The organism is Mycobacterium sp. IDUB_19 (genome assembly GCF_055419445.1).
Genome location: NZ_JBVAXR010000008.1, coordinates 1 through 57,671, shown reverse-complemented (window position 1 = coordinate 57,671; position 57,671 = coordinate 1). Strand labels below are relative to the sequence as shown.

Below are 57,671 nucleotides of genomic sequence, written 5' to 3'. Positions count from 1 at the left end.
CGCGACAGGAAGGCGAGGACACCTACGACCTGGTGCAGTGGATCGCCGATCAGCGATGGTGTGACGGAAACGTTGTCATGCTCGGTGTCTCATACCTGGCCATCACCCAGTACGCCGTCGCTGCTCTGCAGCCGCCGGCGCTGCGGGCGATCTGTCCCTGGGAGGGCTGGACCGACGCGTATCGCGACCTCACCTTTCCCGGCGGTGTTCGCGAACTCGGCTTCACCCGGTTGTGGTCGCGCAATGTGCGTCGCGATACCCGGCAGAGCTACACCCTCGGGCCGATGCAGGACAAACATCAACTGCGCGACGACTTCTGGCGCTCACTTGCGCCCGACCTGTCGGCCATCAACGTTCCCATGCTGGTCTGCGGCAGCTTCTCGGACAACAACCTGCACAGCCGCGGTTCGATCCGCGCGTTCACGCGCGCCGGCTCCGCCCACGCCCGCCTGTACACCCATCGAAGCGGCAAATGGGCGACGTTCTACTCCGAGGCCGCGCTGACCGAACAGCTCAACTTCTTTCGCGGCGTACTGGACGGCGCCGCCGAATCCCGCAGCGTGCGCCTCGAAGTGCGCGAGGACCGCGACACCGTCACCGCGGTGCGCGAGGAAGCCGAATGGCCGCTCGCCCGGACCCGTTGGCGGCCAATCTATCTCGCGAGCGCCGGAATTCTGGCGCCCGATCCGCCCACGCGGGCCGGCAGTATTGAGTTCGAAACCGCCTCCAACGCAGCGGCATTCAGCTGGACGGTCCCGGCAGACATCGAACTGACCGGTCCGATGGCTGCCCGGCTGTGGCTCGAACTGGACGGCTGCGACGATGCGAACCTGTTCCTCGGCGTGGAGAAGTGGCACGCCGGACGGTTCGTCGAATTCGAGGGGTCCTACGGTTACGGCCGCGACCGGGTCAGCACCGGCTGGCAGCGGGTCTCGCTGCGCGCATTGGATCCCGAGCTCTCGCAGCCGTGGGAACCGGTCCCGACATGCACCGGGCCGCAGCAACCGCTGTCTGCCGGCGTAGTCGTACCGGTCGATGTGGCGCTGGGCCCTTCGGCGACGTTGTTCCGGGCCGGCGAGCAATTGCGACTTGTGGTCGCCGGACGCTGGTTGTCGCGGCGCAATCCGTTCACCGGTCAGCTCCCCGCCGCGTACCGCAATTCGCCACGCGGTCGAGTCACCCTGCACTGGGGTCCAGGCTACGACGCGCATCTGCTGATTCCGGAGATCGCCGGCTAGCAGGGCCGGCCTACACCCAGACGCCCTTGCCCACCGCGACCACGCCGCCGGCGCTGATCGCGAAGCGTTCACGGTCCTTTTCCAGATCCACCCCGACCATTTCGCCGGGCCCGATCACGACGTTCTTGTCCAGGATCGCGTGGCGTACCACCGCGCCACGGCCGACCCGGGCGCCCGGCATGATCACACTGCCCTCGACGATCGCTCCGTCATCGACCACCACGTTCGACGACAGCACCGAGTTGCGCACCGAGGCCGCCGAGATGATGCTGCCCGCGCCGACCACCGACTCCTGGGCGGAGCCGCCGTTGACGAACTTCGCCGGCGCCAGATTCTCGGTCGCGCCGCGAATAGGCCAGCGCCGGTTGTACAGATTGAAGACCGGGTGCACCGACACCAGGTCCATGTGCGCGTCGTAAAACGCGTCCAGCGTCCCGACGTCGCGCCAGTAGGCCCGATCGCGGTCGGTGGCGCCGGGCACCTCGTTGTCGTTGAAGTCGTACACCGCGGCCATCCCATCGCCCACCAGCCGCGGAACGATGTCACCACCCATGTCGTGATCGGAGTGGTCGTCGTCGGCGTCGGCACGAATCGCGTCGACGAGCACCTTGGTGGTGAAGATGTAGTTGCCCATCGAGACGAATGTCGTGTCCGGGTCGTCGGGCGTGCCCGGCGGCTCCAGCGGCTTCTCGACGAAGCTCCGGATTTGGCCGGACTCGTCGGAGTCGATACAACCGAACGCGCTGGCCTCGTTGCGCGGCACCCGGATGCCGGCCACGGTCGCACCGGCCCCGCTGTCGATGTGGAACTGGACCATCTGCTCGGGGTCCATCCGATACACGTGGTCGGCGCCGAAAACCACTATGTAGTCGGGGTCTTCGTCGTAAATCAGGTTGAGGGACTGATAGATCGCGTCGGCGGAGCCGGTGTACCAGCGCGGGCCGAGGCGCTGCTGCGCCGGTACCGGGGTGATGTACTCGCCGGCTAGACCGGACAACCGCCAGTTCTGCGAAATGTGACGGTCAAGTGAATGCGACTTGTATTGCGTGAGAACGCAGATCCTCAGATAGCGCGCATTGACGAGGTTGGAAAGCACGAAGTCGATCAGCCGATAGGCACCGCCGAAGGGAACTGCGGGCTTGGCCCGGTCCGCGGTCAGCGGATACAGCCGCTTGCCCTCACCGCCGGCCAGGACGATGCCCAGCACCTGTGGTGCTTCCCTCATGGCTCCAAACCTATCGGCCGTCGCGAACCGCTGCCAGGGGGAATCCCCCCGGCCGTTCTGACGGGCTGTCCGTCAAGGTATTTGGCACGGTCGCTGCGCCGCTCACCGTAATGCATCGCGCCGCCCGGAGCGCGGCGGTGTCGGCGCCGAATTCACCAGCCGCTTTTCCATCCGACTCGCGGGCGGCGTCGCAACCGAACTACGGTGCGAAGTATGCGGGTGGCGATGATGACTCGGGAGTACCCACCGGACGTCTACGGCGGAGCCGGCGTCCACGTGACCGAGCTCGTCGCGCAACTGCGCCGTCTGTGCACGGTCGACGTGCACTGCATGGGTGCACCCCGACCGGGCGCCATCGCGCATCAGCCCGACCCGCGGCTGCAGCATGCCAACGCTGCGCTGTCCACCCTGTCCGCGGATCTGATGATGGCCGATGCCGCATTCCAGGCCACGGTCGTGCACTCGCACACCTGGTACACCGGCATGGCCGGGCACCTGACCGCGTTGCTCTACGACATTCCCCACATTCTGACCGCGCACTCGCTGGAACCGCTGCGGCCGTGGAAGGCCGAACAACTCGGCGGCGGCTACCGGGTGTCGACGTGGGTGGAGCGCACCGCGGTGCTGGCGGCCGACGCCGTCATCGCGGTGAGCGCCGGTATGCGCGAGGACGTGCTGCGGGTCTACCCCACGCTGGATCCGAGCCAGGTGCATGTCATCCGCAACGGGGTCGACAGCGACGTGTGGTATCCGGCCGGGCCGACGAACACCGGGTCGGTGCTGGCCGAGCTGGGAGTTGATCCGAATCGGCCGATGGTGGCATTCGTCGGGCGGATCACCCGGCAGAAGGGCGTCGGCCATCTGGTGGCTGCCGCGCACCACTTCGGCCCGGACGTGCAATTGGTGCTGTGCGCAGGCGCTCCCGATACCCCGGAAATCGCCGACGAAATACGCGCCGCGGTGGAAGAACTCGCCCGCACCCGCACGGGGGTGTTCTGGATCCGGGAGATGCTACCCGTCGGTGAATTGCGCGAAATACTTTCGGCGGCGACAGTTTTCGTGTGCTCGTCCGTGTACGAGCCGCTAGGCATTGTGAACCTGGAGGCGATGGCCTGCGCAACCGCGGTGGTGGCCTCCGATGTTGGCGGCATACCGGAGGTGGTCATCGACGGAGTCACCGGCTCGCTGGTGCATTACGACGCTGACGACCCAATCGGATATCAGATGGGATTGGCAAAAGCGGTCAATGAACTCGTCGCGGACCCGGCGAAAGCCGAGCGCTACGGTAGCGCCGGACGCCAGCGCTGCATCGAGGATTTCTCCTGGGCGCACGTCGCGGAGCAGACGCTGGAGATCTACCGGAAGGTGTGTTCGTAGTCGCCGACACCTTCGGTGCGGCGGACTTAGCTGGTGACGCCCTTGAGTTCGTCGCCCAGAGCAGCGGCTTCGTCGGGTGTTAACTCGACGACGAGGCGACCACCACCTTCAAGTGGTACCCGCATTACGATGCCGCGCCCCTCCTTAGTTGCTTCCAGAGGACCGTCTCCGGTCCGGGGCTTCATCGCCGCCATCGAGTGCTCCCTCCAGATTCGAGTTGACTCGTCCTCGCGAGCCTGGACGGCGGCGAGCTAGCCCCGCCAGCAGATTTCCAGCCATACCCGACATTGAACTGCCAAATCACTCCTCCATTGTTCCCTATTAAGGTCACCAAATGCACAAGACCCGTCCCTAGCGCCTTCTCCGGGGCTACGGGGCGTGGTTTGCCGGGCCTGATCGCCCGGGCCCTTACCGGGACGAGGGGACCCAGCACTCCCGGATGTGGTCGTCGACCATCCCGGTCGCCTGCATCAGCGCGTACGCGGTGGTGGGACCGACGAAGCGAAACCCGCGTTGCTTGAGTTCCTTCGCCATGGCCTTTGATTCGGCAGTGGCGGACGGGATTTCGGACGTATCGGCGGGACGGGGCCGCGCCGGTGGCGCGAACGACCACAGCAGGTCGGACAGTTCTTCCGACGTGCCCAACTCGGCCGCCGCGCGCGCGTTGGCAATCGTCGCGTCGATCTTGGCCCGGTTGCGGACGATCCCGGCGTCGGCCATCAGCCGTTGCACATCGGCGTCGTTATAGCGAGCGACCTTTTCGATGTCGAACCCGGAGAAGGCGCTCCGGAAATTCTCCCGTTTGCGCAGAATCGTCAACCACGACAGGCCGCTCTGAAAGGCCTCCAGGCTCATCCGCTCGAACAGCGCCACCCGGCCGCGCAATGGGCGGCCCCACTCCTCGTCGTGATAGTCGCGGTACAGGTCGAAGTCGGGCCCGGGCCTTCCCACCGCCCAGCTGCAGCGAATCCGCCCGTCATCGGTCACGCCGGATCGTCGCCCTCGGCCGCGTCCTCGCTTTTCACCGTGCCGCCGGCGTCGCTGCCTGCTTCTTTTCCGGCCGGTGCGGCGCTGACCGCCGCAAGCTGACCACGAAGCGCCTCGAGCTCGCGAGCCAGCCGGTCCAGCACCCAGTCCACCTCGCTGGTCTTGTAGCCGCGCAGCACCTGGGTGAACTTGACCGCGTCGACATCGGTGCCCGTGACGCCGTAGGCGGGCAGCACCGTCGCCGTGGTCCCCCGCGGCAGCGGCGGCAACTGCTCACCGCGTCCGAAGAGCAGGCTTCCCGCACCGAACAGCACGATCGCCACCAGCACCAACACCACGAGGTAGAGCAAGACCAACGCCACGGAGTCGATAGTGCCCTATACCGCCGACAGGACAGCGATCAGCGTGGCCGCAACACCTTCATCGGCGGCCGATCGGCCAGCGACACCGGCCAGGTGTGCTGGGTGTAGCCCTCACCGTCGGCGAAGAACTGCGTCAGCCCGACTCCGGAGTCGGGGATGCCGCAGCGTGAGAGCAGGGTCGCGATCACCTGGCGGCTCATTGCGCCCAGCTCGGCCAGCGGCCGGTTGCGGTGCGCCCGTACACCCAGATTGACCTGGGCGATCGCGTCCAGGCCCAGCCGGTCGAAGGTGTCGACCAGCAGACCGATCTCCACGCCGTAGCCCGGCGCGAACGGCAGCGAGGTCAGCAGTTCCCGGCTGGCCGCGTATTCGCCGCCGAGCGGCTGCAGCACGCAGCCCAGCTCCGGTCGCAGCGCCGCCAGCAGCGGCCGGGCCACCAGCTCGGTGACTCGCCCGCCGCCGGTGCTGGCGTCGCCGCCGGTGCCCGTGTCTCCGACGTTGAGCGGCCGCCGGTAGAAGCTTTTGACCAGGTGAATGCCGTCGCCGATGAGCAGCGGACCGAGCAGCCACGGAACGAACATCGGGTGCGGGTTGATCAGGTCGGAGTCGACGAACACCACGATGTCGCCGCTGGTGGCGGCCAGCGAGCGCCACAACGCCTCGCCCTTGCCGGGCCGGGGCGCGACCTCGGGCAGCGCCTGTTCACGGCTGACGACGCGGGCGCCGGCGGCGATCGCGCGGATCTCGGTCTCATCCGTCGAGCCGGAGTCCAGCACGATCAGTTCGTCGACCAGCCCCTCGATCAGCGGCGAGATGCTGGCAACCACGGATGCGATGGTTTGTTCCTCGTTGAGGGCCGGCAGCACCACCGAGATGGTCCGCCCGCCCTTGGCCTCTTGCAGCTCCTTGATCGTCCAGGTGGGACGGCTCCAGCTGCGACGGGACAGCCACTGCCGCGCCGCGGCGGCCCCGCTGCCGGTCAGCTCGCCGGCGACCAGGTCGGATGCCGTCATGCCAGTCCCCTCACCGTGCGCGCCGGCGGGCGAGTGCCCTGGATCGAGGCGACCATTTCCAGCACCCGTCGGGTCTGCGCGACCTGATGCACACGAAAAACGCGTGCTCCGGCGGCCGCCGCCAGCGCGGTGGCTGCCAGTGTCCCCTCAAGCCGTTCGGTTAAGCCCACGCCCAGAGTCTCCCCAACGAAGTCCTTGTTGCTCAACGCCATGAGCACCGGCCACCCGGTCTTTACAAGTTCGTCCACGTGGCGCAACAGCGCCAACCCGTGGAAGGTGTTCTTGCCGAAATCGTGGGCCGGGTCGATCAGCACTCGGTCGCGGGCTACACCGGCCGCGACTGCCCGCTCGGCGGCGACGGTGACCTGGCGGATCACGTCGTCGACCACACCGCGGGTAGACGTACCGTAACTCACCCGGAACGGGCGCGTGCGGGGCTGCGCGCCGCCGGTGTGCGAACACACCAGACCCACGCCGAGTTCCGCGGCAACCTCCGGCAGGGCCGGATCGACGCCGGCCCAGGTGTCGTTGATCAAGTCCGCGCCGGCCGCGCAGGCCAGTCTGGCCACCTCGGAGCGCCAGGTATCGACGCTGATCAGCTGGTCGGGATAGGCGCCACGCAGCCATTCGATGAACGGCACCAGGCGGGCGATCTCCATGTTCGCGTCGACATTCTCGCCCGGGCCCGCCTTGACGCCGCCCACGTCGATGATGTCGGCGCCGTCGTCGACGGCCCTGTGCACCGCCGTCCGGGCGGCGTCGTCGGTGAACGTCGCGCCCTTGTCGTAGAACGAGTCGGGTGTGCGGTTGACGATCGCCATGACCAGCGCGCGATCCGCGGCGACGGGTCGGCCGCACAGAGTTGCCTGCACCCGTCCATAGTGCCGGGTAACCGCCAAGGCTTCAGCCTTGCGGTCGCTTACCGGCTCGCGCTGATTGGCCGGCGCGCTCCCCCAAGGCTTCAGCCTTGCGGTCGCTTACCGGCCGCCACCTCGTCGGGGTACTCGTCGTAGTACGGCACATACCCCTCGTCGCGGCCGGCCAGCACGTACAGCGGGTCCTTGACGTCCGGGCCGTAGGCCTCATCGCGGAGCTCCACCTTGCGGCTCTTGAACGTCGTGGTGTGCTCCAGCGACTTCATCACCCGCACGAACAGCGGCAGTGCGTACGCGGGCAGCTGGGAGTACACCGCGCGACCCAGCGCCTTGCCGTCGAACTCCGCGCCTTCGCGCAACTGGACCGCGGCCATCCCGGCGCGTCCGCCGGTGCGGGGCACCTCGACACCGAACACGGTGCACTCCTCGACGGCCTTGTCCGACGCCAGCGCGGCCTCGACCTGCGTGGTGGCGACGTTCTCGCCCTTCCAGCGGAAGGTGTCGCCGAGCCGGTCGACGAACGCGGCGTGCCGCATGCCCTGCGGGCTCATCACGTCGCCGGAGTTGAAATAGCAGTCGCCGTCACGGAAAGCGTTGCGCACCAACTTCTTTTCGCTCGACGATTTGTCGGTGTAGCCGTCAAACGGCTGCAGCCGGTTGACCGGGCTGAGTAATAGACCGGGCTGGCCGGCCGGCACCCGGCGCACCCGACCGTTGTCGTCGCGCAGCGGAGCCCCGGTGTCGGGGTCGTATTCCACGTACACCAGCGGCATCGGCGCGATTCCCGTCGACCCGGGCACGTTGAAGATGTTGATGAAGGCCGTGTTGCCCTCGCTGGAGGCGTAGAACTCACACACCCGCGTGACGCCGAACCGCTTGGTGAATTCCTTCCAGATCTCCGGCCGCAGTCCGTTGCCGGCGATCAGGCGCACCTGGTGTTTGCGGTCGGTGTCCTTGGGCGGCTGGTTGAGCAGATAGCGGCAGACCTCGCCGATGTAGATGAAGGCCGTGGCCCGGCTCTCGATGACCTCGTCCCAGAACCGGGAGGCCGAAAACGACTTGCCCAGCGCCAGCGTCGCCCCCGAGTTGATCGCCGACGACAGCGCGACCGTCAGCGCGTTGTTGTGGTACAGCGGCAGGCAGCTGTACAGGGTGTCGGAGCTCTTCAGCCGCAGCCCCAGCCCGCCGAACGCCGCGAGCGCCTTGAGCCAGCGCAGATGCGTCATCACGCTGGCCTTCGGGAAACCGGTGGTGCCCGACGTGAAGATGTAGAAGGCGGTGTCTCGGGCCCGCACCGTCGCCACCGAATCCGGGTTGGTGGCCACCGCGCTCACCGCGAAGCGCTCCAGGTCTTCGATGGTCACGGTGTTGGCGGTGCCCGCGGAACCGGACTCGGCGACAGCGCTGACCAGGTCGGTCTCCGCGATCAGCACCTTCGCGTCGAGCAGGCCCAGGCTGTGCGCCAGCACCTCGCCGCGCTGGTGGTAGTTGAGCATGCCGGCGACGGCACCGCACTTGACCGTGGCCAGCATCGCCAGCACCGCCTGGGGCGAGTTGCGCAGCATGATCGCGACGACGTCGCCGTGGCCGACGCCACGCGCGGCCAGCACGGCGGCGTACCGGTTGGCGGCCGCGTTGGCCTCGCGGTAGGTCAGCTGCTGGTCGCCGAACCTGAGGAAGACCTTGTCGCCGTAGCGGGCGGCACGCTCCTGGAAGACGCTGCCGATCGACTTATTGGAGTTGGGCTGGGCCAATAGGCCGGTCAACGCGCCGCGGACGATCACCGGCAGGTCGGCCAGTACGCCCGGCAGCCCCGCCGCGACATCCGTCAAACCGATCCGTCGGCGTGTACCCCGAGAGTGGTCGGACACGTGCTCCCTCGATTCCCCTTGACGTAGCCGACCTCAGACAGGGGCGCACGCCTCGATTGCGGCACCCACCTTATCGACCAGCAGCAGCCGGTCCATCGCTACCTGCGAGATATAGCCGCTGTCGAGCAATCCGTTCAACCACAGCCACAAGCCCTCGTAGTGTCCCCACGGATCCAGCATCACCACGGGTTTGTCGTGCATACCCAGATAGCCCGTCGTCCACGCCTCGAACAACTCGTCGAGGGTGCCGACACCGCCGGGCAGCACGATGAACGCATCGGCGCGGTCTTCCATGATCCGCTTCCGGTCGCGCATCGTGTCGGTGACGATCAGCTCGTCGGCTTTCTTGTCGACGAGCTCGCGCTGGACCAACTGTTCGGGGATCACGCCCACGGTCCGGCCGCCGCGTGCGCGCGCCGCGCTGGCCACCGCTCCCATCGCCGAAACGTCGCCGCCGCCCCACACCAAAGTCCAGCCGCGCTCGGCTATCGCTTCGCCGAGTTCGCCAGCCAGGTCAAGCAATTCGGGATGCGTCGGTCCCGACGCGCAGTACACACAGACCGCCCATTCGCTTGGTGAATTGCCTTCCGGCCGCATAACCGCCAAGGTAGACCAAAGGCCCCCGGACCGTGCACGTATGGGGCTTTCGCGCTGGCTAGTCACCGGCAGGACACCGCCCCGCAATAAAATTCGGCGATGCCGATTCGATGGAACGTCCCGCAGCACGCGTCCACGTTGGAACAGCTGGATACAGCCCTGGGTGACGGGACGCTGCGCGGTGCCGTGGTGCTCGGACCCGACGGTGTCGGTAAGTCCACGCTGGCGCGGTTGGCCGCCGAGCATTTCGGCAGCCGGCACCCGGACACTTTCATCCGATGGGTCACCGGTACCCCGACCGAGCGCGTGGTCCCGTTCGGGGCCTTCAGCCACCTCGTGGATATCGCCGACATCGGGAAGCCGGCCGCGCTGTTGCGGGCGGCCCGGGCGTCGCTGAGCCGTGACCGGCAGGGCGATCTGCTGCTGATCGTCGACGACGCCCACGACCTGGACATCCTGTCGGCGACGCTCGTCTACCAGCTGGCACTGGCCGGCACCGCCCGGATGATCGTCACCGCCCGTGCGGACGCGGCGCCCGAGGCCATCGCGGCGCTGTGGACCGACGGCCTGCTCGACCGGATCGACGTCGACGCGCCCGGCGAGGCCACCAGCCGTGCCGAGGTGGACACCTTCATCGCCGAGTTGCCCGCGGCGGCGCGAGCGGTGCTCGACTACCTCGCCGTCGAGGAGCCGCTGTCGCTGGCCGATCTGACGGTGCTGGCCGGCGACGGCGCGGTCGCCGAGGCCCAGGACTGGGGCGCGGCGGAAACCCGGGTGCGCGACGAACAAGCAGAAGATCCGGTCGTGTACACCGCACATCCGCTGTTCTCCGAGCGCGCCCGGGCAGCGTTGGGCGCCGACGGTGACCGACAACGGCGCACCGCGTTGGTCACGCTGCAGTCCCAGCATCCGTCGGATCACCTCAGCGACCGGCTGCGGCTCGCGTCCCTGGCGCTGGACAGCGATGCGCCGCAACCGGTGGCCGAGGTCATCGACGCGGCGCAGCAGGCGCTGCGACTCGGCGATCTCACGCTCGGCGAGCGACTGGCCCGCTCCGCGATGGAGCGCTCCTCGGATGGCCAAGCACTCGCGGCGCGGCTGCCGCTGGCGAATTCCCTCGCGTTCCAGGGCCGCGGCCGGGAGGCCGAGGCGCTGCTGGCCGCGGTCGACTCCGCCGCGTTGTCCGAAGAAGAGCTGATGACCTGGACCCTGCTGCGGGCGGCCAATCAGTTCTTCATGCTCAGCGAGCCGGAGCGGGCCACCGCATTCCTGCAGACCATCCGCAATCGCGTCCCCGATGTCGGCCCACGCCTCACGCTCGACGCGCTGAGCTCGACCTTCGCGATGAACGCGGGCAACATCGAGCGGGCCGTCGAGATCGCGCATGCGGTGCTGGCCTCACCGGCCGCCGACGACCAGGCGGTGGCCTGGGCGGCGAGCGCGGCCACGCTGTGCTCGGCGCGCCAAGGCCGGTTCGCCGACGTCGAGGCGCTGGCGCAGCGCGCGCTGGGCGCCGAGCACCCGGGGCTGCTGCGGTTCACGGTCGGCCTGGGCGAGACCACGACCCTGCTGATGGCCGGCCGGCTCGACACCGCGACCGAACTCGCCCAGCAGTTCACCGATTTCGCCGAATTGCAGCAGCCCGGCCGCGCGATCGGCGAGGTGCTGCTGGCGCACGTGCTGATCGCCGCCGGCCGATTCGGCGAAGCCGCCGCCCTGCTGGGCCCGGCGGCCGCCGCCCTGGAACGCACCGGCTACTCGTGGGGGCCGCTGTCGCTGATGCTGTTGGCCACGGCGCTGGCCCAGCAGGGCGACATCGCCGGCGCGGCAAAAGCCTTGAGCAGGGCGGAAGCTCGGCACGGGACGAAGTCGGCACTGTTCAGCCCCGAGCTGGGTGTGGCGCGGGCCTGGCGACTGGCCTCCGAGCGCGACTCGCACGGGGCGATCGCCGCGGCCCGCGACGCGGCGCGGATGGCCGAACGCCGCGGGCAGTCGGCCGTGGCGCTGCGCGTCTGGCACGAGGCCGTCCGGCTCGGGGACATCCGCGCGGTGGATCCGCTGGCGCGGCTGTGCGACGAGGTCGAATGCGCGCTAGGACAGCTTGCCCTGGCTCACGCCAAAGCGTTGGCGACGAGCGACCAGGCGGCGCTGCGTGCGGTGGCCGAGGAGCTGACGGCGGCCGGTCTACATGCGGCGGCGACCAATGCCGCCGCGCAGGCGCAGCAGGGCGCTTAGCCGCCCAGGTATCCCCGGAGCATGTCCACCGCGGCAGTGATCGCTGCGACGGAAACCCGCTCGTCGCGGGCGTGGGCCAGGTTGGGGTCGCCGGGTCCGAAGTTGACCGCCGGTATGCCCAATGCGGCGAACCGGGACACGTCGGTCCAGCCGTATTTCGCCCGAACCTGTCCACCGGCGGCCTCGACCAGCGCCTTGGCGGCCGGCTGCGACAAGCCGGGAAGTGCACCCGCGGCGCCGTCCGTCTGCTCGATGGCCACGTCGATCCCGTCGAACACCTCGTGCACGTGCTGCAGCGCCTGCGCCGGGGACCGGTCGGGCGCAAAACGGTAGTTGACGGTGACCGACGCGGCGTCGGGAATGACGTTGCCGGCCACGCCGCCGTCGACCCGGACCGCCGACAGGCCTTCGCGATACTCACAGCCGTCGATGTCGACTGTCCGAGCCTGGTATCCGGCCAACCGGTCCAGCACCGCACCCAGTTTGTGAATTGCATTGTCACCCAACCAGGAACGTGCCGAGTGCGCACGGGTTCCGTTGGCGCTGACGACGACTCGCAGCGTGCCCTGGCAGCCGGCTTCGATGTAGCCCGCGGTGGGCTCGCCCAGAATCGCGACGTCGGCGGACAACCAGTCCGGCAGCTCACGCTCGATGCGGCCCAAACCGTTTGCGGTGGCCTCGATTTCCTCGCAGTCGTAGAACACCAGCGTCAGGTCGTGCACCGGTTCGGTCACCGTGGCGGCCAGATGCAGAAACACGGCGTCGCCGGATTTCATGTCGGCGGTGCCGCAGCCATGCAGCACGTCGCCTGCTGGGCCGGTTGAGCGACGGCTGGGCAGGTTGTCGGCCACCGGGACGGTGTCGAGATGACCGGCCAGCAGCACCCGCGACGGCCGGTTTCGCCGGGTGCGCGCCAGCACGGCGTCGCCGTTGCGGATGATCTCGAAGCCGGACGTCTGAGCGCGCAGCGCGGCCTCTACCTCGTCGGCGATGCGCGCTTCGTCCCTGGACTCGCTGGGGATGTCGACCAGCGCCGCGGTCAACTCGATCGGATCCCCATGCAAGTCCAGCACGCAACCAGGCTATCTGTAACCTGACCGCCGTGACTGGAGCTGCAGGTATCGGGTTGGCGACGCTGGCCTCCGATGGATCGATCCTCGACACTTGGTTTCCCTCACCGGAACTGACGGAATCGGACACCAGCGCCACGTCGCGCCTCGCGCTGTCCGACGTTCCGGCGGAACTGGCCGCACTGGTGGGACGAGACGACGACCGCAATACCGAGACCGTGGCCGTCCGCACGGTCATCGGTTCACTCGACGATGTGGCCGCCGACGCCTACGACGCCTACCTGCGGCTGCATTTGCTGTCTCACCGTCTGGTCGCGCCGCATGGGCTGAACGCCGGCGGCTTGTTCGGGGTATTGACCAATGTGGTGTGGACCAATCACGGACCGTGCGCGGTCGACGGTTTCGAGGTGGTCCGCGCGCGGCTGCGCCGCCGGGGACACGTGACCGTCTACGGCGTCGACAAGTTCCCGCGGATGGTCGACTACGTGCTGCCGACCGGGGTCCGCATCGCCGACGCCGACCGGGTGCGCCTCGGCGCGCACCTGGCGGCCGGCACCACAGTGATGCACGAAGGCTTCGTCAACTACAACGCCGGCACCCTGGGCACGTCGATGGTGGAGGGCCGCATCTCGGCCGGTGTGGTGGTCGGCGACGGCACCGACATCGGCGGCGGGGCGTCGATCATGGGCACGCTGTCCGGCGGTGGCACGGAAGTCATTTCGATCGGCAAGCGATGTCTGCTCGGCGCGAATGCCGGAGTGGGCATCTCGCTGGGTGACGACTGCGTCGTCGAGGCCGGCCTGTATGTCACCGCGGGCACCAAAGTCGTCACGCCCGAGGGCAAAACGATGAAGGCACTCGAGCTCTCCGGCGGAAATAACCTGTTGTTCCGCCGCAATTCGGTGAGCGGGGCCGTGGAAGTGGTGGCCCGCGGCGGTCAGGGCATCGCCCTCAATGAGGACCTGCACGCCAACTGAGGTTGCGCCTACAGCGTTGTTCCGTGGGTTTCCGGCAGCAGGTAGGTGCAGACCAGGCTGGTCAGCGCGAGGGTGCCGAGCATGGCACCGATCGACCAGCTGCCGTAGGTCGTCAGCAGCGTTCCGGCGATCAGCGGCGGCAAGGCCCCACCGATGACGCCGGCCAGGTTTATCGAAAGTGCTGAGCCGCTGTAGCGGTAGCGGGTGGCGAAGAGTTCGGGGATGAACGCTCCGGTGGGTCCGCTGCCGAACCCGGAGATGGCGAAGGTACCGACGATGGCGACCGCATACAACGCTGGTTTGCCGGTGTCGATCAACGGGACGATCACGAACGCCCACGGCACCGAGGCTGCCCAGCCCATCAACATGATCCGGCGCCGGCCGACCCGATCGCACAGACTGGCCGAGACCACCACGGACGCGATGCTCACCAGACCGCTGAGCACGCCGACCGTCCAAATGAAGCTGCGGGTATAGCCCAGGTGGGTGTGGGCGTACATCGCCAGATAGGTGTTGCCCATGTAGCAGAACGCCATCGTGCCCAGCACGCTGCCCGCCGCCAACAGGATTTCCCGGCCCTGCAGGCGAAACACCTCGGCCAGCGGCGCTTTGGGCACCAGGTCGCGGGACTTCTCCTCGGCGAACACCGGAGTCTCGTCGATGTTGAGTCGCACGTACAGGGCCAGCGCGATCAGAACCCCGCTGATCAGGAATGGCACCCGCCATCCCCACTGCAGGAACTCGGGGCTGTATTCGCCGATGGTGACGTTCACGCCGAGGAAGGTCAGGCTGCTCAGCACTCCGGCGACACCGCCGCCGAGCAGGGTGAACATCCCGTAGCGGCCGCGACGATTGGCGGGTGCGTACTCAGCGCTCAGCAACGCCGACCCGGCCCATTCGCCGCCCACCGCGAACCCCTGCAGCAGCCGCAGCCCCATCAGGATCAGCGGCGCGGCCATCCCGATGGATTCGGTGCTGGGAACCAGGCCCACGCTCACGGTGGCCACCGCCATGATCAGCAGCGTGGTAACCAGCGTCTTCTTGCGGCCGAGCCGGTCGCCAAAGTAGCCGAAGACGGCCGCACCGATGGGCCGGGACAAAAACGCGGTGGCGAATGTCCCCATCGAGGCGACCATGGCCACGCCGGGAGTGAGGCCGGGGAAGAACACGGCGGGAAACACCAGCGCTGCCGCGGTGCCGTAGATCAGGAAGTCGTAGAACTCGATTGCCGAGCCCACCAGGCACGAGACCGCGACACGCGTCATCGGTGTGGCGCGCGGCTTGTCCGCGATCGTCGTCACAGCGTCCGCTGGGCGGATCGACTCACCCACGGCACATTCCTAACTGTCCCCTTGGTGTGTTTGCCTGCATGTCCACTAACGAAATTAGGCGAAAGGTGTGAACTCTCGCTCGTCCGGAGACCTGGCAATATCCTGCGTGTCGCCTAAAGTTCCAGCTGGCAAGCCATTCTGTGACCAGTTGGTTGCGCGGTCGGTATGACGGCCCTAAACCTGCTTACCAGAAATGGCTCGGCGTCTCATCCTTCGGACAGCAACTGCTTCTTGACGACCTTGCCCATCGCGTTGCGCGGCAACGCGTCCACAAGCCGGACCTCGCGCGGTCGCTTGTGTATCGAAAGGTCTTGGGCGACAAAGTTAATCAGTTCGTCGGTGTTGAGATCGGACGAGCCGACGACGAATGCGACGATCCGTTGGCCCAGGTCGTCGTCGGGCATGCCGACGACGGCCGCTTCCTGCACACCCGGATGTCCGAGTAGCGATGTTTCGATTTCGCCTGCGCCAATGCGGTATCCGCCCGACTTGATCAGGTCGACCGACTCGCGGCCCACGATGCGATGCATGCCGTCGCCGTCGATGACCGCGACATCGCCGGTGCGGTACCACCCGTCGGCATCGAAAGCCTCGGCGGTGGCCTCCGGCCGATTCAGATAGCCGTCGAACAACGTCGGGCCGCGAACCTGAAGCTTTCCAACGGTTTCCCCGTCGTGCGCGACGAGGTTGCCGGCGTCGTCGAGCAATCTGGTCTCGATCCCGGCCAGTGGCAGACCCACCCAGCCCGGGCGACGCTCACCGTCGGCTCGCGTCGACACCGTGATCAACGACTCCGAGGCGCCGTAGCGTTCGATCGGCCGGTGCCCGGTCAGTTGTTCCAGCCGGTCGAACACCGGTACCGGCAGCGCCGCGCTCCCGGACACCAACAGCCGCGCCGGCCGCAGCGCCTCGGCGGCCGCCTGATCGGCCACCACGCGCGACCACACCGTCGGCACCGCAAAATACAGCGTGCCGCCGGCCTGCGCATAGTTCGCCGGTGTCGGTTTCCCGGTGTGCACGAAGCGATTTCCGACCCGCAACGACCCGAGCAGGCCCAGCACCAACCCGTGGATGTGGAACAGCGGCAATCCATGCACCAGCACGTCGTCTGGTGTCCACTGCCACGCCTGCGCCAGCGCGTCCAGGTCGGCGGCGATCGCCCGACGGCTCACCACCACGCCCTTGGGCGCTCCCGTGGTGCCGGAGGTGTAGATGACCATCGCGGTGGCCTCGGGCGCCGGTTCGGGATAACGGTGCCAAGAGCGGGCGTGCAATCGGACCGGGATGTGCGCAAGGCCCTCCAGCTCGTCAGGCTCGGGACCCAGCCACGCCTGCGCGCCGGAGTCGGTCAGCATGTGCCGGCGTTCGGCCGCGCCGACATCGGAGGGCACCGGGACGAACGGGACGCCGGCGATCAGGCAGCCGGTGACCGCCAGCACGGTCGACACGCTCGGGGTGGCCAGGATCGCAACGCGGCCCGCGCCGCCCACGCGTTCGGCCACCGAAGTCGCGCCACCGACCAGGTCACTGCGACTCAATACAGCGCCGTCGATCTTGACCGCATCCGGAATATCGGTGGCGCTAACGGCAGCGGGGTTCAGCGATTCCAGCAGCACGTCAGCACACTACCGAGACAAGGCGGCGACGCGGCGTCAGGCCTCCTCGTCCCAGATTTTCATCAGTGTGGACAGGATCTCCTCGCCGCGGCCCAAGCCGGCCAGATGACTTTCGCCCGGCAGGACGAACAGCTCGGCGTCCGGCAGCAGCGACACGACGTGCTGGCCATGGGCGAACGGAACAATGTGGTCGCTGTCGCCGTGCCACCAGCGGACCGGCACTTTGACCTCGTCGAGCCGGAATCCCCAGTCGCGGGTGAACAGGATGACGTCGTTGAAGGGGGCCGCCAGCTGCTTGCGGCTACCGTTGAGCAGGTCATCGAGGAACATGGCCCCGAACTCGGGCCGGGTGAGCAGGCGCCGGTCGGCTTCGGGCGATACCGCGGCGTACAGATTCAGCGCGGTGTTCGCGACCGGACGGATGGCCCGAACCATCAGGCTGGCGCCGATCCGCAGCGGATCTCCGCCCAGCCGCAGCAGCGGCGCCACCCGCTTGCCCAGATTCATCAGTCCGCTGGTGATCCCTTCGTCACCGATGAACGGCGCGACACCCCCGAGCACGCCGGCCACCACGACGCGATCGGCCAGAACCGCGGCGGCGGCTAGTGCGTACGGACCGCCCCCGGACAAGCCGATGACGGCCATCTTGTCGATACCGAGAATGTCCGCGATTGTCCGCAGGTCGTCGGCGAAGGCCCGGATGTTCTGGTACCGGTGGGGTGTCGACGAACCGATCCCGGGGCGGTCCAGGCCGATCAGCCGGATGCCGTGTTCTTCGGCGTAGACGCGGGCCTCGGTGGGAATCTGGCGGCGGGCGCCGGGAGTGCCGTGCAGCCAGAACACCGCCCGCCCCTGCGGGTCACCGAATTCGGCGAACCCGACTTGGCGGTCGTCGCCGACCGCGACGTTTCCTTCTAGCTTGGGACGGGCGATGTCGAAGGCCATGTCAGCAGCTTGGCATGTGACGTGCCGTTTACGAAATGCTCACCGGCCCGGGCGGCCTAGGCGTTCAGCGCCGGTATCGAGTGTGCGGCCATGGCGGACTCATGCGGCGTGTCGCCGCCCTGGGCGCACAGTCACGATGATTTCCAGGCCGAGGCCGCGCACTCGTCGCGCTAGGCGTTCAGCACCCGCTCACCGATCACCCGCTGGTCACGCAGTGTCGCGAGCTCCTCATCGGAAAAACCTAGACCGCGCAGGATCTCGTCATTGTGCTGCCCGAGCGTGGGCGGGGCCGTGCGGTGGTGACGGTCCGGCCCGGGGATGATGCGCAACGGCCAGCCCGGATACCGGTGCGGGCCGGTGATCGGATGATCGAACTCTTCGTAGTATCCGCGCGCGTCGAGCTGGCCTCCGATGAATTCCGGGTCATACATCTGCTCGCCGGTGATCACCTGCTCGGCCGGAATGCCCTGTGCCCTAAGAGTTTCGACGACGACACCAGGCTGCTGGGTGCGGGTCCAGCCGGCGACCAGCTCGTCGAAGACGTCGTGGTCGAGTGACCCGTCGTCGGGTACCGACAGCGCCACCCAGGAATCCTCTTCAATGGTCGTGTAGACGCCCTGTAGGTAGCCGCGCTGGCGGTTGCCTTGCCGCGATGCGACCACACCGTTCATCGAATACTCGATCAGCGGTTCGGCGCTCACGCACGCGGCGACTTCGATCTGGGCGACCTCGACCAGCTGCCCGACACCGGTTCGGCTGCGGTATTCGAGCGCGGCCAGCAGCGCGACGGTGGCGTGCACGCCGACGATCGGGTCGGCGGGCCCCTGCGGGTTGCACGGCGGCCCGTCGGAGTAGCCGGTCACCGCCGACATTCCCGACGTCTGCTCGAAGTTCAGCGCCCAGCCGACGTAGTCGCGCCACGGGCCCGCCAGCCCGTACCCGGGCATCCGAACGACGATCACGTCGGGGTTCAGCGCTGTCAGCGAGTCGTAGTCGAGACCGAAGTTTTCGACGACCCGCGGCGAGAAGTTCTCCACCACGACGTCGGCCTGCGCGGCGAGCCGGCGCGCGATGTCGAGGCCGCGCTGCGCGGTCAGGTCGAGCGTGAGGTCGCGCTTGTTGAGGTTGGTGCCCTGCCAGATCGGGCTGCGCTCATACCAGTCGTCACCCTCGTAGGCGAAAGCCCCCGAATAACGCAGCCCGTCGGGCCGCTGGATCGACTCGACCTTGACGATGTCGGCGCCGAACGCACCCAGATAGCAGGTCAAATACGCTCCCGCCCAAAACGTAGTCAGATCCAGCACATTCAAGCCGGCAAAGGGCAGCGCCCCCGTTGCCGGCGACAGGGATTGGCCGGCGCTGGACCACGGCTCGGGTCGCATTCCCAAGCGGGGCGCCGGGCCGGGTTGCGCCACAGGGGTTTTCGCGAACCTGAACGGCGGCCCCGGGCGTTGAAACGACCCGGTTTCGACAAAGAACCCGCGCTCGGCATACTGCGGGCAGTCCAGCACGGTGGCTCCGTCGTTGACCGGGGCAGCCGGAATGCGCAGCGCCTGGCCCAGTTCGACGATCTCCGCGACGGTTTGGCCGGCGAGCATCGGTTCGGCCTTGGCGAAGAATTCCGCACGCTCCGGACCGCCCATCATGATCGCGATCTGGTGCTCGCCGTACTCCGGCAATCCGAGCATCGCGCAGACGTCGAGCCAGTGCTGACCGGTCAGGCAGTTGATTCCCACCCAGCCGTCGGCGGCCCGCACCACGCCCAGCATCGGCGCCGACCGCAGGTTGGCGGGCAGGCCGAGACGTCGCATCCGCTGTGCCATCAGCATCGGATACGGCAGCGTCGACACCAACGCCTCCAGCTCCGAGACGTCGACCTCGCGGACCCGGCCCGCGTGCTGCAGCCGCAGCGCGGTCAGTGCGCCCAGCGCCGCGTAGGCCCCCGCGACGTACTCGGAGATCCGGCCGCCGACCTGCACCGGTGGGCGGTCGGGATCCCTGCTACTGATCCAGCCCGATGCGGCCTGCAGGGTCAGCGGCGTCATCGGCCGATCCCGCATCGGCCCCGCCTGACCACAGTGAGAAATACGGAGCACCACCAGGTTTGGGTTGAGCTGCTGCAGCGCGTCGACGCCGAGTCCCCACCCTTCCAGTGTTCCGGGCGCGAAGTTCTCCACCAGCAGGTGCGCGTGGGCGATCAGGTCGCGGGCGGCCGCCACGTCCTTCGGCTGGGCGAGGTCGAGGGTGGCCCCGCTTTTGCCCGCGTTGAGGTACTCGAACAAGCCGCCGCATTGTCGGTCGGCATCCCCGGACGGGAACGGGCCCCAGCGGCGCAGCGGATCCCCGGCGGGCGGCTCGATCTTGCTGACCTCGGCGCCTAGGTCCACGAAAAGCTTTGCGGCGTAAGGACCCGCAATCTGGTTGGCGATTTCGACGACGTGGAGCCCCGCGAGGGGTCCCGTCACGCGGGAACCCCGATGGCCATCGGTTCCATGTACTGATGTATGCCGCCGATGCCGCCGCCCTCACGGCCCAGCCCACTGAGTTTGAAGCCACCGAACGGCGCGCCACCCGGACTGATGCCGTTGACCGCGATCTGGCCGGAACGGATGCGGCGCGCGACGCGCACGGCGCGGTCCACGTCGCCGCCCCACACCGCACCGGAAAGCCCGTACTGCGAGTTGTTCGCGATCGCGACGGCGTCGTCGTCGTCGCGATAGCGCAGCACCGTCAACACCGGACCGAACACTTCTTCCTGGGCGATAGCCGAATCCGGTTGCACATCAGTAAGAATCGTCGGTTCGAAGTAGAAGCCGGCATCAAGGCCGGCCGGGCGACGGCCACCGGTCGCCAGTTTCGCTCCATCGCCCAGCGCCCGGGAGACGTGGTCCTCGACGCGGTTGCGCTGCGCCCAACTGATCAGCGGTCCCATCTGCACGTCCGGGTCGGTGGGGTCGCCGACCTTGACCTTGCGGGCCAGGGCCACCAGCCGGTCGACGACGTCGTCGTGCAGCGAGTCGGGAAGCAGCAGCCGGCTGTGCAGGATGCACGCCTGACCAGCGTGCAACGAGCAGCAGTCGAACAGCATCTTTTCCAGCATTTCGTCGGTGACTTGCGCGTCGTCCAGGACGATGCTTGCCGACTTGCCACCCAACTCCAGCAGGATCCGCTTCATCGTGTCGCCGGCGGCGGACATGACCTGGCGACCGACGACCGAGCTGCCGGTGAAGCTCACCATGTCGATACGCGGATCGGTGGTCAGCAGCTTGGCCGCCTCGACGCCCGACGGCGTGACCACGTTGACCACCCCGGGCGGGATGTCGGTGTGCTCGTCGATGAGTCGCGCCAGCGCCAAACCGGCCAGCGGTGTCAACGGCGAGGGCTTGAGCACGACGGTATTGCCGGCCGCCAGAGCATGATTCAGCTTCATCACGTTCAGACAGTGCGGGAAGTTCCATGGCGTCAGCACCGACACCACACCCAGCGGGGCGTACCGCAGCAACGTGGTTCCGGCGCTGATGCCGGTGACCTCTTGGTCGGTGAGCTGGGTAGCGAGCTGGGCGGCATGCATGGACATGAACCCGGCGCCGTCGATCTGCATCATGCGCTCGTTGGCAATGCAGCCCCATTCCACCTGGGACAGCGCGAAGAACTCGTCGGCGTGCTTGGTCAGCGCCTCGCCCAACTGGTTAAGACACCCGGCGCGCTGCTCGGCGCTCATCGTGCCCCACGGCCCGCTGTCGAAGGCGCGGCGTGCGGCCGCGATCGCGTCGCCGACTTGGGCGACGCTCGCGTCGGGAGCGGTGGCGATGGTCTGCTCACTGGCCGGGGAGATGTCGTCGTAGCGACCGTCGTCCGGCTCGACCCATTTGCCGTCGATGTAGAGCTGGTAAGTGTCGACAAGGGTTCCCGGAGTTTGTAGCTCGGTCATCTTCATCCTCACCCGAAAGTCGGTCATCTAAACACCTGGTGTACACCCCTGTCCTTGTGGCGTCAATCACTAATTGCCTGAATTCTGCACTATTGCAGCGTGTTGCAGATGTATTGACAGGGTTGGGTAGCCCGGAGTAGACACAACATCGCAGGACACATTGCGGCAATCTGTCGGATAGCGATCTTGCCGGAGCTCTAGGGAGGCTTGTCCGTGCAGACCATTTTTCCCCTGCACTCCCCCGACTTCTACGCGGGCGATCCCTACCCGGCGTACCGGGAGCTGCGCGCGAGCGCGCCGGTGTGCTGGAACGACGTCACCAACTTCTGGGCATTGCTGAAGTACGAGGACGTCCGCTTCGTGTCGAGCAACCCGGCCCTGTTCACCTCCACCCAGGGCATCACCATCCCGGACCCGGCGCTGCCGAATCCGGTACAGGAGGGCAACCTCATCTTCAGCGACCCGCCTCGGCACCGGCAGATGCGCAAGCTGATCAACTCGGGCTTCACCAAGCGGCGGGTGGCCCTGCTGGAACCGAAAATCCGTGAGATCGTGCGCGGAATCCTCGGCGGAATCGAGCCCGGCTCGGTGCTCGAGTTCGCCGAGGAGATCGCCGCGCCGCTGCCCACCCGCATGATCGCCGAACTGATCGGCGCCCCGCCCGACGACTGGGAGCAATTCCGGGCCTGGTCGGATGCGGCCACCGGGAACGCCGACCCCGAGATCGAGCTCGACTCACTTGTCGCGATGGGTCAGCTCTTCGAGTACTTCCAGAAGTTGATCGCCGCCCGCCGGGTCGAACCGCGCGATGACCTGCTGTCGGTATTAGCCGAAGCCGAGATCGACGAACATCGCCTCACCGACGAAGACTTACTCAACTTCGCGTTCCTGCTACTGGTGGCCGGCAACGAAACCACCCGGAACCTGATCGCGCTGGGCACGCTGGCCCTGATCGCGCACCCCGATCAATGCCGGCTACTGGTAGAGGATCCCACCCGGATTCCGCTCGCCGTCGAGGAGATGTTGCGGTGGAATAGCCCGGTGGTGCACATGGCACGCACCGCCACGGCCAATGTCGAGATTCGCGGTCAGCTGATCCGCGAGGGTGAGGTGGTCGTGATGCTGTACGGATCAGCCAACCGCGACGAAGACATATTCGGGCCAGACTCCGAGGAATTCAAGGTGACCCGCCACCCCAACCCGCACATCGCGTTCGGGTGCGGCGAACACTCCTGCGTCGGAGCGCAATTGGCGCGCCTGGAGGCGACGGTGATGTTTGACGAGCTGCTGCGCCGCTTTCCCAACCTGGAGCTGGTCGGCCAGGTGGACCGGATGCGGGCCACGATGGTGCCCGGGGTGAAGCGCATGCCGGTGCGGCTAGGGGTTTGAGCCGATGCATCTCGAGTACTCCCCCGAGCAGGAGCAGCTGCGCGCCGAGATCCGCACCACGCTGCAACAGGTGATGACCCCCGAGCGCACCGACGCGATCAAGGACCGTGTCGAGGGCGGCCCGGAGGTCCGCGAATGCGTCCGCGCCCTCGCTGCGGCCGATCTGCTCGGCGTCGGGTGGCCCAAAGAGTATGGTGGACGGGGCTTCTCGGCAATAGAGCAATTCATCTTCTCGGAGGAGGCGCGCCGGGTCGACGCTCCGATCCCGCTGGTGACACTCAACACGGTCGGGCCGACCCTGATGCAGTGCGGCACCGAGGAGCAGAAGCAGCAGTTTCTGCCGTCGATTCTCGACGGCAGTGTCGAGTTCGCGATCGGCTATTCCGAGCCCGGCGCCGGAAGCGACTTGGCGTCGGTACGCACGACCGCGGTGCGCGACGGCGACGACTACGTGATCAACGGGCAGAAGATGTTCACCAGCGGCGCCGCGTACGCCGACTACATCTGGCTCGCCGCACGCACCGATCCGAATGCCAAGAAACACAAGGGGATTTCCATCCTCATCGTGCCCACCTCATCGCCCGGCTTCTCCTGGCAGCCGCTGCACACCATGCCGGGCATCTCCACCTTCTACACGTTCTACGACGACGTCCGAGTCCCGGCGAGCGCGCTGGTGGGCGGCGAGAACCAAGGCTGGCAGCTGATCACCACGCAGTTGAACTTCGAGCGCGCGGCGCTGGGCAATCTCGGCGCGCTCGAGCCGCTGTTCGAAAAGACGCTGGACTGGGCACGTAGCACCCCGCTCGACGATGGGCGTGTCATCGACCAGCCGTGGGTTCAGCAGACGCTGGCCCGGGTCGAAGCTCAGGTCGCCGCGTGCAAGCTGGTCAATATGCGGGTCAACGCGGCGATGACCAAGGGCGTGCTCAACATGGGCGAAGCTTCGGCCGCGAAGGTGTTTGGGACCGAGCTCACCCAGCAGGTCGCCCGTCAATTGCTGGAAGTGCTCGACCACAACGGATTACGCCGGGGCAACGGCGCACCACTGCGTGGGGCACTGGAATCCGCGTACCGGTTTGCGGTCATCAATACGTTCGGCGGCGGCGCCAACGAAATTCAGCGTGACATCATCGCCATGGCGGGATTGGGCATGCCGCGAGCACCTCGTGACCTTCGGGCTCCAAACGATGGTCAAGACAAGTCAGGAGGATCCAGCAAGTGACCGACCAAGATACCGAGTTCCGCGCCAAGTTGCGGGGGCTCGTGGACCAGCCCACCGGCGGCAGCGGAAAGCCAACGGTGGCACCGGATCCGGTGAACCAACCGATGATCCGGCATTGGGCTTACGCGCTCGACGACATGAATCCGGTGTACCTCGATCCGGAGTTCGCGGCCGCGTCGCGGTTCGGCGGCATCGTGTCACCGCCGGTCATGCTGCAAACCTGGACCATGCCGTCGCCGAAGCTGGAGGGCATCCGAGAGCGCGGCGGCGCACCGATGGAGATCAAGGACAACCCGACGGCGTTCCTCGACGAAGCCGGATACAGCAGCACGGTGGCCACCAACTCGGAATTCGAGATCGAACGCTATCCCCGGCTTGGCGACGTGATCAGCGCGACCTCGGTGTTCGAGGAAGTCTCCGAGGAGAAGAAGACGGCGAAGGGATCCGGCTTCTTTTTGACCTGGGTGATCACCTACACCGACCAGGATGGTGAAGTGCTGGGCCGCCAGCGATTCCGGGTGCTGCGCTTCAAGCCGGAGAACTCATGACCGCCCGACTGGCACCGGCGATCAGTCCGGACACCGAGTTCTTCTGGAACGGGCTGCGCGAGCACAAGCTGTTGATCCAGCGCTGCAAGGGATGCGGAACGTTGCGCAATCCGGCGCGGCCGATGTGCCCCAACTGCCGCTCCCTGGACTGGGAGGCCATCGAATCCTCGGGCCGCGGCACCGTCTACAGCTACGTGATGCCGCACGAGCCCAAGTTCCCGTTCTTTGAGTATCCCTACATCGTGGTGCTGGTGGAGCTCGCCGAAGGAGTGCGGCTGGTGTCGAACCTGTGCGAGATCGATCCGGCGGACGTCACGGTCGGGATGCCGGTCGAGGTTTTCTACCAGGCCTTCGATGACGACCTTGTGCTGCACCAGTTCCGGCCGAGCACCTAGGTAAAGCCTCATGGACTTCACCTTCACCGAAGAACAAGAGACCATCAGCAAGCTGGCCCGCGATCTCTTTGAGCGCCGCGCCACCCCTGAGCGACTCACCGAACTCGAAGCCGGCGAAACCCGTCACGACGCCGCACTCTGGAACGAACTCGCGGCCGCCGACCTGCTCGGCACCGGGTTGCCGGAATCGTTGGGCGGCAACGGCGGCGGCTTCATGGAACTCTGCGTGCTGCTGGCCGAGGTGGGGCGGAGCGTGGCACCGGTGCCGGCCTACGCAACCTTGGTGCTGGGCGCGGATCCGATCGCCCGCCACGGTAGTCGCGAGCTTCAGCAACAGTTCCTGCCGGGCGTCATCTCCGGAACCCGGATCCTGACCGCGGGGCTGCAAGAGCCCGGTCGCTCCGACCCGACAAGCCCCGCCACCAAAGCCAGTCGCGACGGCCAGAACTGGCGACTCGACGGCGTCAAGGAGCTGGTGCCGGCCGCCCAGCTCGCCGATACCATCGTGGTACCCGCCAGCACCGACGACGGGAAGGCGAGCCTGTTCCTGCTGCCCTGCGAAGCCCCCGGCGTCGAGATCCGACCGGTGGCGACCACCAATCGTGACCCGCATGCCGATATATTTCTCGATGGTGCAACCGTTTCCGCATCCGATCGGCTCGACGGCCCGGTCGAATCGCTCTACACCCGCGCGTTGATCGGGCTGTGCGCCATCCAGCTCGGCGTCGCGGAGCGGGCGTTGCAGATCGCCGCGGAATACACCAGCGGGCGTGAGCAATTCGGACGTCCGATCGGCAGCTTCCAGGCCGTGCAGCAGCGGCTGGCCGACGCCTTCATCGACGTCGAAGCGATCCGATGGACCACCTGGCATGCGGCCTGGCTGATCGCCAACGGACGCCCCTTGAAACAGGCACGCCGGGCCGCGCGCATCGCGAAGTTCTGGGCCGCCGATGCCGGCGCTCGCGTCGCGTCGGCCACTCAGCAAGTTCACGGCGGCATCGGGATCGACGTCACCTATCCCCTGCACCGCTATTTCCTCTGGGCCAAGCACAACGAGCTCACCCTTGGCTCCGCCACCGCGCAGCTGGCCAATATCGGCAGCACATATCAAGAAGGAAACCGATGACGACGACCGGCAACCGCACCACCACCTTGAAGTGGGCCGACATCAACGTCGGCGACGAGGTGACCACGCTCGAAATCCCGATCACCACAACGATGATCGTTGCCGGCGCGATCGCTTCGCGTGACTTCATGCCGGTGCACCACGACCACGAATACGCCAAGAAGCAGGGCTCGCCCAACCTGTTCATGAACATCCTGACCACCAACGGGTATTGCGTTCGCTTCCTCACCGACTGGGCGGGCCCCGAAGCGATGGTCAAGAATCTCTCGATTCGCCTTGGCGTTCCGTGCTTCCCCGACGACCCGCTGCGCTTCACCGGCAGCGTGACCGGCAAGACGGAAGGGACGGCGGGCGAGAACTTCGTCGAGGTCACCTTCAAGGGCTCCAACAGTCTTGGCGATCATGTCTCCGGCACCGCGATCCTCAGCCTGCTCGACGGAGCCCTCGAGGGGGACCAAGCATGAGCTCACTGCCCGGCAGCTGCGCGATCGCCGGGATCGGCCAGACCGAGTTCTCCAAGGAATCCGGGCGCAGCGAACTGCAATTGGCGTGCGAGGCGGTCAGCGCCGCGCTCGATGATGCGGGCCTGGCGCCCAGCGACGTCGACGGCATGGTCACCTTCACGATGGACTCGAGCGACGAGATCGACATCGCCCGCAATGTCGGCATCGGCGACCTCAGCTTCTTCTCCCGGGTGCATCACGGCGGCGGCGCGGCAGCCGGCACGGTCGTGCACGCGGCGATGGCCGTCGCGACCGGCGTCGCCGATGTGGTGGTGTGCTGGCGCGCTTTCAACGAACGCTCCGGCTTCCGGTTCGGCGGCAGCGGGCGCAACATGGCGGAAACCCCGCTGTTCATGGCGCACTACGCGCCATTCGGATTGCTCACTCCCGCAGCGTGGGTCGCGATGCATGCCCAGCGCTACATGTCGACCTACGGAGTCACCAACGAAGACTTCGGCCGCATCGCCGTCGTCGACCGCAAACATGCCGCCACCAACCCCGACGCGTGGTTCTACCAACGGCCGATCACGCTGGAAGACCACCAGAATTCCCGCTGGATCGTCGAACCCGTACTGCGACTGCTGGATTGCTGTCAGGAAAGCGACGGCGGAGTCGCCCTGGTGGTGACCAGCGCCGAACGTGCCCGCGACCTGAAGCAGCCGCCGGCGATCATCAGCGCCGCCGCGCAGGGCGCGGCGGCCAACGGCGAAATGATGACCAGCTACTACCGCGACGACATCACCGGGCTCCCGGAGATGGGCGTGGTCGCCGACCGGCTGTGGCGTGACTCGGGTCTCAAACCCCAAGACATCCAAACCGCCTTCATCTACGACCATTTCACGCCCTTCGTGTTCACCCAGCTCGAAGAACTCGGGTTCTGCGGACGCGGCGAGGCAAAAGACTTCGCCACCGTCGAGCGGCTGTCGCTGGGCGGGGAATTCCCGATCAACACCAATGGCGGGCTGCTCGGCGAGGCCTACATCCACGGGATGAACGGCATCACCGAAGGCGTGCGCCAGATTCGCGGAACGTCGTACAACCAGGTCGACAACGTCGAGCACGTGTTGGTCACCTCCGGCACCGGAGTGCCCACCAGCGGCTTGATTCTCGCGCCGGCCGGGTAAGCGCGCCGGAGAGGGGAGGGCACCATGCCAAAGCTCGCACTGTTGACCGCAGTCGGTGGGCCGATCGAGCTTGCCGAGTTTCCACTGTCGGCACCGGCGCCGGGAACCGCCGCGCTGAAACTGCGGATGGCCGGGATCTGCGGATCTGACCTACACATCTACCGCGGCGAGTTGCCGTTGCCGTGTCCGTATGCCATGGGCCACGAGATGGTCGGCGAGATCGCCGAGCTCGGCGAAGGACTGACCAGCGACGCGACCGGTAAGCCGCTCGCCGTCGGCGATCGCATTGTGGCGCCGTATTTTTGGTTCTGCGGCGAATGTCATGCCTGCGCACGCGGCCGGTCCCACGCGTGCCAGAACCTGATGGCCGGTGAATACCGCACCCACGAGCAGGCACCGCACTTCGTCGGCGCCTACGGCGAGTACTACTACACCAGCCGCCGGCAACCGCTGTACAAGGTGCCCGAGGACCTTGTCGACGAGGCCGTCGCGCCGCTCAATTGCGCGCTGGCCCAGGTGTTGTTCGCGCTACGCGACGTGCGGATGGGCGACACCGTCGTCATCCAGGGTGCGGGTGGGCTGGGCATCAACGCCGCTGCCGTCGCGCGTACCGCGGGCGCCTCCGCGGTCATCGTCATCGACAAGATCGCTGAACGCCTCGATGTGGCAGCTGATTTCGGCGCCACACATTGCATCGACGCGAGTGATATCTCGACCGTCGAAGTCGCCGAGGGGGTCCGGGCACTCACCGACGGCGTCGGAGCCGACTGGGTGCTCGAGGTCGTCGGTGTGCCGGGCGTCATTCCCGACGGTGTCACATTCCTGAACAACGGCGGCACGCTGCTCGAGGTCGGCAATGTCGGGATGGGACGAACCTTCGAGCTCGACCCGAGCGCGCTGGTCTACGGCAACAAGTCGATCCGGGGCGTGATGTTGTACGACCCTGTCACGCTGGCAATCGGTCTGTCCTTCTTGCAGCACAGCAGTTTTCCGTTCAGCCGGCTGATGCCCAAGCCGTTTCATCTGACCGATATCAACGATGCGTTCGCCTCGGCGGACGCCGGCCTGGTTCCCCGGGGGGCGTTGGTCCCATGACACAGGCTTCCGCGTTGACGCAGACAACCGATACCCGCGACCTCATCGTCGACTCCGCATTCTCGTGTTTCGGCAAGCAGGGTTTGCACAAAGCGACGATCGTCGACATCGCCAAACGGGCCGGGGTGTCGCGTAGCACCATCTACGAGTACTTCAGCGACAAGGCCGCCATCGTGGAGGCATGCGCCGAGCACGCCTCGGAGCGGTTCTATCGCGAGATGACGAAGGCGATGGACCGGGGTGGCAACCTCGAGGACAAGCTGTGTTCGGCGGCGGTGTTCGTGACGCAGGCGCGCCGGGTCATCTCCTCGGAGAAGTACTTTGACGAAGACGCGGTCAGCCTGCTGCTGACCAAGGACGCGGCCGTGCTGCTTCGTGAATGCGTCGACTTCCTCGCGCCCTATCTGTCCGCGGCCAGGCTGACCGGCGAGGTCCGCAAAGATCTCGACATCGAAGCCGCGGGCGAATGGTTCGCGCGGATCCTGTTCTCGCTGTTCAGCACTCCGTCGCCGATCCGGGATATGGACAATCCCGACGTCGTCACCGAGTTCGTCTGCGCGCACGTGGTGCGCGGGTTCGCCAGCGAGCGCCCGCGACCGCGACGGGCTCAGTAGCGCTGCGCCCGGCGCCACGGCCCCGCGCCCCGCGCCCCGCGCCCCGCGCCCCGCGCCCCGGCGTCGAGTGTGCAGTCAGGGCGGGATTTGTCCGGCCAGGCCGCCTTGAGCGCACACTCAAAGCCCGGACCGCACACTCAATGGCCGCGTTGCGCCAGTGCCCGCAAGAAGAACGTCAGGTTGGCGGGGCGTTCGGCCAGCCTGCGCATGAAGTATCCGTACCACTGCGTGCCGAAGGGCACATACGTCCGCACTTGATTGCCGGCATCGGCCAGTCGGCGCTGTTCGTCGTCGCGGATGCCGTACAGCATCTGATATTCGAAACCGCTGGTGCCACGGTCTGATTCGCTGAGCATCGCCGGCACCGCCTCGATGATCGCAGGGTCGTGCGAGGCCACCATCGGATAACCCGACCCGGCCATCAACACCCGCAGGCAGGCCAGATACGAGTCGGTGACCTCGTCGCGGTCCCGGTGGGCCACCGATGCCGGCTCGTCGTACGCGCCCTTGCACAGCCGGATCCGGGCCCCAGCGGCGGCGAATTCCGCGCAATCGCCTAACGTACGCTTCAGGTAGGCCTGTAAAACCGTTCCCAGCCAAGGAAATTCGGCACGCAGGTCACGCACGATGGACAGCGTCGAATCGGTCGTGGTGTGGTTCTCGGCGTCCACCGTCACCCACACGCCGGCCCGCCCGGCGGCATCGCAGATCGACCACGCGTTCTCCCGGGCGATCTTTTCGCCGTCGCGCCGCAGCGATTGCCCGAGCGCGGACAGCTTGACCGAGACCTCCAGCGGCCGGACGCCGTCACCGGCACGCTCGCCGAGGCGGCCCAGGTTCTCGATCAGGTCCAGGTAGGTCCGCACGGCCGCATCGGCGCCGTCGGTATCGCAGACGTCCTCGCCCAGGTAGTCGATGCTGACCAGGCGGCTCGACGCACGCAGGGCGGCAACGCTATTCAGCGCGGAGCCGATCGTCTCGCCGGGGACGAAGCGGTGCACCACCTTACGGGTGACCGGCAGCCCTTCGGCGGCGCGACGCAATCCGTGACGCCGGCTGGCGGCCATGATGGCCGGCCGTAGCGTGTTGGCGAATACGCCGGCCATCAGTCGGACTCCATGTGCGGGTAGGTGTGCTGCGTGGCCGGGACGAACGTCTCCTTGATGGTCCGTGCCGACGTCCAGCGCAACAGATTCAGCACCGAACCGGCCTTGTCGTTGGTCCCCGAGCCGCGGGAACCCCCGAACGGCTGGCGCCCGACGACGGCCCCGGTCGGCTTGTCGTTGACGTAGAAGTTCCCGGCCGCGAACCGCAACCGGTCCTGCGCGGTGAGCACGGCTTGGCGGTCGTCGGCGATCACCGCGCCGGTCAGCGCGTAACGCGACCCGGTGTCGATCACATCGAGGATGCGCTCGTAGGAATCGTCGGGGTAGACGTGCACCGACAGCAGCGGGCCGAAGTACTCGGTCGCGAAAGATTCGTCGGTCGGGTCGTCGGACAGCAGCACGGTCGGGCGGACGAAATAGCCCACGCTGTCGTCGTATTCGCCACCCACCGCGATGGTGACACCGGCCGCGCCCTTGGCCCGCTCGATGGCATTGACGTTCTTGCTGAATGCCCGCCGGTCGATCAGTGCGCCGCCGTAGTTCGTCAGGTCGGTGATGTCGCCGTAGCTCAATGAAGCCGTGGCGGCCAGGAAGTCGTCACCCATGTGCTGCCACACCGAATGTGGGATGAATGCCCGCGACGCCGCCGAGCACTTCTGGCCCTGGTAGTCGAAAGCCCCGCGAATCAGCGCCGTGCACAACACATCCGGGCGTGCCGAGGCGTGTGCGACCACAAAGTCCTTACCGCCGGTCTCACCGACCAGACGCGGATAGCTTTGGTAGTGGCTGATGTTGGTGCCCACCTGCTGCCACAGGCGCTGGAAGGTGGCCGTCGATCCGGTGAAGTGGATGCCGGCCAGCCGTGGATCGGTCAGTGCGACATCGGAAACCGCGAGGCCGTCGCCGGTGACCAGGTTGATCACCCCGGGCGGCAGTCCGGCGGCCTCGAGCAGCCGCATGGTCAGATATGCCGACAGCGTCTGGGTGATCGACGGCTTCCACACCACGGTGTTTCCCATCAGCGCGGGCGCCGTCGGCAGGTTGCCGGCGATCGAGGTGAAGTTGAACGGCGTGATCGCGTAGACGAAACCATCCAGCGGGCGGTACTCGCTGCGGTTCCACTCCCCCGGACCGCTGACCGGCTGTTGCGCCATGATCTGACGGGCGAAGGCCACATTGAACCGCCAGAAATCGATTTGCTCGCAAGGAGAATCGATCTCGGCCTGGTAGACGGACTTGGATTGGCCAAGCATCGTCGCGGCGGCGATCTTCTCCCGCCACGGACCCGCCAGTAGGTCGGCGGCCCGCAGGAACACCGCGGCGCGCTCGTCGAAAGGCATTGCCGCCCAGTCGTTCTTCGCGGCCGTCGCGGCCTCGATAGCTGCCGTCGCGTCGGCGTGCCCGGCGTTGGTCAGGGTGCCCAGCGTGGCGGCGTGCCGATGCGGTTGGACGACGTCGATACGCTCACCGTCGCCCATCCGGTGTTTACCGCCGATGACGTGCGGGAGTTCCATCGGATGGTCGGCCAGCTCGGCGAGTTCGGCACGCAGGCGGGCGCGTTCCGGCGCGTGCGGGGCGTAGTCGTGGACCGGCTCGTTGACCGGTGTTGGCACCTGGGTGATCGCGTCCATGGTGTCAGGATCCTCGGCGCGGCCGTACATACTGTTAGCTGATTGGACAAGATCAGGCGAACTTGGTAGTAAAATCGGACAACATGCGGGTGCCTGGGGTCGGACTGGGCCAGCTGCTGCTCGCGCTGGATGCGACGCTGGTCAGCCTGGTGGACGCCCCGCGCGGCCTGGACCTGCCGGTGGGGTCGGCGGCGCTGATCGATTCCGACGACGTCCGCCTGGGCCTGGCGGCGGCCGCCGGGTCGGCCGACGTGTTCTTCCTGCTCGGCGTCGACGACGACGAGGCGCTGCGATGGATCGACAAGCAGGCACGCGAGCGCGCCCCGGTGGCGATCTTCGCCAAGGAGCCGTCGCCCACACTGGTGACCAAAGCCGTCGCGGTCGGGTCGGCGGTGGTGGCCGTCGAGCCACAGGCCCGCTGGGAGCGGATCTACCAGTTGGTCAACCACGTCTTGGAGCATCACGGCGATCGCGCCGATCCGATGGACGACTCCGGCACCGATCTGTTCGGCTTGGCGCAGTCGCTGGCCGACCGCATCCACGGCATGGTCAGCATCGAAAACGCGCAGTCGCACGTGCTCGCCTACTCGGCCTCCAACGACGAAGCCGACGAGCTGCGCCGGCTTTCCATCCTGGGCCGGGCCGGGCCGCCCGAGCATCTGGAGTGGATCGGCCAATGGGGCATCTTCGACGCATTGCGGGCCAGCGGCGAGGTGGTCCGCGTGGACGAGCGTCCGGAGCTGGGCCTGCGTCCGCGGTTGGCGATCGGCATCTATCAGCCGCCGGCCGGGCCGCGGCGACCTCGGGTGTTCGCCGGCACCATCTGGGTGCAGCAGGGCTCGGCACCGCTGGCCGACGACGCCGAGGAGATATTGCGCGGTGCGGCGGTGCTGGCCGCCCGGATCATGTTCCGGCTGGCGGCCCGGCCGTCGACGCAGGCGCGGCGCGTGCAACAACTGCTCGGCCTCACCGACGGCGAACCGGGCGACGTGGCGGGCATCGCGCGCGAGCTGGGCCTGGCCGCCGACGGTACCGCCGCGTTGATCGCCTGGGATACGACGGACACCGGGTCCCGTCACCCAAGGCTGACGGACGTGTTGGCGTTGAGCGCCAGCGCTTTTCGCCGCGATGCACAGGTCGCGTCGGATGGCTCGCGCATCTATGTGTTGCTGCCCCAGACCTCGGCGGCCCGCTCGGTCACCTCGTGGGTCCGCGGCACGATCAGCGCATTGCGCACCGAACTCGGAGTCGGGCTGCGGGCGGCCATCGCGGCGCCGGTCGCCGGTTTGGCCGGCGTCGCTGCCGCGCGCAGCGAGGTCGACCGCGTGCTCGATAGTGCCGAGCGACATCCGATTTCGATCGGGCAAGTGACCTCGTTGGACGAGGCACGAACCACCGTCCTGCTCGACGAGGTCGTCACGATGGTGGGATCCGACGAGCGGTTGGTTGATCCGCGAATACGCGACCTGCGGGCGCAGGACCCGGTGCTGGCGCAGACTCTTCGGGTCTACCTGGACAGCTTCGGCGACATCGCGGCGGCCGCGCAGTGGTTGCGGGTGCATCCCAACACGGTCCGCTATCGGGTGCGCCGGATCGAGAAGCTGCTGTCCACCTCACTGGGCGATCCCGAAGTGCGGCTGCTGTTCTCCCTGGGTCTGCGGGTGCTGGAGCGTCGGGCTTGAGTGCGGCGGCGATGGGGAGTCTAAAGGCATTCTGGGCGCCACTGCCGTTGGCTGCCCAGGCACCGCACCCTGACCCGGCAAGAAAAATCTGGCAGCGCGGGTTAGCGTAGTGCTACAACTGCTGTCCCTGCCCTAACCAGCAGCGACAGAGTGCCGTCGTCTTCCAGAGAACAGGAATCCCAACATGAAGACGAGAGTATTGATGGCCACGGTCGGTGCTGCAGCGACAGCCCTGGCCGTTATGTGGACCGCACCATCGGCCTCGGCTGGCACCGACTTTTGCAATACGCTTCCCAAGCCCCAGCAAGTTCGCGAGTGCAACTGCGGCTTCGACTTCGCCCCGGGTAGTCCGGAGCTTCAGGATTGCATGGCGGGAAAAGCGGTTGCACCACCTCCCACGCAACCCTAGGTAGGCCGCCGCGGGAGTCGACAGCAAGCGAAGCGCTGAGGCACAACGACTGCCGCTCCGGCAACCAGACCGGATCGCGACGACCTCCAGGCAACCAACGAACTGCCCGCAGAATCGAACTGGGGGGCTACTACCGATCTATTGCTGGTTGATATCACGCTTGCGGGACCAGGCCCGGTAAGCGAGGTAGGCCATCAACACGGCGAGGCCTCCGGTACTGATCAGGCCCAGCATCGTGCCGTGGGTGCATGCATTCAACACAAACAGGGCCAGGAACAGCACGGCCATCCCCGTGTAGAACGCTGGGCCGTACAAGAAGTTGGTCTTCACGCGCGCGTCCTCATCCACTGCTGTTGTCGGGCATCAAGGTAGGCATTTGTCGGCCGCGTCCATGCCGTCAGCGACCGCCGCCGTACCGAGAGCGATTTGACCGATCGCGGCGGGGATCCCGACGCCGGTCGCGCCTTCTGGAGCTGCGGTCAGGATCGCAATCATGCCACCCGGCGGCTCCAGGATGGCCTTCGTCATGTCGTATGGGCTGCAGGGAGGCTTAACGGCTCCAGCAGCACCGGCCGGACCGGCGGCAACAGCGGTTGGCGCTGGCGCGGGCTTCACACCTGGGATGTTAGGCGGCGGTGGGGCCGGGGGCAGGTTCTGCGGTGTGAGTAATCCGCCGGTCGGATCAAGGGGACGCGGGGGTTCCGGGGGTGCGGACGCGGCGACCTGCGGTGGCACCGGGAAGGGTCCGATCTGCGGTGTGGGGGACGGCGGGTCAGCCGGTTGGTTCGCGTCAACCAATCGAATGTGAGGCCCACTCGGGTTGGGCCCGTTGACGATCTGGCCATCCGGTGACCCCAAGCCAACTTGACCGCCCGCGCCGCCCGATACTCCCGGAAAGTTCAGGCTGCCGACATTGCCGGCCGCTGCGGTGAGTTGTCCCGACGTGTCGGTTTCGACGGCCAGCAGTTGCGCGGCGCGTTGGTTGATGTCACCGGCGAATGCTTGCGCTTGAGCTTGACGAGCGGCTTGCTCTGCGACTGTTCGACTGGTGCGGGTGTCGGTGACCGACAGGTCCTCACCAACCTGGAAGCCTTCCTTCTCGGCGTCTTCGACGGCATACAGCGCTCGTCGCTGCGCCGCGCTGATGTTGCCGGCCCCGGTGCGCGCAACCTGGGCGGCGTTTCGTAGTTGGTCGGCTCTGGTGCTCACCGTGGCCAGGTCGCCACCGGCTCGGCTACGCACTGCCTCGCCGCCTTGGCCGTCCCACCCCATCGTGTTGGACTGGTTGCGAACCTGGGTGAATGAGTCTTCCCAGCGGTTGGCCGTATTCGTCCAGGAGGTGGCGGCGTTGATCAAATGGTCGGTGTCCCACGCCTGCAGTTGCGAAAGTGTCGGCGCCATCGTCACACCATCACGACCGGCGGTGCGACAGCTGCGAGTTGGCCCTGCCCGCGGGCATCTTGGTTTGCGTAGCCAGCAGCGGCCGACGTGACTGTGGTCGCGGTCTCTTGAATGCGGGCCGCGCACGCTGCCGCGCCCACCCCGATTGCCGCGTCGATCGCGCTGATCGCCGCCGTGGTCGGTTGAAACGGTTGCCCCGGTGAAGGCGCCGCGCTGGTAAGCCCGGCGCTCAAGCCTTGCCATTGAGTGGCTGCCTGTAGGAGCTGGTCGGAGGGCACCTTTAGTTCGTTCGTCCCCATGCGCCGAAGTTTAGGGCGAGTTGCGGGCAGGCCGGTAGTCACCTTTGCGCGGCGGCACCTCGAGACGGCACCCACCGCATCAACACCGAACGCGCACTCAACGACCTGCACGTCGCCGAGCGCAATCAGCCGCCTTAGTTATGCTCAGCGTGAACGTAAATCTGCGTGTTGCAGCGGATTTCCGTCCGGCTAGGCTTTGCTGGTGGCAGTAAATCCGTCGTCCTACTTGGTGCTGGCTTCCCAGCGCAGCGGCAGCACGCTGCTCGTCGAATCGTTGCGCGCGACCGGCGTGGCCGGCGAGCCCCAGGAGTTCTTCCAGTATCTGCCGACCACCAGCCAGTCCCCGCAGCCGCGCGAGTGGTTCACCGGCATCGACGACGAGTCGATTTTGAGCCTGCTCGATCCGCTGGACGAAGGAAAGCCGGACCTCGCGCCCGCCGAGATCTGGCGCGACTACATCCGCACCGTCGGCAGAACACCGAACGGTATCTGGGGCGGCAAGCTGATGTGGAACCAGACGCCGCTGCTGCTGGAGCGCGCCGACAGTCTGCCGAATCGGTCGGGCGATGGCCTGTTGTCCGCGATCCGCGATGTCGTCGGTGAGGACCCACTCCTCGTCTATGTCTATCGGCCCGATGTGGTCTCGCAGGCGGTGTCGTTCTGGCGCGCGGTGCAGACCCGGGTCTGGCGCGGGCGGCCCGACCCGGTCCGCGATGCGCGCGCCACCTATCACGCGGGCGCCATCGCGCACGTCATCACGATGCTGCGCGCCCAGGAACAAGGCTGGCGAAACTGGTTTGCCGAAGAAGACGTCAAGCCGATGGAAATTCCGTATCCGGTGTTGTGGCGCAACCTCACTCAGGTGGTGGGCACCATCCTCGAGGCATTGGGCCTCGACCCACAGCTGGCGCCCCGACCGGTGCTGGAGCGCCAAGCCGACCAACGTTCCGACGACTGGGTGGACCGGTACCGGGCGGAAGCCGAAAGAGAGGGGCTACCGACATGACCACCACGACCGAAACCCGCGTGGACGAATTGCGGCTGCTGGAAGCAGAAGCGGTGCACATCATCCGCGAGGTCGTCGCCGAACTCGAGCGGCCGGTCCTGCTGTTTTCGGCCGGCAAGGACTCGATCGTGCTAATCCGTCTGGCGGAGAAGGCATTTCGGCCACTGCCGCTGCCGTTCCCGGTGATGCACGTCGACACCGGTCACAACTTCGGCGAGGTCATCGAATTTCGCGACCGCAGAGTCACCGGCCACGGGCACAAGTTGATCGTCGCGTCGGTTCAGGAGTCCATCGACAATGGCCGGGTCCCCGATCCCGGACCCGGCGCGTCGCGCAACCGGGCGCAAACGCGCACCCTCCTCGACGCGTTGGAGGCCGGTGAATTCGACGCGGCCTTCGGTGGCGCCCGCCGCGACGAGGAGCGGGCCCGCGCCAAGGAACGCATCCTGAGCTTCCGCGACGAGTTCGGTCAGTGGGATCCACGCGCACAACGCCCAGAGCCCTGGTCGCTGTACAACGGCCGGATCAAGAAGGGCGAGCAGGTGCGGGTGTTCCCGCTGAGTAACTGGACCGAACTGGATGTCTGGCGCTACATCGAGCTGGAAGACCTTGAGATACCGACGATTTACTACGCACACGAACGCGAGGTGTTCGAGCGCGACGGCATTCTGCTGGCGGTGTCGGAGTACGCCAATCCCCACGGCAGCGAAACATCGGCCGTCGAGTGGGTGCGCTACCGCACCGTCGGCGACCTGACCATCACCGGCGCGGTGCGTTCGCGGGCCACCGACATCGCCGGGGTGATCACCGAGATCTCAGCCGCGACAGTGTCCGAGCGCGGCGAAACGCGAGCTGACGACCGCACGTCGGCCGCCGCAATGGAAGACCGCAAGCGAGAGGGCTACTTCTGATGACGGCCACCGAGGACACCGCAAAGACCTTGCCCGCCAAGGGCATTACCCGCCAGCTGCTGCGCATCGCCACCGCGGGTTCGGTCGACGACGGTAAGAGCACCCTGATCGGGCGCCTGCTGCACGACACCGACAGCCTGCCGCTGGATCACCTGGAAGCCGTGACCGACGAGGAAGGCATCGCCGACCTCGCGGCGCTGTCGGACGGTTTGCGCGCCGAACGCGAACAGGGCATCACGATCGACGTCGCCTACCGGTTCTTCTCCACCGCCGCCCGAAGCTACATCCTGGCCGATACTCCCGGCCACGAGCGCTACACCCGCAACATGTTCACCGGCGCCTCCAACGCCCACGTGGCCATCCTGCTGGTCGACGCGCGCGCCGGAGTGCTCAGGCAGACCCGCCGGCACGCCCGAATCGCAAAGCTGTTGGGCATCAAGCACTTTGTTGCGACCGTCAACAAGATCGACCTGATCGACTTCGACCAGTCCGGGTTCGCCGACGTGGAGGACCAGCTGCGGCAATTGGCGGCACGGCTGGGCGAGGTCGACATCACGGTGATCCCGATCGCCGCCAAGCACGGCGACAACGTCGTGCACCGCTCCGACCGCACGCCCTGGTACAGCGGCCCGACTCTGCTCGAGTACCTGGAGAGCATCGAACTGGCCGCGCCGAACGCCGAGCCGTCGCGGCTGCGCCTACCCGTGCAATGGGTTTCGCGGCCCACCGCCGACGTGCGGCGCCGCTACACCGGACGGCTCGCGGCGGGAACGCTGTCCGTCGGCGACCCGGTGATCTCGCTGCCCGCCGGCACCCGATCGACGGTAACCGCGCTGGACACCCTGGACGATGAGCGCACCACAGGTGTTGCCCCGCTGTCGGTTTCGATCGAGCTGTCCGACGACATCGACGTGGGCCGCGGCGACGTACTGGTCAGCGGGGCCGACGACGCCGTCCTGCCGGTACCCGCCCGGGAACTCGACGCGACCGTGTGCTGGTTCGTCGACACTCCGCTGCGGGCCGGTGACCGGCTGGCCCTCAAGCAGACCAGCAAGACCGTTCGGGCCACCGTGCAGGCGCTGCACTCGCGGCTGGATCCCGAGACGCTCGACGAGCTCGATCAGCCAGTTGAGTTGGTGCTCAACGACATCGGCACCGTAACCCTGCGCACCAGCTCAGTCGTGATCGCCGACAGCTACACCGACAACCGCGACAGCGGTGCTTTCATCCTGATCGACGAGACCACCAACGACACCGTCGGTGCCGGCACCATCATCGAGGCCCGAGAGGTCAAGCCCGGCACCCACCCGCGCACCGACATCCGCTGGCATCCCTCGGCACTGGACCGTGGCCATCGGTGGCACGCCACCGGACAGGCCGGGGCAACAATCTGGTTCACCGGCCTGCCCGCATCCGGCAAGTCGACGGTCGCGGTGGCCGTGGAGCGGGCACTCGTCGAATCCGGACGGGTGGCCTACCTGTTGGACGGCGACAACCTGCGCCATGGCCTGTCGGACGATTTGGGCTTCTCCCCCGGCGATCGCACCGAAAATATCAGGCGCGTCGGCCATTTGACTCGACTGCTGGCCGACGCGGGCGTGGTCGCACTGGCCTCGCTGGTGTCGCCACTCAAGTCGGACCGCGAGACCGCCCGAGCACTCAACGCTGCCGCCAAGCTGCCTTTCATCGAGGTGCACGTCGCCACCTCACTGGCCGAATGCGAAAGACGGGATCCCAAAGGCCTTTACGCACGTGCGCGCAGAGGTGAACTCAAGGGCCTGACCGGTGTCGACGCGCCTTACGAACCACCGGAAAACCCGGACCTCGTGCTCGACACCTCCGTCGCCAACATCGACGATCTCGCCGCTGCGGTCATCGCGCTACTCGACGAGCGCAGCCCACAACGGCCCGCTACCTAGATTCAGCGCGATCTAATCACTTGGTCTGCGGCGCCGCGCAGGCAAATATGCGTGCGTGAGTGATTGGCGCGAGCGGGTCGGCTCGATATCGGTGGACTGGTGGGCGACTGTGGTCGCCGGTGCGATCGCCGCGTTGGCGGTGGCCGATGCGCTCGGAAAGATTCCGTGGTGACCGCATGAGCACCACTGGAATCGAGCCGCAAGAAACGCTGGAAGAACCGACCTTTACCAGCAGGCGGCCGCTGGACTACCTGCCGGGTGTTTTGCTGCTGATCGCCGTCGGCCTGCTGGGCAAATACGCCCAGATCTGGTGGAACACGCTCGCCAAACACGAACACTGGCGGTTGCCCGATATCGAATACGTGTTGTGGGCCATTGTGATTGGGCTGCTGATCACCAACACCGTCGGCCTGCACCGGATATTTCGTCCGGGCGTGCAGACTTACGAATTCTGGCTCAAGATCGGGATCGTGGTGCTGGGCGCGCGTTTCGTGCTCGGCGATATCGCCAAGCTCGGCGCGATCAGCCTGGTCCAGATTCTGGTGGACATGACGATCGCCGGAACCGTCATCATCGTGGTGGCGCGGGCTTTCGGGTTATCCGGCAAGCTGGGCTCGCTGCTGGCGATAGGCACGTCGATTTGCGGGGTGTCGGCGATCGTGGCGGCCAAGGGCGCGATCCGCGCCCGCAACTCCGAGGTCAGCTACGCCATCGCGGCCATCCTGGCGTTGGGCGCGGTGTCGCTGTTCGTGCTGCCGCCGCTGGGACATGCGATCGGGCTGACGGATCACGAATTCGGGCTGTGGGCAGGTCTTTCCGTGGACAACACTGCCGAGACCACCGCCACCGGCTACCTGTACTCCGACCACGCCGGCAAGATCGCGGTGCTGGTCAAGTCGACCCGCAACGCGCTGATCGGGTTTGTCGTCCTGGGTTTCGCGCTGTACTGGGCCGCGCGCGGACAGGCCGATGAGATCGCCCCCGGCGCAAAAGCCAAGGCGGCGTTCATCTGGCAGAAATTCCCGAAGTTCGTGCTGGGTTTCCTGGCGGTGTCGGCGATCGCGACCGCCGGCTGGCTGACGAAGGGGCAAACCACCAACCTGGCGAACGTGTCGAAATGGGCGTTTCTCCTCACCTTCGCCGGCGTCGGGCTCAACACCGATTTCCGCCAAATCGCGCGCACCGGATGGCGCCCTCTCGTCGTGGCTGTGATAGGACTCACAGTCGTCGCGACGGTCTCGCTGGGCATCGTCCTGCTGACCTCGCGCGTATTCCATTGGGGCGTAAGCATCTAGCGAGAGAATCTCGCGAGGCGCAACACGCCGGTCCGCGGGCAAGACGGTAACGTGACGCCCATGCAGAACTCGTCCGTCGTTACCCTGCTGCGCAACACCCGGTCGGACGCCTAACCGCCGAAGCCTGACATGTGGATCACCCTGCTGGTAATGGCCTTCGCGATGAGCGTCGAGCCGTTCCGGATCGGCATGACCGTGCTGATGCTCAACCGACCCAGACCGATGCTGCAACTCTTCGCATTCCTCTGCGGAGGCTTCGCGATGGGCATGAGCGTGGGCCTGGCCGTGGTGTTCGGACTTCAGCGCAGGCTGCTCAGTTCGTCGCACATCACGTTGCCGAAACTTCAGATCCTGATCGGCGGGACGGCCGTGGTTGTCGCCGTCGCGCTGAGTGCACAGGTCGTGCTCAGGGACAAGGTCGGGCGCTTCAAATCCCGGACCGCGGACGAGTCGGACGTCCGCGCACATCATGGCCTGGGCAGGTTTTCGAGGCGGCTACTGCACGGGCGTTCGCTGTGGGTGGCGGGGGTGGCGGGTCTTGGGATCGCGTTGCCATCCGTGGATTATCTCGCGGCGTTGGCCGCCATCGTGGCCTCCGGGACTGCCGCCATGACACAGTTCGGTGCGCTGCTGATGTTTCACGTGGTGGCGTTCGCGCTCGTGGAGATCCCGCTTTTGGCCTACCTGCTGGCGCCCCAGCAGACGCGCGCCTGGATGGTCGCGCTGCAAATTTGGATCCGGTCGCGCCGGCGCGTCGAGGTCGCCAGCTTGTTGGCCGCGGCCGGGTGTGTGCTGGTATTCATCGGTATGCGAAGTCTTTAAGCGGGCGCGGTTGAACCTTGGCGGTCGCGGCGCACATACATTTCGGCGAGGAATTGCTCGACTGCCACCGCGGCGTGCGCCGCGCGGGCCGAGCCGAACATCTCGAACGCGTGCTGCGCCCAAGGCAACTCGGCGTACACCACGGGCTGGCGGCTGACCTCGCGAAGTCGGGCCGTGAAGCTGCGGGCTTGCTCGACGGGGACCAACGAGTCGTTGGTGCCGTGCAGCACGAAAAACGGTGGGGCATCTTGATGGATGTGGGCAATCGGCGAAGCCGCGCGGAACGGCTCGGCGATCTCCGTGCGGCTTAGCTTGAATACGTTCTTGGCCACCATTGCCGCCATCATCGGGTGTATCGCGTCGCCGGTCGCGGTGAAATCGTAGACGCCGTAGAACGGCACCGCCACGTCCACCCGGGTGTCGGCATCTTCAAAGCCCGGCTGAAACCGCGGATCGTTCGGGGTGAGTGCGGCCAGCGAAGTCAGGTGTCCGCCGGCCGAACCCCCGGTGATCGCAATCCAGTCCGGGTCGCCGCCGTAGGAGGCGATGTTCTCCTTTGTCCACGCGATCGCGCGCTTGACGTCGACGATGTGGTCGGGCCAGGTGGAGCGCGGGCTGAGTCGGTAGTTGATCGCCACGCAGATCCAACCCAATTCGGCCAAGTGACTCATCAACGGATGTGCCTGTCCGCGTTTGTTCCCCACCATCCAGGCACCGCCGGGGATCTGCAGCAACACCGGAGCCCGCCCGTCACGGTCGAGGTCGGGCCGTCGCCAGATGTCGAGGTGGTTGCGCGAACCGAACTCGCCGTAACTGATGTCGCCGTGGTGCGCGTAGTCGCGGTAGATCCGCAGCATGCGGGCGGCGCCGGGCTTCTTCGCGGTCGCTCCGCCGGGCGCGGGCCGCTTCCACAGATCACCGGACTCGGTTCGGCGGTCGGTACCCAAGCCGGCGTCGAGCGCGGCGGTCAGCGGCTCGTTGGCCTTGCGCCCGACATGACGCAACCCGAGCAGTCCCAGCCACGACACCGCCGACAGCAGCCAGCTCAATCGCCGTGTGCGCGGGGGCAACCGGCGCGACAGCGCCGCCAGGGTGGTGAACTGGACACCGAGCATCGCCAGCGGGAGCTCGGAGGCGAATACGCCATAGGCGAACGCGAAAACGGAGCCGTATCCGCCCCTGCTCAACGGCCGATATCCGTTGGCGGCGAATGCGACACTCAGAATCGACGCCAATACGGCTCGCAGTCGTTTCACTGCTGTCCTTTCCGTGGAACGCCGGCACGTCATTCATGCCGTCCCCACGTTAACGCTCAGGTTGCGTCGGCTTGTGACGGCCCGGCCCTGCCGGCCTGCGCCGGGTCTTCCACGATGTGGTAGGCCGGGTCGACCATCGACATCGGCCGGCTGCCGCTCTGCCTGGGCTTGCCGATGATCCGCAATAGCTGACCGGGCTGGATGTCGGCGCCCCCATGCCCGGGACGGAAGGTAACGCTGATCTCGCCGCTGTGGTCGCCGACGACGATCGACCGAAGTGTGCGTCTGCCTTCGTTGGTGTCCTCGACCTCGCTGACCCGTCCCTCGAAGGTGGCGCGGTGTCCCGGAATCAGGCCCGCCACGGTGAGCACCGAACGCGACGGATCGGGATGCTCGAAGGCTTCGACGTCCTGGTCCTCGCCGCGGGCAACCCACGCCCCCAACTTCTCGACTTCGCGCGCGACCCGTTGCTCGATGCGTTCGGGGTACGCCTCCTCGATCCGCGATTGCACGTCGTAAGGCACGATCGTCGCCGCGGCATCCGGGATCAAGCTGACGGCCCGGGCGATCTTGTCGGCGGTGCGGTCGTGGAGCAGCCGTCCGAACAGCGGCGCAAACGTTCGGCGTGGCAACAGCACCGTCACATTGGTATTGCGATGTTCGTCGCGTGCCTTGGCGACAAACACTTGCGCGGCCCGGATGATCCGCCGGTCGGGACAGTCCACAACTCGCAGCCGGGTGTCGAGTTCGAAGTGATCCCAGCGTTTCCGGATTTGCGCGGCGAGCGCCGCGTCGACCATGAAGTGCACCGCGATCATTTCGTCGGCCCGCAGTCCCTTGCCGTAGCGAAGCGCTTCGATCACCGCGAGGTCAACCGAGTTCACGAACACGAACACCTTGTGCCGCGCGTACTTCACCAAATCGGGCCGGTCGGTGCGGAACATCTCGAGAATGGCGGCCTCCGCCCGATATTCCCGGTTCAGACGTATCAGGATGAACACCAAGATGGGAAAGACCACGACTACCAGCCAGGCACCCTCGGTGAACTTCGCCACCGCGAAGATGCCCACCACGACCGTGGACAGGATTCCGGCGGAGAGGTTGATCGCCAGTCGACGCCGCCAGCCCGGTTCCCGGTGCGTCAGATGGTGTTTGGTCATTCCGTAGCCGGCCATCGAGAATCCGGTGAACACGCCGATCGCGTAAAAGGGAACCAGTGCGTTGACCGAGCCGCCGGTCGTCAACAGCAATACCACCGACAGTGCGGTGAGCGCGATGATGCCGTTCGAGAACACCAGGCGGTAACCGCGTTTCATCAGCTGCCGCGGCAGAAAGCGGTCCTCGGCAACGAAACTCGCCAGCGCCGGGAATCCGTTGAAGCTGGTGTTCGCACCGGTGAACAGGATGGCCGCCGTCGATACCTGGACGAGACTGTAGAAGACGTTGCCCACTACCCCGTTGCCGAAGACCGCGCGGGCGACCTCGGATAACACCGATGGATAGCCGGCAACATAGGGGGTGGCGTGGGTGACATGGGCCAGATAAGCCACACCGGCGAGTAAGAACGCGAGAATGCACGCCATGGCAGTGAGCACCCGACGCGCGTTGATGCCCTGCGGCTTCTGGAAAACGGTGACGGTATTGGAGATCGCCTCCACTCCCGTCAGCGAAGAACCGCCATTGGCGAACGCACGCAGCAACACCAGAATCGTCGCGCCCATCACCAAGCCGTTGCTCTGATGGACCGCCACCGTTCCGGCGATGTGGCTGGGGTCGTATACCGGCAAATCTCCGAATATTTCGCGGATGACACCGGTCACGATCGTCAGGGTGATCATGGCGACGAAGAAGTAAGTTGGCACCGCAAACGGCCGCCCCGCTTCCCGTAATCCGCGCAGGTTGGCGTAACAAATGAACAGCACCACGCCGACCGTGATTGCCAGGCTGTAGGGACCCAACGCCGGGACCGCCGACACCACCGCAACCGTTCCCGCCGCCGCCTGCACCGCCACCGTGACGACGTAGTCGATCAGCAGGGCCGCGGCGGCGATCTGAGCGGTCCGGGGCCCGAAGTTCTCCCGGGCGACGATGTAGGACCCGCCCGCCCTGGTGTAGGCCATGACGACCTGGCGATACGACGCGGTCACCAACACCAGAATCACCAAGATGACGCCGGTGATGGGCAGCAGCAGCGCAAAAGCCGCCAGCCCGGCCGCCGGCAGCAGTTCGATCAGGATCTGCTCGGTGCCGTAGGCGGTCGACGAGATCGCATCCGGCGAAAGTGCACCCAGCGCAACCGGATTCGACAGCTTCTCGCCTGCCAGATCATCGGTGATCAGCGGCTTCCCGAGAAAGAGGCGTTTGCCTATGTCCTCGATCGACAGCGGGATGCGCAGTTTGCCAGCCGAAGTTGTCACGACAGGATTCCTTACCCCGAGCGGTTGGGTAATGCCTTCGATGCATTGTGCCGGTTCAGCCGGTCGGGGAAAGATCCGATGCGGAATTTCTCGCGATCAGTGTGCGGGCGATGCGGTGAGCCGCTGCACCGCGGCGTCGATGCGCTCGTCGGTGGCGGTCAGCGCGACGCGGACGTGGCGCCCGCCGCGAGGGCCGTAGAACTCGCCCGGCGCCACCAGGATGCCCAGGCGGGCCAACCACCCGACGCTGTCACGTGACGGCTCGCCGCGGGTAGCCCACAGATACAGCCCGGCCTCGGAATCGTCGATCGCGAAACCCGCCGCGCGCAGGGCCGGCGCCAGGGCGGCCCGACGCCGGGCGTAGCACTCGCGCTGCACCTTCTCGTGGTCGTCGTCGTCCAGCGCAGCCACCATGGCGGACTGCACCGGTGTCGGCACGATCATTCCGGCGTGCTTGCGCACCGCCAGCAGCTCGGCGACCAGGCCGGGATCACCGGCGACGAAGCCGGCCCGGTACCCCGCCAGCGACGAGCTCTTCGACAGCGAATGCACGGCCAGCAATCCGGTGTGGTCACCGTCGCAGACAGCGGGGTGCAACACCGACAGCGGCTCGGCCTCCCAGCCCAACCCCAGGTAGCACTCGTCGGACGCCACCACGACACCACGTTCCCGCGCCCACCCGACGACCTTGCGCAGATGATCGAGGCCCAGTACGCGTCCGGTCGGATTGCTCGGCGAATTCAGGTAGACCAGCGCCGGCGATTGCGGCCCCAGTTGGGTCAGCGAGTCCGCGCGGACCACCTGGGCACCGGCCAGCCGGGCGCCGACGTCGTAGGTGGGATAGGCCAGCTCGGGAACTACGACCACGTCCGCGGGGCCAAGGCCCAGCAGGGTCGGTAGCCAGGCGATGAGTTCCTTGGTGCCGATCACCGGCAGCACGGCGGACTCGGCGAGCCCGGTGACGCCGAAGCGGCGGCCCAGCGCCGTGACCACGGATGCACGCAGCTCTGCGGTGCCGGCAGTGGCGGGATACCCAGGCGCGGAACTAGCGGCGGCCAGCGCCTCTTGAATCACCGGCGCGACGGGGTCTACCGGGGTTCCGATGGACAGGTCGACGACGCCGTCCGGATGGGCCGTGGCCAATGCTTTCGCATCGGCCAGGGTGTCCCAGGGAAACTCCGGCAGGGACGCCGACACAGCAGGCCGGCCCCCCCTGGGCTCCTGCAGCACTGGTCCCCCTCAGTCTCCTTCGCCCTGTGGCGGCAGATCCTTGACCACTTGCGGGTCATTCTCGGTCATCCCGACCTTGGCCGCACCACCGGGCGAGCCCAGCTCAACGAAGAAGTCCGCGTTGATCTGGGTGTATTGGCTCCACTGTTCGGGCACGTCGTCTTCGTAGTAGATCGCCTCGACAGGGCAGACCGGTTCGCAGGCCCCACAGTCCACGCACTCGTCGGGGTGGATGAAAAGCATCCGAGCGCCCTCGTAAATGCAGTCGACGGGGCATTCTTCAATACACGCCTTGTCCTTGATGTCGACGCAGGGCTCGGCGATCGTGTACGTCACGGACGACTCCTCAACGTTTTCTCGATGTACTGCTCGGTGTGGGCTGCTGTTTAACCTCGCCGCGGCGCTCCCGGCCGCCATAAGCAAAGCTTTCGGTTACTGATACTAGACGTTGCACATACACGTCAACTAGTTGGCACGCCACGGCGATGCCGAGTTTCCATACGGGCAGTCTCGCAGCCGTGCAGGTCGCCGTACCGACCATTCGAATGCGGCGACGAGATCGGCGAGCGGTAATCCGCCAGACGATTTCCCGGTGTGACGAACGTCACCCACACGTTGATCGGGAGATGGTTACGTTCGGGGCCGGGCTGGCGAATAACCGTGAAACAAAAGAACGCCCGCGCCGGCTGGTAGCCTCGTCCGAGACGGCAGCCGTCAGGGCAGATCACATAGCCGTCGTTGGCTTCATAAATCCGGGGAAGGTGTCCAAGCATGATGACGCTGTCGTTAAGCAAACTGGCAGCCGCGGTTGGTGGTGCGGCAGTGGCGCTGAGCGCCGCGGCGGGGGTTGCTTCGGCAGACCCCATGGATCCGATCATCAACACAACCTGCAACTACGGGCAGGTGATGGCGGCACTCAACGCGAATGATCCGGCAACCGCCCAGCAGTTGAACGATTCACCGTTCGCGCAGAACTACATCCGGCAGTTCCTCGCCGCTCCGCCTCCCAAGCGCCAGCAGATGGCTGCGCAGATCCAGGGCATGCCGGCGGCCGTGAAGTACTTCAACACGATCCAGCAAGTCGCGGTCGTCTGTAACAACTACTGAGCCAACGGCTCGCTCAGTAACCGCTGAGCAGTAGCCGCAGTCGGCCCAGGGCCTCCGGGCCGACGCGGCTGCAGATTCGCGACGGATCGGCGGGGCGGCGCCCCCACAGCAGCAACACTCGTGCGGCGGCATCGGTTTCCAATGCGGCCGGCCCCTCGGGCGCGGCGAGCCCGATCGTGGTGCGGTGGGTCTGCGCATCGAGCAGGACGTCGTCGGTGCCGGCGACTCGCAGCCGTGCCTCGATCCGCTCGCCCGGCCGCAGCTGCTTGACTCCCTTGGCCAGCAGCGGTCGGCCCACCGCAAAGACGCTGTGCGTCGTCATCCACGGCTCGGCCAACGCGGCCTGGAAGGCCGTCGGGATACCGGGGTCGCCGGTGATGTCCCAGCCATGCAGAACCAGCTCTTCGCGCATGTGCTCGGCGAACCAGGGCACCTTCATCGTGCGACCGGTCCAGGCGACGTCGGTGTCCGCGGGAACCTGATCGGCCGCGGCGGCGACATCGCTGAGGGTGGCCATCCGCTCGGTCAGCGCGTCCCACAGGTCCGCGTCGTCGAGATCGCGCAATGGGCCCTCGCGTTCCTTGAAGCCGCGGGTGCCGACGGGTTCGCCGGCCAGATGCGCGCCCAGCACCCGGGCGAGTTCCTCGGCGTTTCCGGCTTGATGGATGACGATGTCGCGCACGGTCCAGGCTTCACACCAGGTACCGGCTTCGGGTCGACGCTGTTGCACCGCATCGACAAAGGGCTGCCATTCGGGGAATCGGTCTTGGTCAATGGTTGCGCCGATGACTCGCTTCACGGCCTCGGGTATACCCGCGGCCACCGACAACTACGCGGCCAGCGGGCTGTAGTCGGTGGTGCGCTGGCGCGCGGGGCGACCGATCCCCTCGGCGATCGCGGTCAGCTCCGCCACCGTCTTCGCCGACCCGTACTCGGAGCCCGCCATCCGCGAGATGGTCTCCTCCATCAGCGTGCCGCCCAGGTCGTTGGCGCCGCCGTTGAGCATCACCTGGGTGCGCTCGGTCCCGAGCTTGACCCAGCTGGTCTGAATCTGGGAAATGCGGCCGTGCAACATAATTCGCGCCAATGCGTGTACCGCCCGGTTGTCGCGATGGGTGGGCCCGGGACGCGCCGCGCCGGCCAGATACAACGGTGAGCTCTGATGCACGAACGGCAATGGCACGAACTCGGTGAAACCGCCGGTGCGATCCTGGATTTCACGCAGCACATTGAGGTGGCCGACCCAGTGCCGCGGACTGTCTACGTGTCCGTACATCATCGTCGACGACGACCGCAGGCCCACCTCGTGCGCGGTGCTGACGATGTCGATCCACATCGAGGTGGGCAGCTTGCCTTTGGTGAGTACCCAGCGCACTTCGTCGTCGAGGATCTCCGCGGCGGTGCCCGGGATGGTTCCCAGCCCGGCCTCGCGCAGGCTGATCAGCCATTCGCGAACGCTCAGCCCGCTCTTGGTCACGCCGTTGGCGATCTCCATCGGGGAAAACGCGTGCACGTGCATCGACGGGACCCGGGCCTTGACGGCGCGCACCAGGTCGGCGTATCCGGTGACCGGCAACTCGGGGTCGATCCCGCCCTGCATGCACACCTCGGTCGCACCTTCGACGTGCGCCTCCCAGGCGCGGTCGGCGACTTCCTGCGCGGACAGCGAGTACGCGTCGGCGTCGCCCTTGCGCTGCGCGAAAGCACAGAACCGGCAGCCGGTGTAACAGATGTTGGTGAAGTTGATGTTGCGGTTCACCACGAAGGTCACGTCGTCGCCGACCGCGTCGCGGCGCAGTGAATCCGCCAGCGCGACAACCGCTTCCAATGCCGGGCCGTCGGCCGTGGCCAGGGCCAGGTACTCGTCGTCGGTGCAGGCGGCGGGGTTGCGCTCGGCCGAGCGCAACGCGGCGAGCACGTCGGTGTCGATACGCACAGGCGCGGCGGCGGCAAGCTCGTGCACATGCGCGCGGATCGATTCCCAGTCCCCGAACGCACTGTCGAGATCGCTGCGCGCCTCGCTGTTGCGGCCCTCGGTGTCGATCGAGGCATTGAGATCGACCCGTCCGGTCGATTGCGCGTCGTCGGGTTCCTGCCAGGGCAGACCCGTGGGGTTGACGTCGCGCGCCAGCCCGGTCGCCGGATCAGCCAGCGCCACAACATGTCCACGCACCCGCGGGTCGATCCACGCGGCGCCCGCCTGGACGTATTTGGGTTGCGCGGTCAACCGCTGCACCAAGTCGAATCCGGCTTCGGCGGTCACGGCCGCCAGCTCGTCCAAGGCGGGCCAGGGCCGTTCCGGGTTGACGTGGTCGGGCGTCAGCGGTGAAACCCCGCCCCAGTCGTCGACTCCGGCGGCCACCAGCGCCAGGCACTCCTGCCGGGACACCAGGTTCGGCGGCGCCTGGATGCGCATGCCGGGGCCGAGTACCAACCGCGCCACCGCGATCGTCGCCAGGTAGTCCTCGATGCCGGCATCGGGGACACCGGCCATCGCGGTGTGCTCCTTGGCCCGGAAATTCTGCACGATCACTTCTTGAACATGACCGAATTCCTTGTGCGACTTGCGAATCGCATGCAAGGTATCGGCACGTTCGGCCAGCGTCTCCCCGATGCCGACCAGCAGGCCGGTGGTGAACGGAATCGACAACCGGCCTGCATCGGTAAGCGCGCGCAGCCGGACCGCGGGGTCTTTGTCCGGGCTGCCGTAGTGCGCAAGCCCTTTCGTCTCGAAAAGCCGCCGCGACGTCGTCTCGAGCATCATGCCCATCGACGGCGCCACCGGCTTCAACAGCGACATCTCCGACCAGCTCATCACGCCCGGATTCAGGTGCGGCAACAGTCCGGTTTCCTCCAGCACCCGAATCGCCATCGCGCGCACATAGGACAGCGTCGAGTCGTAGCCGCGCTCATCGAGCCAGTCGCGGGCCTCGGGCCAGCGGTCCTCCGGGCGGTCGCCGAGGGTGAATAGTGCTTCCTTGCAACCCAGTTCGGCGCCACGCCGGGCGATGTCGAGGATCTCGTCGGGCTCCAGATACATGCCGGCGCCCTGGGCGCGAAGTTTGCCCGGCACGGTGACAAACGTGCAGTAATGGCAGTTGTCCCGGCAGAGATGAGTGACGGGGATGAACACCTTGCGCGAATAGGTGATCGGCAGCCGGCCGCTTGCGCCGCGCCTGCCCGCCGATTCCAGACCCGCGTCGCGCACCCGCGCCGCGCTCGCACACAAGTCGGCAAGGTCGGCACCGCGCGCGGTCATCGCCACGGCAGCCTCGTCGACGTTCAGCGCGACGCCGTCGCGAGCCCGGCGCAGCACCCGCCGCAGCGCAGACGCGCTGGCCGTAGGCGGAATAGCAGGATTAGGCAGAGCGGTGGGCTCCTCGCCCGGAGTCAGCGGCACCTTGGTGTAACTTCCCAACGATCGAATTTCATCCGCGCGTCCCAGCATCTAAATTTCGGCAACCATGTCGGGTGCCGTATGCGCAACATTAGCGCCAGGCCGGTAAGCGTCAGCCGTAGTGGTGGCCGCGCCGGAACATCACCATTACCGGCGGTGTCACCCCGAGCACGATCAGCAGCAGGGCGCCATAGGCCATCAGCCCACTACCTCCCAAAATGATGTCGTCGGCGGGACCACCCATGCTGATCACCGCCACCGTCAGCAGCCACGTCCACAGCGGCAGCGCCGCCACCCGCGCCGACCGCGTCCATCGGCTGGCGGCCCAGACCAGGGCGGCGTTGACCAAACCGCTGATCAATCCGCTGATCGGAAACGGAATCGTGCCGATATAGCAAGGCAGCAGCAGAGCACCGGCTAGTGCGGATAAGACCCCGTCGACGGCCAATAACGCCAGTACCACGACGCGAATAGCGGGGTCCGTCGCGCCGGCATCCTCAATGGACGCGGCGCGTGGCTTGGTTTCGGTCAGGTCGGGACGCTGTCGATATTGGACATTATGGAGCCGATAACCCACTGCAAGCTGTCCAGTCGGTCCTGCCAATGCTGCTGGTTAGGGTCCAGGTCGGGGTCCATACGAATTCCTTCCGTGGCTGCCTGTATGGCAGCCTACCGCGTCGCGGACCCGCCGAGATTGAGTCCCGCGAGTAGATCGGTCTCCCAGCCCCGCCCATCGCGGTCGCCGGCGGAGCCGGCGACCAGAACGTAGTGCTCCTCACCAAGGATCGGCAGCGCCATGTTGTTCGACAGGGCACAGGCCCGCCCGGTCGGGCCGACGATTACCTGCGTGGCGTGCGCGGTAAGCGCGGCCACCTTGGCGGCCAGCGCATCCGGCGGCGGCGCCACGACGGCGTCGATCTTTTCGTCGGGATACCCGAAGTCGAATTGGTCTTCGGGCGGGATCGCCCAGCCCGGCAGCAGATCGCCGGGGTCCAGTGCGTGCCACCCGGCCATGAACGCGTTGAATCCGATCACCGTCCAGTAGAACTTCGGCACCACCCAGGACTCGCCGGGGTAGTCGGCCCCCTCGAGTCCAGGGCCGGCCGCTTCGACCGCGGCGGTGGTGACGGCGTGGGCCCGGATGTGGTCGGGATGCCCGTATCCCCCGTTGGGGTCGTAGGTGACGACGACGTGCGGGCGTAGCCGGCGAATGATGGCGACCAGCGCCCCGACGGCCTCGCCTTCGTCGGCGTCGACGAACCGTTCGCGGCGCCGCTTCTCGGCGCCCGCCATCCCCGAGTCGCGCCAGCGTCCCGCGCCACCGAGATAGATAGGCGCACCGATGCCCAGCGCATGCAATGCCGCGGTGAGTTCGCCGATCCGATAGCCGCCGAGTTGGTCCGCACGATCGACCGCGAGCTCGGCCCAGCGGTCCCCGATGACCTCGCCCTCCTCGCCGAGCGTGCAGGTTACGACGCTCACCTGAGCCCCGCGCGCGGCGTAGTAGGCGATCGTGGCGCCGTTGCTGAGGCTTTCGTCGTCGGGATGTGCGTGGACGAACAACAGCCGCGGAGTCTCGGGCATGGACGCACCCTACCCGCAGCCGAACCGGTAATCTCGATCGTTGTGTTGCACCAGGGCGCACCAAATAGGAACGCCTACGGCTACTATCGAGAAATGCCGCAAGCCACCCAAGTAGCGCCGACTGGCATCCGCAGCCGCCGGCGCGGCGAGGTGCTCGAGCGCGCGCTCTACGAGGCCACGCTGGCCGAGCTGACCGAGGTCGGATACGGCGGGCTGACGATGGAAGGTATCGCGGCCCGCGCCCAGACCGGCAAGGCCGCGCTGTACCGGCGCTGGTGCAGCAAGCACGACCTGGTGCACGCCGCACTGGTGTTCGCGCTGCCGACACTGCCCGAACCGCGGTCCGGGCGCTCCGCGCGCGAGACCCTGCTGACGGTGTTCACCTCGCACCGCGACATCTTGGCCGGCAAGACGGCTTTTCCCGGGCTGGACATCATTCACCAGCTGCTGCACGAACCCGAGATGCGCGCCATCTTCGCCGATGCCGTGGTGGGCCCCAGGCTGAAGATCATCGATTCGATCCTGCAGGCCGCCGTCGAGGCCGGCGATATCGATCCGGCCACGCTGACCCCGCTGACCGCGCGCATCGGCCCGGCCCTGATCAACCAGCACTTCCTGCTCACCGGCGAACCGCCGAATCGGCGCGAGCTGGCGCTGGTCGTCGACACCGTGATCCCGCCGCGGGCGGCCTCGGACGGCTGATCTCGCCGCTAGGGTCCCGTTTTCACCCATTGACCGGCGTCGCCGACGATGCCGACCGGCACCGCACCCGTGAGGCTGACGTTCTGCACGCTCGGGCCCGCGCCGACGATCGTGGTGTCCTGCAGGATCGGCAATACGGTCGACATGTTCCACAGCCGCGGTTCCACCGCGGTGATCACGTCGTTGATGCTCTTGGTGCCGTTGAGGGCGGCATCGATGTTGGATTGAAGGCTGCGGTCGCAGATCCCGGTGAGGTTCGACGGCGCCTGCACCAGGGCCCCGGGCTCGGGCGGACGACTGGGCGCCGTCGGCGTCGGCGTTACCGGGGTGCTCACCGGCGCGGCCGGTGAGGTCGAGGCGACGGGTGTGGTCGTCGGCGGCGCAGTCGCGGTCGGTACCGCGGTCGCCTCCAATGCGGGGCAGCCATAGCGCGACGCGAGCAGCGTCGCCAGGTTTCCACCGGCCTGATGCCAGCCGACGATGGCGTCCACCTGGTTGTTGGTCAGCGCGTCGCGATACAGCGTCACCGGATCCAGCGCCGCCACCGACGCGGCGAGGCCGACGTTGCGCAACTGGTCCGCGGCGGTGTTGGCCACCGCCACCGAGGTCGGGTCGTTCGACGCCACCCCGATCACCAGCGACAGCTGCTTGCCGTCCTTGCTGATCCGGCCGCGGATCACTTCCGGCGGCCCCGTAGTCGGCGGGGGGGTCGTGGACTCGGGCGTCGGCGGGCTGTTCTCGACCTGGTAGCCGGCCGCCGAAAACAGTGCCAGCGCAGCCTGTTTGGTCATCGCGGGCGGCGCGCTCGGTTCATAGCCGGGGTCGCTGGGTGCCCGAATCTGGGCCTGGTCCAGCGAGATGGTGTTGTCGCTGCCGGCGCCCACGGCGGCGAGCAGGTCGACGTCGAGCAGTCCCAGAATCCCCTTACGGACTTGCGTGTCGGCCAGCTGAGGCTGGTTGGCGCGCAGCGTGAGCTGCATGACCCGCGGCGTCATGATCCGGGCGGTCCGCACGTCGGGAATGGCCGACAGCTGAGCGAAAGACGCTGAGCCACCGTGCACCTGGGCCACCTGGGTGTCGCCGTTACGTACCGAGTCGGCCAGCGCGGCCGGCGCACCGGCCCGGCGGAACTGGATCAGGGCGGGTTTGGCGGGCGGGCCCCAATAGCGGTCATTGCGGGCGATCAGGATCTCATCGCGCTGCGGGTCGATGTTTTCCACCCGGAATTGCCCGCCGGTGACCGTCAGCGACTTGACCAGTCCGGCGGCGAAGCCGCCCGGCACATCCTTGACGATGTGCGCCGGCAGCAGATCGCTGAACAGTTCCTTCCATGCCGGATACGGCTGCGCGAAGGTGACAACGGCCTGCTTACCACCTTCCAGCGACTGCACGCCAGTGATCAGGTCGTAGCCGGCCGGGTCGACCACCCCTGGTTGAGTGACCATTTGATGCCACAGGTACCAGAAGTCGTCGGCGCCGATCGGGGCATTGTCCGTCCATTGCGCCTCGGGCCGGATCTTGTATGCCACCGTGAACGGGTTCTGGTTGGTCACCTCGGCGGAGACCAGCAGCGTCGCGTCCATCTCCCAGCGCGAACCCGTGGCTGCGTTGGGATCGGGCACCGGCCGAAATGCGCTGGGCAGCACCAGGGCACTGATCGCCGCGTTCACCGGAGACAGGTCGGACAGCAGATGCGGGTTGAAGCCGGCGCCGATCGAGTCGATGCCCATGATGATCTGGGTGACCCGCTGCGGCGGCGGCGGTGTGTTGTGCGGCGTATCGGTGCTCTGCGGTGCCGGCGGCGGACTGACGGTGCAGGCCGCCAGCGTCAGGCCCACCACTGCGAGCAGCACGCCGACCATCAGCAAAATGTGGCGGGCTCGGTGCAGCACGACCATCAGGGTATCGACCGCCTCCCCGGCGGCTTTGCGAATCCTGCCGGCGTTGGGCAACAACAAGCTAGCCCCGAGCCTTTGCTCGCGCCTTGCTGCGGGCCCGGGAGGTGGCGTCCAGTTCGACCTTGCGGACCCGCACGATCTCCGGCGTCACCTCGACGCATTCGTCGTTCGCACAGAATTCCATGGCCTGCTCCAGGTCAAGCTGAAGTGGCTTGGCCAACGTCTCGAACACGTCGGCGGTCGAGGACCGCATGTTGGTCAGCTTCTTCTCGCGGGTGACGTTGACGTCGAGGTCTTCGGCGCGCGGGTTGATCCCGACGACCTGGCCCTCATAGGTGTCATCACCGGGCTCGACAAAGAACTGCCCACGATCGGACAGCTGGATCATCGCGAACGGCGTGACCGAACCGGTCCGGTCGGACACCAGCGACCCGGTGTGCCGGGCCCGGATCTCGCCGGCCCACGGACGGTAGCCGTCGAAGACGGCGTTGGCGATGCCGGTGCCCCGGGTGAGGGTGAGGAAGTCGGTGCGGAAGCCGATCAGGCCGCGGCTGGGCACGATGAAGTCCATCCGGACCCAGCCGGCCGCGTGGTTGGTCATCTCCTCCATCCGGCCCTTGCGGGCGGCCATCAATTGGGTGATGGCGCCGACGAACTCGTCGGGACAGTCGATCGTCATGGCCTCGAACGGTTCGTGCAGCTTGCCGTCGATCGTCCTGGTGACCACCTGCGGCTTGCCGACGGTGAGCTCGAAACCCTCCCGGCGCATCTGCTCGACCAGCACCGCCAATGCGAGCTCACCTCGGCCCTGCACTTCCCACGCGTCGGGCCGGTCGATGTCGACGACCTTGATCGACACATTGCCGACCAGTTCGGAGTCCAGCCGCGACTTCACCATGCGGGCGGTCAACTTGTGTCCGGACACCTTCCCCGCCAGCGGGGACGTGTTGGTGCCGATGGTCACCGAGATGGCCGGTTCGTCGACGGTGATGCGCGGCAGCGCGTGCGCGTGGTCGGGGTCCGCCAGCGTGTCGCCGATCATGATCTCGGGCAAGCCCGCGACGGCGACGATGTCGCCCGCGACGGCCTCGTCGGTAGACGTGCGCTCCACGCCCTCGGTGACGAGCAGTTCGGTGATCTTGGCGTTCGTGATGACCGGATGGCCGTCCACCTCGCGCATCCAGGCGACCTGCTGGCCCTTGCGGATCCGGCCCTTGTAGATCCGGATGAGCGCGAGCCGGCCGAGGAAGGCCGAGGCGTCGAGGTTGGTCACCAACGCCTGCAACGGGGCGTCGGGGTCACCCTGCGGCGGCGGGATGTTCTCGAGCAGCACGTCGAACAGCGGGTCGAGGTTGTCGCCGTCGGGATTCTCACCATTGGCGGGTTCGGTGGTGCTGGCGATGCCGGCGCGACCGGACGCATACAGGGTCGGCAGTCCGAGCGCATCTTCCGCGGCCTTCTGCGCCTCATCGTCGAGGTCGGAGGCGACGTCGAGCAACAGGTCGTGGCTCTCGGAGACGACCTCGGCGATGCGCGCATCGGGCCGGTCGGTCTTGTTCACCACCAAGATGACGGGCAGATGCGCCGCCAGCGCCTTCCGCAGCACGAACCGGGTCTGCGGAAGTGGGCCCTCGGAGGCATCGACCAGCAGCAGCACACCGTCGACCATCGACAGCCCGCGCTCCACCTCACCACCGAAGTCGGCGTGCCCAGGCGTGTCGATCACGTTGATCACCGTCACGCTGCCGTCCGGGTTCTTGCGGTGGACGGCGGTGTTCTTGGCCAGGATGGTGATGCCCTTTTCCTTCTCCAGGTCACCGGAGTCCATCAGTCGTTCGACGGTGTCGTCGCCGCGGTGGGTCAGGGCGCCGGACTGCCGAAGCATCGCGTCGACCAGGGTGGTTTTTCCGTGGTCGACGTGGGCGACGATGGC

The 57,671-nt window shown here is 66.9% G+C and carries 50 protein-coding genes (1 of these 50 running past the window's edge); 21 read left to right on the top strand and 29 right to left on the bottom strand.

All coding sequences use genetic code 11. The features are described from left to right. Positions 1 to 1,238 carry the 3' portion of a CocE/NonD family hydrolase gene (locus ACZY0B_RS09220; protein ID WP_463763786.1) on the top strand. 451 nt of this gene lie to the left of the window's left edge, so only the last 1,238 of its 1,689 coding nucleotides appear in the window; its start codon lies beyond the left edge, outside the window; the stop codon is at positions 1,236 to 1,238. Positions 1,239 to 1,248: 10 nt separating this feature from the next. On the opposite strand, the gene glgC is transcribed toward ACZY0B_RS09220, so the two are convergent. Continuing rightward, a complete protein-coding gene (gene glgC / locus ACZY0B_RS09215) occupies positions 1,249 to 2,463 on the bottom strand; it encodes a glucose-1-phosphate adenylyltransferase (protein ID WP_463763785.1) in 1,215 nt (404 codons plus the stop codon). A gap of 213 nt (positions 2,464 to 2,676) precedes the next feature. On the opposite strand from glgC, the gene glgA reads away from it, so the two are divergent. Beyond that, entirely contained in the window at positions 2,677 to 3,840 is a 1,164-nt protein-coding gene (gene glgA / locus ACZY0B_RS09210) for a glycogen synthase (RefSeq protein ID WP_463763784.1), read from the top strand. A 26-nt stretch (positions 3,841 to 3,866) separates the two neighbouring features. On the opposite strand, the gene ACZY0B_RS09205 is transcribed toward glgA, so the two are convergent. The 7 genes from ACZY0B_RS09205 to ACZY0B_RS09175 all read right to left on the bottom strand — a co-directional run bounded on the left by ACZY0B_RS09205 (position 3,867) and on the right by ACZY0B_RS09175 (position 9,545). Then, on the bottom strand, positions 3,867 to 4,034 hold the full coding sequence (locus ACZY0B_RS09205; protein ID WP_003406247.1) for a DUF3117 domain-containing protein: 168 nt from the start codon (positions 4,032 to 4,034) through the stop codon (positions 3,867 to 3,869). A 214-nt stretch (positions 4,035 to 4,248) separates the two neighbouring features. Further along, positions 4,249 to 4,827, bottom strand: a complete 579-nt coding sequence (locus tag ACZY0B_RS09200; RefSeq protein ID WP_463763783.1) for a DNA-3-methyladenine glycosylase I — start codon at positions 4,825 to 4,827, stop codon at positions 4,249 to 4,251. Further along, positions 4,824 to 5,189 carry a DivIVA domain-containing protein gene (locus ACZY0B_RS09195; protein ID WP_463763782.1) on the bottom strand — a complete coding sequence of 122 codons (366 nt, stop codon included), beginning with the start codon at positions 5,187 to 5,189 and terminating at the stop codon, positions 4,824 to 4,826. The genes ACZY0B_RS09200 and ACZY0B_RS09195 overlap by 4 nt, the downstream gene beginning before the upstream one ends. 38 nt (positions 5,190 to 5,227) lie before the next feature. Then, on the bottom strand, positions 5,228 to 6,202 hold the full coding sequence (locus ACZY0B_RS09190; protein ID WP_463763781.1) for a glucosyl-3-phosphoglycerate synthase: 975 nt from the start codon (positions 6,200 to 6,202) through the stop codon (positions 5,228 to 5,230). Continuing rightward, positions 6,199 to 7,023, bottom strand: a complete 825-nt coding sequence (folP, locus tag ACZY0B_RS09185) for a dihydropteroate synthase (protein ID WP_463763884.1) — start codon at positions 7,021 to 7,023, stop codon at positions 6,199 to 6,201. The genes ACZY0B_RS09190 and folP overlap by 4 nt, the downstream gene beginning before the upstream one ends. A gap of 140 nt (positions 7,024 to 7,163) precedes the next feature. Continuing rightward, a complete protein-coding gene (gene fadD6, locus ACZY0B_RS09180) occupies positions 7,164 to 8,948 on the bottom strand; it encodes a long-chain-acyl-CoA synthetase FadD6 (RefSeq protein WP_463763780.1) in 1,785 nt (594 codons plus the stop codon). A 33-nt stretch (positions 8,949 to 8,981) separates the two neighbouring features. Beyond that, positions 8,982 to 9,545 carry a TIGR00730 family Rossman fold protein gene (locus ACZY0B_RS09175; protein ID WP_463763779.1) on the bottom strand — a complete coding sequence of 188 codons (564 nt, stop codon included), beginning with the start codon at positions 9,543 to 9,545 and terminating at the stop codon, positions 8,982 to 8,984. 99 nt (positions 9,546 to 9,644) lie between these two features. Between ACZY0B_RS09175 and ACZY0B_RS09170 the strand changes: the two genes are divergently transcribed. Beyond that, entirely contained in the window at positions 9,645 to 11,780 is a 2,136-nt protein-coding gene (locus tag ACZY0B_RS09170) for a GTPase domain-containing protein (protein ID WP_463763778.1), read from the top strand. On the opposite strand, the gene dapE is transcribed toward ACZY0B_RS09170, so the two are convergent. Beyond that, on the bottom strand, positions 11,777 to 12,853 hold the full coding sequence (dapE, locus tag ACZY0B_RS09165; protein ID WP_463763777.1) for a succinyl-diaminopimelate desuccinylase: 1,077 nt from the start codon (positions 12,851 to 12,853) through the stop codon (positions 11,777 to 11,779). The two genes, ACZY0B_RS09170 and dapE, sit on opposite strands and share 4 nt — an antisense overlap. A gap of 20 nt (positions 12,854 to 12,873) precedes the next feature. Between dapE and dapD the strand changes: the two genes are divergently transcribed. Next, positions 12,874 to 13,827, top strand: a complete 954-nt coding sequence (dapD, locus tag ACZY0B_RS09160) for a 2,3,4,5-tetrahydropyridine-2,6-dicarboxylate N-succinyltransferase (RefSeq protein WP_463763883.1) — start codon at positions 12,874 to 12,876, stop codon at positions 13,825 to 13,827. A gap of 8 nt (positions 13,828 to 13,835) precedes the next feature. On the opposite strand, the gene ACZY0B_RS09155 is transcribed toward dapD, so the two are convergent. The 5 genes from ACZY0B_RS09155 to ACZY0B_RS09135 form a co-directional block, all read right to left on the bottom strand. After that, a complete protein-coding gene (locus ACZY0B_RS09155; protein WP_463763882.1) occupies positions 13,836 to 15,092 on the bottom strand; it encodes an MFS transporter in 1,257 nt (418 codons plus the stop codon). A gap of 272 nt (positions 15,093 to 15,364) precedes the next feature. Further along, complete coding sequence (locus ACZY0B_RS09150) at positions 15,365 to 16,774, bottom strand: acyl-CoA synthetase (RefSeq protein ID WP_463763776.1); 1,410 nt, start codon at positions 16,772 to 16,774, stop codon at positions 15,365 to 15,367. 36 nt (positions 16,775 to 16,810) lie between these two features. After that, positions 16,811 to 17,719, bottom strand: coding sequence for an alpha/beta fold hydrolase (locus ACZY0B_RS09145; protein ID WP_463763775.1), 909 nt, complete (start codon positions 17,717 to 17,719; stop codon positions 16,811 to 16,813). Positions 17,720 to 17,889: 170 nt separating this feature from the next. Beyond that, complete coding sequence (locus ACZY0B_RS09140; RefSeq protein WP_463763774.1) at positions 17,890 to 20,184, bottom strand: CaiB/BaiF CoA transferase family protein; 2,295 nt, start codon at positions 20,182 to 20,184, stop codon at positions 17,890 to 17,892. Beyond that, positions 20,181 to 21,650, bottom strand: coding sequence for an aldehyde dehydrogenase family protein (locus ACZY0B_RS09135; RefSeq protein ID WP_463763881.1), 1,470 nt, complete (start codon positions 21,648 to 21,650; stop codon positions 20,181 to 20,183). Before ACZY0B_RS09135 ends, ACZY0B_RS09140 begins: the two co-directional genes overlap by 4 nt. A 213-nt stretch (positions 21,651 to 21,863) precedes the next feature. Here ACZY0B_RS09135 and ACZY0B_RS09130 point away from each other — a divergent pair, with 213 nt between their 5' ends. From ACZY0B_RS09130 to ACZY0B_RS09090, 9 genes are read left to right on the top strand one after another with little or no spacing between them, the layout of a single operon-like run. Next, positions 21,864 to 23,039, top strand: a complete 1,176-nt coding sequence (locus ACZY0B_RS09130; protein WP_463763773.1) for a cytochrome P450 — start codon at positions 21,864 to 21,866, stop codon at positions 23,037 to 23,039. A gap of 4 nt (positions 23,040 to 23,043) precedes the next feature. Then, positions 23,044 to 24,261 (top strand): acyl-CoA dehydrogenase family protein, encoded by a 1,218-nt coding sequence (locus ACZY0B_RS09125; protein WP_463763772.1) that lies wholly within the window; start codon positions 23,044 to 23,046, stop codon positions 24,259 to 24,261. Then, on the top strand, positions 24,258 to 24,809 hold the full coding sequence (locus tag ACZY0B_RS09120) for a MaoC family dehydratase (protein ID WP_463763771.1): 552 nt from the start codon (positions 24,258 to 24,260) through the stop codon (positions 24,807 to 24,809). Before ACZY0B_RS09125 ends, ACZY0B_RS09120 begins: the two co-directional genes overlap by 4 nt. After that, positions 24,806 to 25,204, top strand: a complete 399-nt coding sequence (locus tag ACZY0B_RS09115; RefSeq protein WP_463763770.1) for a Zn-ribbon domain-containing OB-fold protein — start codon at positions 24,806 to 24,808, stop codon at positions 25,202 to 25,204. The genes ACZY0B_RS09120 and ACZY0B_RS09115 overlap by 4 nt, the downstream gene beginning before the upstream one ends. 10 nt (positions 25,205 to 25,214) lie before the next feature. Then, positions 25,215 to 26,330 carry an acyl-CoA dehydrogenase family protein gene (locus ACZY0B_RS09110; RefSeq protein ID WP_463763769.1) on the top strand — a complete coding sequence of 372 codons (1,116 nt, stop codon included), beginning with the start codon at positions 25,215 to 25,217 and terminating at the stop codon, positions 26,328 to 26,330. Continuing rightward, on the top strand, positions 26,327 to 26,794 hold the full coding sequence (locus ACZY0B_RS09105) for a MaoC family dehydratase (protein WP_463763768.1): 468 nt from the start codon (positions 26,327 to 26,329) through the stop codon (positions 26,792 to 26,794). Before ACZY0B_RS09110 ends, ACZY0B_RS09105 begins: the two co-directional genes overlap by 4 nt. Beyond that, positions 26,791 to 27,957, top strand: a complete 1,167-nt coding sequence (locus tag ACZY0B_RS09100; protein WP_463763767.1) for a lipid-transfer protein — start codon at positions 26,791 to 26,793, stop codon at positions 27,955 to 27,957. The genes ACZY0B_RS09105 and ACZY0B_RS09100 overlap by 4 nt, the downstream gene beginning before the upstream one ends. A 24-nt stretch (positions 27,958 to 27,981) precedes the next feature. After that, on the top strand, positions 27,982 to 29,052 hold the full coding sequence (locus tag ACZY0B_RS09095; RefSeq protein WP_463763766.1) for a zinc-binding dehydrogenase: 1,071 nt from the start codon (positions 27,982 to 27,984) through the stop codon (positions 29,050 to 29,052). Beyond that, positions 29,049 to 29,666 carry a TetR/AcrR family transcriptional regulator gene (locus tag ACZY0B_RS09090; RefSeq protein WP_463763765.1) on the top strand — a complete coding sequence of 206 codons (618 nt, stop codon included), beginning with the start codon at positions 29,049 to 29,051 and terminating at the stop codon, positions 29,664 to 29,666. Before ACZY0B_RS09095 ends, ACZY0B_RS09090 begins: the two co-directional genes overlap by 4 nt. Positions 29,667 to 29,803: 137 nt before the next feature. Here the strand turns inward: ACZY0B_RS09090 and ACZY0B_RS09085 are convergent, their stop codons facing one another. Both ACZY0B_RS09085 and pruA read right to left on the bottom strand, forming a co-directional pair. After that, positions 29,804 to 30,772 (bottom strand): proline dehydrogenase family protein, encoded by a 969-nt coding sequence (locus tag ACZY0B_RS09085; RefSeq protein ID WP_463763764.1) that lies wholly within the window; start codon positions 30,770 to 30,772, stop codon positions 29,804 to 29,806. After that, on the bottom strand, positions 30,772 to 32,403 hold the full coding sequence (gene pruA / locus ACZY0B_RS09080) for an L-glutamate gamma-semialdehyde dehydrogenase (protein WP_463763763.1): 1,632 nt from the start codon (positions 32,401 to 32,403) through the stop codon (positions 30,772 to 30,774). The genes ACZY0B_RS09085 and pruA overlap by 1 nt, the downstream gene beginning before the upstream one ends. A gap of 83 nt (positions 32,404 to 32,486) precedes the next feature. On the opposite strand from pruA, the gene ACZY0B_RS09075 reads away from it, so the two are divergent. Further along, the gene (locus ACZY0B_RS09075) at positions 32,487 to 34,085 is read left to right on the top strand and encodes a PucR family transcriptional regulator (RefSeq protein WP_463763762.1); all 1,599 of its coding nucleotides are present in this window, start codon (positions 32,487 to 32,489) and stop codon (positions 34,083 to 34,085) included. Between the two features lie 547 nt (positions 34,086 to 34,632). On the opposite strand, the gene ACZY0B_RS09070 is transcribed toward ACZY0B_RS09075, so the two are convergent. Genes ACZY0B_RS09070 through ACZY0B_RS09060 form a run of 3 tightly spaced genes read right to left on the bottom strand, consistent with a single transcriptional unit; the run spans position 34,633 to position 36,194 of the window. After that, positions 34,633 to 34,824, bottom strand: coding sequence for a hypothetical protein (locus ACZY0B_RS09070; protein WP_463763761.1), 192 nt, complete (start codon positions 34,822 to 34,824; stop codon positions 34,633 to 34,635). 33 nt (positions 34,825 to 34,857) lie between these two features. Next, positions 34,858 to 35,895 carry a hypothetical protein gene (locus tag ACZY0B_RS09065; RefSeq protein ID WP_463763760.1) on the bottom strand — a complete coding sequence of 346 codons (1,038 nt, stop codon included), beginning with the start codon at positions 35,893 to 35,895 and terminating at the stop codon, positions 34,858 to 34,860. 2 nt (positions 35,896 to 35,897) lie between these two features. After that, on the bottom strand, positions 35,898 to 36,194 hold the full coding sequence (locus tag ACZY0B_RS09060; RefSeq protein ID WP_463763759.1) for a hypothetical protein: 297 nt from the start codon (positions 36,192 to 36,194) through the stop codon (positions 35,898 to 35,900). A 202-nt stretch (positions 36,195 to 36,396) separates the two neighbouring features. On the opposite strand from ACZY0B_RS09060, the gene stf0 reads away from it, so the two are divergent. From stf0 to ACZY0B_RS09035, 5 genes are all read left to right on the top strand, one after another. Beyond that, positions 36,397 to 37,200 carry a trehalose 2-sulfotransferase gene (gene stf0 / locus ACZY0B_RS09055; RefSeq protein ID WP_463763758.1) on the top strand — a complete coding sequence of 268 codons (804 nt, stop codon included), beginning with the start codon at positions 36,397 to 36,399 and terminating at the stop codon, positions 37,198 to 37,200. Continuing rightward, the gene (gene cysD, locus ACZY0B_RS09050; protein WP_463763757.1) at positions 37,197 to 38,111 is read left to right on the top strand and encodes a sulfate adenylyltransferase subunit CysD; all 915 of its coding nucleotides are present in this window, start codon (positions 37,197 to 37,199) and stop codon (positions 38,109 to 38,111) included. The genes stf0 and cysD overlap by 4 nt, the downstream gene beginning before the upstream one ends. Then, the gene (gene cysC, locus ACZY0B_RS09045; protein WP_463763756.1) at positions 38,111 to 40,030 is read left to right on the top strand and encodes an adenylyl-sulfate kinase; all 1,920 of its coding nucleotides are present in this window, start codon (positions 38,111 to 38,113) and stop codon (positions 40,028 to 40,030) included. The genes cysD and cysC overlap by 1 nt, the downstream gene beginning before the upstream one ends. A 176-nt stretch (positions 40,031 to 40,206) precedes the next feature. Further along, entirely contained in the window at positions 40,207 to 41,325 is a 1,119-nt protein-coding gene (locus ACZY0B_RS09040) for a YeiH family protein (protein ID WP_463763755.1), read from the top strand. A gap of 129 nt (positions 41,326 to 41,454) precedes the next feature. Continuing rightward, positions 41,455 to 42,147, top strand: coding sequence for a GAP family protein (locus ACZY0B_RS09035; protein ID WP_463763754.1), 693 nt, complete (start codon positions 41,455 to 41,457; stop codon positions 42,145 to 42,147). Here ACZY0B_RS09035 and ACZY0B_RS09030 read toward each other — a convergent pair. From ACZY0B_RS09030 to fdxA, 4 genes are all read right to left on the bottom strand, one after another. Beyond that, a complete protein-coding gene (locus ACZY0B_RS09030; RefSeq protein ID WP_463763753.1) occupies positions 42,144 to 43,436 on the bottom strand; it encodes an alpha/beta hydrolase fold domain-containing protein in 1,293 nt (430 codons plus the stop codon). The two genes, ACZY0B_RS09035 and ACZY0B_RS09030, sit on opposite strands and share 4 nt — an antisense overlap. Positions 43,437 to 43,459: 23 nt before the next feature. Then, complete coding sequence (locus ACZY0B_RS09025) at positions 43,460 to 45,820, bottom strand: APC family permease (protein WP_463763752.1); 2,361 nt, start codon at positions 45,818 to 45,820, stop codon at positions 43,460 to 43,462. Between the two features lie 96 nt (positions 45,821 to 45,916). Continuing rightward, the gene (dapC, locus tag ACZY0B_RS09020; RefSeq protein ID WP_463763751.1) at positions 45,917 to 47,017 is read right to left on the bottom strand and encodes a succinyldiaminopimelate transaminase; all 1,101 of its coding nucleotides are present in this window, start codon (positions 47,015 to 47,017) and stop codon (positions 45,917 to 45,919) included. A 42-nt stretch (positions 47,018 to 47,059) separates the two neighbouring features. Next, on the bottom strand, positions 47,060 to 47,386 hold the full coding sequence (gene fdxA / locus ACZY0B_RS09015) for a ferredoxin (RefSeq protein ID WP_065050067.1): 327 nt from the start codon (positions 47,384 to 47,386) through the stop codon (positions 47,060 to 47,062). 438 nt (positions 47,387 to 47,824) lie between these two features. On the opposite strand from fdxA, the gene ACZY0B_RS09010 reads away from it, so the two are divergent. After that, positions 47,825 to 48,157, top strand: a complete 333-nt coding sequence (locus ACZY0B_RS09010) for a hemophore-related protein (protein WP_463763880.1) — start codon at positions 47,825 to 47,827, stop codon at positions 48,155 to 48,157. A gap of 13 nt (positions 48,158 to 48,170) precedes the next feature. Here the strand turns inward: ACZY0B_RS09010 and ACZY0B_RS09005 are convergent, their stop codons facing one another. The 4 genes from ACZY0B_RS09005 to mshB all read right to left on the bottom strand — a co-directional run bounded on the left by ACZY0B_RS09005 (position 48,171) and on the right by mshB (position 53,138). Continuing rightward, positions 48,171 to 48,932 (bottom strand): maleylpyruvate isomerase N-terminal domain-containing protein, encoded by a 762-nt coding sequence (locus ACZY0B_RS09005; protein WP_463763879.1) that lies wholly within the window; start codon positions 48,930 to 48,932, stop codon positions 48,171 to 48,173. 54 nt (positions 48,933 to 48,986) lie between these two features. After that, positions 48,987 to 51,605 (bottom strand): bifunctional FO biosynthesis protein CofGH, encoded by a 2,619-nt coding sequence (locus ACZY0B_RS09000; protein ID WP_463763750.1) that lies wholly within the window; start codon positions 51,603 to 51,605, stop codon positions 48,987 to 48,989. A gap of 61 nt (positions 51,606 to 51,666) precedes the next feature. Then, positions 51,667 to 52,131, bottom strand: a complete 465-nt coding sequence (locus ACZY0B_RS08995; protein ID WP_463763749.1) for a hypothetical protein — start codon at positions 52,129 to 52,131, stop codon at positions 51,667 to 51,669. A gap of 92 nt (positions 52,132 to 52,223) precedes the next feature. Next, complete coding sequence (mshB, locus tag ACZY0B_RS08990; RefSeq protein ID WP_463763748.1) at positions 52,224 to 53,138, bottom strand: N-acetyl-1-D-myo-inositol-2-amino-2-deoxy-alpha-D-glucopyranoside deacetylase; 915 nt, start codon at positions 53,136 to 53,138, stop codon at positions 52,224 to 52,226. Between the two features lie 93 nt (positions 53,139 to 53,231). Between mshB and ACZY0B_RS08985 the strand changes: the two genes are divergently transcribed. After that, a complete protein-coding gene (locus ACZY0B_RS08985) occupies positions 53,232 to 53,840 on the top strand; it encodes a TetR/AcrR family transcriptional regulator (protein WP_463763747.1) in 609 nt (202 codons plus the stop codon). A gap of 8 nt (positions 53,841 to 53,848) precedes the next feature. Here ACZY0B_RS08985 and ACZY0B_RS08980 read toward each other — a convergent pair whose 3' ends face one another. After that, complete coding sequence (locus tag ACZY0B_RS08980) at positions 53,849 to 55,702, bottom strand: ABC transporter family substrate-binding protein (protein ID WP_463763878.1); 1,854 nt, start codon at positions 55,700 to 55,702, stop codon at positions 53,849 to 53,851. Between the two features lie 97 nt (positions 55,703 to 55,799). After that, a partial coding sequence (gene typA, locus ACZY0B_RS08975; RefSeq protein ID WP_463763746.1) for a translational GTPase TypA occupies positions 55,800 to 57,671 on the bottom strand: 1,872 nt, incomplete at its 5' end.

Excerpts from the sequence above, each read along its gene's own strand:
- glgC (WP_463763785.1), bottom strand. The coding sequence starts at position 2,463 with ATGAGGGAAGCACCACAGGTGCTGGGCATCGTCCTGGCCGGCGGTGAG.
- glgA (WP_463763784.1), top strand. The coding sequence starts at position 2,677 with ATGCGGGTGGCGATGATGACTCGGGAGTACCCACCGGACGTCTACGGC.
- ACZY0B_RS09205 (WP_003406247.1), bottom strand. The coding sequence starts at position 4,034 with ATGGCGGCGATGAAGCCCCGGACCGGAGACGGTCCTCTGGAAGCAACT.
- ACZY0B_RS09190 (WP_463763781.1), bottom strand. The coding sequence starts at position 6,202 with ATGACGGCATCCGACCTGGTCGCCGGCGAGCTGACCGGCAGCGGGGCC.
- folP (WP_463763884.1), bottom strand. The coding sequence starts at position 7,023 with ATGGCGATCGTCAACCGCACACCCGACTCGTTCTACGACAAGGGCGCG.
- ACZY0B_RS09175 (WP_463763779.1), bottom strand. The coding sequence starts at position 9,545 with ATGCGGCCGGAAGGCAATTCACCAAGCGAATGGGCGGTCTGTGTGTAC.
- ACZY0B_RS09170 (WP_463763778.1), top strand. The coding sequence starts at position 9,645 with ATGCCGATTCGATGGAACGTCCCGCAGCACGCGTCCACGTTGGAACAG.
- ACZY0B_RS09155 (WP_463763882.1), bottom strand. The coding sequence starts at position 15,092 with ATGACGCGTGTCGCGGTCTCGTGCCTGGTGGGCTCGGCAATCGAGTTC.
- ACZY0B_RS09145 (WP_463763775.1), bottom strand. The coding sequence starts at position 17,719 with ATGGCCTTCGACATCGCCCGTCCCAAGCTAGAAGGAAACGTCGCGGTC.
- ACZY0B_RS09135 (WP_463763881.1), bottom strand. The coding sequence starts at position 21,650 with ATGACCGAGCTACAAACTCCGGGAACCCTTGTCGACACTTACCAGCTC.
- ACZY0B_RS09125 (WP_463763772.1), top strand. The coding sequence starts at position 23,044 with ATGCATCTCGAGTACTCCCCCGAGCAGGAGCAGCTGCGCGCCGAGATC.
- ACZY0B_RS09115 (WP_463763770.1), top strand. The coding sequence starts at position 24,806 with ATGACCGCCCGACTGGCACCGGCGATCAGTCCGGACACCGAGTTCTTC.
- ACZY0B_RS09110 (WP_463763769.1), top strand. The coding sequence starts at position 25,215 with ATGGACTTCACCTTCACCGAAGAACAAGAGACCATCAGCAAGCTGGCC.
- ACZY0B_RS09105 (WP_463763768.1), top strand. The coding sequence starts at position 26,327 with ATGACGACGACCGGCAACCGCACCACCACCTTGAAGTGGGCCGACATC.
- ACZY0B_RS09100 (WP_463763767.1), top strand. The coding sequence starts at position 26,791 with ATGAGCTCACTGCCCGGCAGCTGCGCGATCGCCGGGATCGGCCAGACC.
- ACZY0B_RS09095 (WP_463763766.1), top strand. The coding sequence starts at position 27,982 with ATGCCAAAGCTCGCACTGTTGACCGCAGTCGGTGGGCCGATCGAGCTT.
- ACZY0B_RS09090 (WP_463763765.1), top strand. The coding sequence starts at position 29,049 with ATGACACAGGCTTCCGCGTTGACGCAGACAACCGATACCCGCGACCTC.
- ACZY0B_RS09085 (WP_463763764.1), bottom strand. The coding sequence starts at position 30,772 with ATGGCCGGCGTATTCGCCAACACGCTACGGCCGGCCATCATGGCCGCC.
- pruA (WP_463763763.1), bottom strand. The coding sequence starts at position 32,403 with ATGGACGCGATCACCCAGGTGCCAACACCGGTCAACGAGCCGGTCCAC.
- ACZY0B_RS09075 (WP_463763762.1), top strand. The coding sequence starts at position 32,487 with ATGCGGGTGCCTGGGGTCGGACTGGGCCAGCTGCTGCTCGCGCTGGAT.
- ACZY0B_RS09065 (WP_463763760.1), bottom strand. The coding sequence starts at position 35,895 with ATGGCGCCGACACTTTCGCAACTGCAGGCGTGGGACACCGACCATTTG.
- ACZY0B_RS09060 (WP_463763759.1), bottom strand. The coding sequence starts at position 36,194 with ATGGGGACGAACGAACTAAAGGTGCCCTCCGACCAGCTCCTACAGGCA.
- cysD (WP_463763757.1), top strand. The coding sequence starts at position 37,197 with ATGACCACCACGACCGAAACCCGCGTGGACGAATTGCGGCTGCTGGAA.
- cysC (WP_463763756.1), top strand. The coding sequence starts at position 38,111 with ATGACGGCCACCGAGGACACCGCAAAGACCTTGCCCGCCAAGGGCATT.
- ACZY0B_RS09040 (WP_463763755.1), top strand. The coding sequence starts at position 40,207 with ATGAGCACCACTGGAATCGAGCCGCAAGAAACGCTGGAAGAACCGACC.
- ACZY0B_RS09035 (WP_463763754.1), top strand. The coding sequence starts at position 41,455 with ATGTGGATCACCCTGCTGGTAATGGCCTTCGCGATGAGCGTCGAGCCG.
- ACZY0B_RS09030 (WP_463763753.1), bottom strand. The coding sequence starts at position 43,436 with ATGACGTGCCGGCGTTCCACGGAAAGGACAGCAGTGAAACGACTGCGA.
- ACZY0B_RS09010 (WP_463763880.1), top strand. The coding sequence starts at position 47,825 with ATGACGCTGTCGTTAAGCAAACTGGCAGCCGCGGTTGGTGGTGCGGCA.
- ACZY0B_RS09000 (WP_463763750.1), bottom strand. The coding sequence starts at position 51,605 with ATGCTGGGACGCGCGGATGAAATTCGATCGTTGGGAAGTTACACCAAG.
- mshB (WP_463763748.1), bottom strand. The coding sequence starts at position 53,138 with ATGCCCGAGACTCCGCGGCTGTTGTTCGTCCACGCACATCCCGACGAC.
- ACZY0B_RS08985 (WP_463763747.1), top strand. The coding sequence starts at position 53,232 with ATGCCGCAAGCCACCCAAGTAGCGCCGACTGGCATCCGCAGCCGCCGG.
- ACZY0B_RS08980 (WP_463763878.1), bottom strand. The coding sequence starts at position 55,702 with ATGGTCGGCGTGCTGCTCGCAGTGGTGGGCCTGACGCTGGCGGCCTGC.